We start from the raw sequence: 45,688 nt of genomic DNA, 5'->3' as shown, positions 1-45,688 counted from the left end.
AGAGTTCCATCATGGTGAACTCTGGGTTATGACGTACGGAAATACCTTCGTTACGGAAGTTACGGTTGATCTCGAATACCCGTTCAAAGCCGCCGACCACCAGCCGTTTCAGATACAGCTCCGGCGCGATGCGCAGATACATATCCAGATCGAGCGCATTATGATGGGTGATAAACGGACGCGCGGAAGCGCCGCCGGGGATCACCTGCATCATCGGGGTTTCCACTTCCATAAAGCCGCGCGCAACCATGAACTGACGCATGGCGGCGAGGATCTGCGAACGCACCTTGAAGGTGTGGCGCGACTCTTCGTTGGAAATCAGATCCAGATAGCGCTGACGATAGCGCGCTTCCTGATCCTGCAGGCCGTGAAACTTGTCCGGCAGCGGGCGTAATGCCTTGGTCAGCAGGCGCAGCTCGGTACAGTGAATGGAGAGTTCGCCGGTTTGGGTTTTAAACAGCTTACCGCGGGCGGCGATGATGTCGCCGAGATCCCATTTCTTAAACTGTTCGTTGTAGACGCCTTCCGCCAGATCGTCGCGCGCGACGTACAGCTGAATGCGGCCGCCGACGTCCTGTAAAGTAACGAAAGAGGCTTTACCCATAATGCGGCGAGTCATCATGCGGCCAGCCACGGAGACCTCGACATTCAGAGAGGTGAGCTCGTCGTTTTCCTTACCATCGAACTCCGCATGAAGCTGGTCAGAAGTGTGGTCACGGCGAAAATCGTTCGGGAACGCCACGCCCTGCTCGCGCAGCGCGGCCAGTTTTTCACGACGGGTTTTCAGTTCATTATTAAGGTCAATTGCCTCATCGGCACCTTGTGCTTGTTGTTCAGACATGTTGGTTCCTCATAACCCTGCTTGCAAACTTGCTTCGATAATTGAACCAGGTGCTATCCAGCGCGGCCTGTCCCGGTGACGACACCAAAGAATAATCTTCAGGAGCCTGGCTTCAATTCCGGCTGATTTCACTCAGCCATCGCTTCAGTAACACTTTTTTATCTTCGGCTTCCGCGCTCGCCAGAATATCCTCCTCCTGTTCAGTAAAGGGTGCAAGGAGCGGCTTGTCGCTCCGCTGTTGAGGTTGCCGATCCCCGGCTCGCGGCGTAAACGCCTTAGCCGGGCTACCAGGCAGCACAATTTTGTCGCCCCGGTAAGCGCAGCGCGACCGGGGGGAGATTTCCCGCAAAGCCGCATCTGTCGCCAGCCGAAGGCTAGGCGCCGCCTCCGGGAAGCTCACCGGCGGCCGCGCGGCGTTTGCCAACGCTGAACGCGGCGGCGAAGGCGACGACGACAATGATCGCCACGCAGCCCAGCGTCCATTCGCCCATCTGCGCAAAGAAGTGCTGATACGCGGCAATTGCCGTATCGCTGATTTGCGACTCGGTGGTCTGCTGGGCGACGACGCCCGCCAGCCAGTTAGCGACCGCGCCGGTCGCCAGCATATAAATGCCGGTCAGCATGCCGGTAACGCCGGGCATATTGAGGCGGGTGATCTGCGCCATCGCCACCGGGTCAATAAACAGTTCGGCAAAGCCCATCAGCGCCAGTCCTGCCACCATCATGCCCATCGATGCCTGCCCTTGCGCCGCGCCGTGGCGTGCGTTAAGCGCCAGCAGCATAAAGCCGCAGCCCATCAGCACCAGACCAAAGGCGAACTTCAGCCATACGCGCAGCGCCGAGCGCACGGAACCTTCCGGACGCATCAACCACGCCAGTACGACGCCCGCCGCCATCACCGCCACGGCGTTAACCGACTGGAAGAGCGCGGTCGGCACTTCAATATTCAACAAGCGGCGGTTCACAAAGTGGTCGATGAACAGGCTAATCGAGCTCCCGCCCTGCTGCGCCAGAACCCAGAACAGGGTACCGGCCAGCATCAGCAGAACGATCTGCCACAGCGCGCGGCGATGTTCCGGGGATTTGACCATAATGCGGGCTACCATCTGGGCGGCGAACACGCAAACTATCGCCAGCAGATAGCCGGACCAGTTATTTTCCAGCAGCAGCGTAAAGAACACCGGCGCAACGCAGAGCATCACCACCAGCCAGCCCCAGGTCGGCAGCACAAACTTCACCGTCCGCAGCGCCTGTTTATCGACACCGCGGGTATCACGGAAGTAGCGGCTACCGCTGAGGAAGATCATCAGGCCGACAAACATGCCGATCCCCGCCAGCGCAAAACCGATATGCCAGCCGTACCACTGCGCCGCCAGCCCGCAGGCGATGGGCGCGGCGATGGAGCCGACGTTACCGGCGGCGTACAGCAGCGAGAAACCGCCATCGCGGCGCCGATCGTCAACGGCATAGAGTTCGCCCAGCAGGCAGCTAATGTTGGATTTGAACAAGCCGTAGCCGCAGATAATGATCGCCAGCGCGAGATACAGGCTCCAGGTGGAAGTGGATTCGACGCCCAGCACTACGTGGCCAAGCGTCATTAACAGCGCGCCGGCAATCACCGCCGTGCGGTTGCCGAGCAGGCGGTCGGCAAGCCAGCCGCCGAGAATAGGAGTGACGTACACCAGAGAGGCGTAAGCGCTGAACAGGCTGATGGCATGGCTGTCATCAAAGCCGAGCTGATGGGTGAGATAGAGGATAAGCAAGGCACGCATGCCGTAAAAGCTGAAATATTCCCAGATTTGGATCGCAACGATGTAATAAATCGCGCGCGGCTGTGAGGGTGTTTTCATATGTTCTCCTTGCAGCGTGAAAAAAGGGAAGTGGCAAGCCACTTCCCTGTTGTGCATCGATTATTTGTTGTTTTCTTCTTTCAGCACTTTAACGGTGTAACGACCATCCGCCTGACGATAGGCGCCGTGGATATCGGTTTCAAAGCCCGGGTAGTGGGCGCCGATTTCGCACAGCATCTGCAGGAACTCCAGCACCGGACGGCTCTCTTCGGTGATCATTTCACCCGGCATGACCAGCGGCACTCCCGGAGGATACGGCAGGATCATGTTGGCGTTAACGCGACCCACCATCTCTTCGAGATACACCTCTTCGGTCTGACCGTGCAGCTCTTTCTGGAACGCGGCGTACGGCGTGATCACCATGGTCGGCAGCACTTCGAACGCGCGGAACATCAGGTCCGGCAGGTTGTGATGCTCAATCAATTTGTGAATGTTCTGCGCCAGTTCCTGAACGCGCATGTTTTCGTAGAATTCAGGATCTTCACGATACAGCGACGGCAGCATGTTTTTCACCCGCAGGTTCAGATCGAACGCGCGTTTGAAATCGGTCAGCGCGCGCAGCAGGCTCAGCGCTTTGGTTTTATCGATACCGATACTGAACAGGAACAGCAGGTTGTACGGGCCGGTTTTTTCGACCACGATACCGTGCTCGTCGAGATACTTCGCCACGATGCTGGCCGGAATACCGAACTCATCCATGGTGCCGTCTTTCTTCATCCCCGGGGTCAGCAAGGTGACTTTAATCGGGTCGAGATACATGTGCTCGTTGTCGATGTTTTTGAAACCGTGCCATGCGCTGTCGGAACGCAGCGGCCAGCATTCAGGACCATCGATATGTTCTGGCTGCCAGACGTCGAAGAACCAGCCGTCGGACTCGCCTTTCAGACGTTTGATCTCTTTACGGAACTTGATAGAACGTTCGATAGAGCCGTCGATCAGGCGCTTACCGGCGTTGCCTTTCATCATCGCCGCCGCGGTTTCCGTAGAAGCCACCACGCCGTAGTGCGGAGACGTTGTGGTGTGCATCATGTAGGCTTCGTTAAAGGTTTCTTCGTTAACGTCGCCTTTGACGTGGATCATCGAAGCCTGAGAGAACGCCGCCAGCAATTTGTGCGTGGACTGGGTTTCATAAATCACTTTGCCTTCAACGCGGCCGCCGCTCATCCCGCATTTGCCTTCATAAATCGGCGAGAAGTTGGTGTAAGGCACCCACGCGGAGTCAAAGTGGATGGATTTCACATCCAGGGTTTTCTTGATGTAGTCCGTGTTGTACAGCAGACCATCATAGGTGGAGTTGGTGATCACCGCGTGCACCGGCCAGGTCGCGTTCGGGGTTTCTTTTACGCGCTTCGCGATGGTCGCATGCTGGAATTCGCTCTGCGGAATACCGCCGAGGATACCGTAGGCGTTACGCGTCGGGCGGAAGTAGATTGGCGTAATGTCGCTCATCATCATCAGATGGGTCAGCGATTTATGGCAGTTACGGTCAATCAGTACGGTGCTACCTGCTGGCGCAGAGTACATCCCGACGATTTTGTTAGCGGTAGAGGTCCCGTTCGTCACCATGTAGCTGCGTTCCGCGTTGAAGACGCGAGCGATGTACTCTTCCGCTTCTTTGTGCGGGCCGCTGTGGTCCAGCAGAGAACCAAGTTCAGATACCGAAATGGAGATATCGGATTTCATGGTATTGGAACCAAAGAAATCGTAGAAGATGCTGCCGACCGGGCTTTTCTGGAACGCGGTACCGCCCATATGGCCTGGCGTACAGAAGGTATATTTGCCTTCACGTACGTATTTAAACAGCGCTTTGGTCAGCGGCGGCAGAATGGTGTCGATATACTCGTCAGTATTCTGTTTGATTTTATTCGCAATATCTTCCGCGGCGCCCAGCGCATATTCGAAGAAGCGAACCTGCATCCGCAGATCGTTGAGACTGACGTCCAGCGTTGAGTAAGTATTTGCAAAGGCATACAGCGGCATATATTCGTTCATTTTGCTGATGTCTTCGCACAGTTCGAGATTGTATTTATCCCAGTCGAAGATAACGCCGCACAGACGCGCATTGTTTTCGATAAGTTTTAATAAGTCTTCACGGTCGTTCGGGTAGACAATACGGAAGTCCAGGCGTTCGAGGGCGCGATGCAGTTCACGGATGGGTTCTTCTTTGAAGTAGACACCCATGTGATTCATGATTGCGATAACGTTCATAGTCAAATCTCCAGATAAAGAAAGCCCCTCCCGCCACGTCGTGACAGGTGATGGAAGGAGCCTCAGGAATAGGGTTGCTGATTAATGCGCGCTGGCGGTGTTGCTATCTGCTGAGTTGTCGTTGTTCTGGCGCTGGTGCATTTTGCGACCGTAGAACATCAGGATAATCAGGCTGACGATAAAGGTACCGGCCAGTTCGAAGGAGCTTGCCCCCATCAGGGCGATGAAGCAGAACGCGCAGCCGAGTACGGAGCAAATCAGGCTGACGAAGTTGCGTACATTGATGCCTTCGAAGCGAATCAGGTCAACGCAGGAGTAGAAGTAAGGCAGCATAGTCAGCAGTACCGCGATACCGGTCAACTCGCCGAACAGGTCAGAAGCTTTGCCGCCAGTAGAGTTCATCAGGGTAATCAGTACCATCAGCGCGGTCATTTTCACCGCGGCCAGCAGCAGGCCTTTTTTCGGGATCCCGTTGCTGTCGACTTCGCCATACACTTTCGGGAAGTTACCGTCATTGGCGGCACGTACGCCGGCCTGACCCACCAGCATCATCCACGAACCGAGCGAAGTCAGGCACGCAAAGGCGGTGAAGGCGGAAACCATCGGCGCAGCCCAGCCGCCGAGAATAGTGGAGGCGCTCACTGCAAACGGCGCACCGGATGCGGCCATCTGAGAAGCAGGATACATACCCGCAATAACCTGAGTCGCTGCGATGTAGACGATACCGGCCATCGCAGTGCCCAGCATGGTAGCCAGCGGCACGGTGCGTTTCGGGTTTTTCACCATTCCGGTACTGACGGCGGCGGATTCCACCCCGACAAAGGCCCACAGGCAGAGCAGAATACTTTTGATTACCGCATGACTGTCAGTAGTGCTGGAGGTGTTCCAGTTTGCCTGATAGGTTGCGGCATCAAACCAGTGCCAGCCGACCACGGCGGTCATAACTACCGGAATAAGTACCAGCACCAGGCCAATGGTTGTCAAGCGGCTAACCCAGGTCCCGCCGAGCATATTCACGAAGGTGAATATCCATACGATGGCAATACAGGCAATACCTGCCGGCACCGGGTTATTTAAAATTGGGAAGAACGTTGATAAATAAGAGACGGCGGTAATACCGATTGCCAGATTACCGATCCAGTTGGCGTGATAATAAAGCACACCGGTCTGGAAACCGAACGCCGGAGATATTTCACCGGCGTAGGCAATAGGGCCGCCCTGCTGCGGGTTCTTGGTCGCCAGTCGGGCATAAACATAAGCCAGAGACATCGCGCCAATAATAGAAATCACCCAACCCCAGATGGCAATACCACCGATGCTAGCGAGGTTTGCAGGTAATAATGCGATACCGCTCCCCATCATATTACCGGCGACGACGCCGGTACAGGCAAATAGCCCGATCTTCTTGGCAGAACTCATGTTTGCTTTTCTCCTAAGTTTATTTGGGAGGTACAGATCATGATGATGAACCTTTTATTGACCCGACCAACTGCCAACAAGATTACGGATTAGTACGAGATAAGTCCTAAAGATAAAGTGAAATAACTGCAAACGTCAGACAAATGATATTTTGACCTTTTTCGTGCAACATATCAGGATGACATGTTGATATCAGGAAAAGATAAATGAAGTTATTTTTCAATAAGTTGTGAACTCTAAATCGTGTTGAAAAGGTGTTACATGCGGGACCGGACTGGTTATAAGATATAACAATCTGGCGGCTCATGAGAAACATAATTTTAACCTCATCACGGCCAAAACCATGGCCGTGATGAGGGTTTACTTATTCTGAAGCGAGGAAATTATCGAGATACGGTACCACTCGGGTTACAGAGGTCTGGAATACCGCGTTTTCAATCCAGTAAAACGTATTCTCTCCCGGCCGTAAATTAAACGCCGTCAGATAGGCATCGGCAGCTTCCCGGTTCTGTCCTTTCATTTCGTACACTTTGCCCAGCAGCACATAGTTCATCCACGACATTTCCAGATCAATCCCGGAATTAATCGCGCTGTAGGCTTCATCGACTTTGCCTTTACCCAGCATGTCTACCGTTTTAATTTGATAAAATATTGCCATATCTTTAATCCCCGGCATATTACCCACCCGGGTTATTTCGCTGTAAAGATCGGCCAGTTGTTTATCATCTAACGGCTGTTGGGAATGGCGTAATACGTCCACCAGCGCCTTTTCCGCCCAGGCGTAGGTAAAGTCCGGCGACTGCTTATTCACATCCGCAAGCAGGCTACTGGCTTTGCCCAGCGAATCGACGTCTCCGTTCATTAATAACTGATGCGCCTGATAGAAATGCGTGAGCGCGATACTTTGCGACGGCTGATACTGCTTAAGCATCTCCTGCATTCGCGCCGGCCATGGCTGCTTAAGCGCGTCCGACAGGCTACTCAGCAGGTCGTTTTGAATCGACAGCTGGTTGTCGCTGGTCACGAAGTAGCGCTTGTCCATCATCGTCGATCCGTCGGCGTTATCCACCACTTTGACCGACATAAAGCACTGCTGCGCGCGATAGTGCCGCTGGTTGACGAACTCAATGGTCAGGGTTTTTCCGGAACTGCTCGGCTCATTGATGTTGTAGTTGGTTTTATCATGCACCATAAAGGTGGAGAACGTGTTCAGCGAGGTGGTAATCAGGCTCCCCAGGCCGATGGCATAGGAGTGCTGCGATGACCAGTTGTTACAGGTATTGCCGCTGAGCAGGTGGATATCAACATCCCGCGGGTTGAGCAGTATGCGGGTTTTTGTGACCGGCGGGCGCGACTCCAGGGTGGATAATGCCACCAGCGCCACGCAGCTTGCCAGCGCCAGCAAAAACAGGCCCCAGACGATAAAGGTACTCAGCCGCTTACGTTTTTCCGGCTTCGCCACCGGCGCCATCTCTGGCGCAGCCGCCTCAGGCTGCGGGGAAACCGATGGCGCGTCCACGGCGACCGTCGGCGTTTCTGCAGGAATAACCGGCGTCAGTTCCTCCCCCTCTTCCGTACACCAAATCACCGGCACCGTTAGCTTATAGCCGCGTTTAGGAACGGTAGCGATATATTCCATGCTGCTATCGTCGCCATCTTTCAGCGACTTACGTAGCTCAGAAACGCTTTGCGTGACGACGTGACTGGTCACAACGTTGCGGGTCCAGACGTTGTCGATAAGCTCATCCCGACTCAGTACTTCATCAGGATGGCGGGCAAAGAAAACCAGAAGATCGATTAAGCGCGGTTCGAGAGTTAGCTGACGCCCCTTGCGGCTAATTTGGTTAACAGAGGGAGTAACCAGCCATTCTCCAACGCGAACAACAGGTTGTTGCATAAAAAAGAGCCCCAGGACGAAAAGGGAAAGGCGGGATGATAACACATTTCCCCTACCTATTAATGATAGGGGTCATGACCATGAACGCAATATATTCTTCTCCGTTTTCGAAGCGTGACAAACTTTCATTTGCTAAAGACTTTTCTTTGATTCACCGCGATGTTCCTTGAGGAGACGAAAGTCTGCCCTTTTTGACCTTATTTTCGCCGAATGTGTGACCTGAGCAAAGCTTAGGCACGACAATCGTCGCCCAACCGTGGGGATATGCTATTTTTAGGTCGCCCGGCACAGATCGGACCGCCGAACAGATGGCCGAAAAACAGCGCCTCACCCGCAGCGTAAAGGAATGTCGACGATGAACTACAAATTAGATAAGCAAATTGTGCACAATGACGTTTTAAGAAATAGCTTCATTGATCTTGCGATTAAAACCTTCGATCTCTCCTTTAAAGAGTGGTACCGCAAAGGATACTGGACCGACGCCTATATTCCCTACGCCCTCGTCAGCAACAATAAAGTGATTGCTAACGCCTCCGCCAATATTATCGATCTGGTCTGGCAGGATGAACCCCGCCGCTATATTCAAATCGGTACCGTGATGACCGATGTCGATCATCGTAATAAGGGCCTCGCCGGTCAGCTCGTGAATGCCATTCTGGCGGACTGGCAGGATAAAGCCGATGCTTTCTTTCTGTTCGCTAACCCAAACACCGTTGATTTTTATCCAAAATTCGGCTTCGAGCGCACCGAGGAGCATCAGGCTATCCTGCCAGTAATGCCGGCGGCGGGCGACTTCCGCAAGCTCGATATGGATCGGCCGGAGGATGTCGCGCTATTACAGCGGTATTATGAAAAATCGAATCCCTTTTCGCAGCTGCGCGTACAGAATAACTTCGGTTTATTGATGTTTTACTGTTCCGCGTTTATGAAGCACTTCGTCTTTTATTCCGAGAAAAATCAGGCTATCGCCATCGCGATGCAAAACGGACCGGCGCTGATCTGTTTTGATATTTTTTGCGACAGCGGCCGTTCTTTGTCGGCCATTATTAATGAGCTCGCCGATGAAAATACCTATCAGGCCGTGCTGGGCTTTACTCCCAAAGAGAACCGGGTTGGTGAGTATGAAAAAATTGAAGGCGAAGATCTTCTGTTTATCTACGGACAAAAAGAAAATATCTTCAAAGCGCATAAGCTGATGTTCCCGCTTTTATCCCACGCCTGACCGAGACCAGGGCCCGCGTTCGGGCCTTATTGCGCCAGTAGCCACTGTTCAAACGCCTGTAGCGCCGATTCATTGATCCCGGGCTCCAGCGGTTTAACCAGACAAAAGCGCTTGCTCAGGCTGCGAGCCAAAGGCCAGGGCGCAACCAGCGTCCCGTTTTCAAGCTCTTTTTCAACGTACACGTGCGGTACCAGCGCAACGCCCTGCCCGGCCAGCGCGGCGGCTATCGCCATCTCATGCAGATCGTAGCGCACGCCCCGCGCCGGATGATCCAGCGCGATCCCACACTCTTCAGCATAGCGCGGCCAGGCGTCGGGGTTTTGCCGTCGGTGAATGCGCGGTAACAGGTTCAACTGACTCAAGGCTTCGCCTCCCGTGAACAACGCAGAATGGCATACCGGCACCAGCCGCTCCTCAAACAGAAATTGCCGGCGCATTCCGGCCCATGCGGGATGCTCAAAGTGCACCGCCGCATCAAAACCACTGCCGGTAAGAATAAACGGCTCGGTTCTGACCGCGATGTTCAGCATGATGTCCGGGTAGCGGCGATGAAAATCCCCCAGACGGGGAATCAACCAACGGCTGGCAAAGGTCGGGGGGGAGGCGATTTCCAGGCTTCGGCTGCCGTCCGCGACGCCCATCAGATACTGAGCGTCGCGTTCCAGCCGCTCCAGCGTCTCGCGCACATGGTGCGCATAGCGCGCGCCGTTAGGATTCAGCCGCACCCGGCTTCCCGTCCGTTCAAACAGTTTGCAATTCAGCAGCGATTCCAGGCGGGCGATTTGCCGACTTATCGCCCCTTCGGTAAGCGACAGTTCTTCCGCCGCGCGGGCAAAATTACCGTGCCTGGCGGCGGCCTCAAAGGCCTGCAGAGAGGCGCTGCTGGGGAGTTTTTTTCGCATACGGGTATCCGGTTTACGCGGTGCATTGATGACAAAAGATCATTGAAGGATGAAATAATATCGTTTCAGGCGGCTCAGTGCAGCACGTAGGATGATTAAACGTCAATATCACCCTTCAATCATGCAGAGGCTTGCCCATGCTATATATCGTTGAGTGCAGTTACGCCGATCCGGAAAGCGAAGCCAGCTGGAATACGTTTTACAGCCAGCACAAGCTGCCGGCGCTGGTTTCCGTCGGCGGTTTCCGCGCCTCGCAGCGCTTTCGCGCCCTTTCCTCCCGCAGCCCGCTCTATCTGGCGATTCATACCATTACCGATGCAGCCGTTATCGCCAGCGAAGAGTATCGGCTTAAAGGCGGCGGCAACTTTTCGCGCTGGCAGGCGCATATTTGCGACTGGCGCCGCAACCTGTATCGGTACGACGATGTATTTCCGCAGGTCTCCCAGGATGAGGTTCTGTTACTCAGCCCGGCGCCGCTGGACTTCATTGACGCAGAACTGGGGTATCCGCCGACCATACTGCACGCTGCCGGGCTGGATAACAATCCGCCGCAGCGCGTGGCCTACATTCTGCCGCGCCGGGAGGCCAGGCTGCTTGCGGGACAGGAAAAATACCGCATCTACGAGACCATGGGCGCTCAGCTGCTCAGCTCTCTTGATATTCAACCTGATGCACGCTAAGAGGCCATAATGCGCAATCCCGCTTTTATCTCCCGCCAGATTGGCGACTTTCAGGTGATGGCCCTTAGCGACGGCAGTATGGCCGCCAGCCTGACGCTGCTTTCCGGTATCAATAGCGATGATGCTCTGGAAATCCAGCGCCATGCCGGCATCATTGCGCCGGATGATATCGACATTAATGCCTATCTTATTCGCGGCCAGGGAAGGACGATTCTGGTCGATGCAGGTACAGGAGGCGGCACGCTTGCCGCGAGTTTGCAAGCGGCGGGGGTTGGAGCAGAAGAGATCGATACCGTACTACTGACCCACGGCCACCCGGATCACATTGGCGGCCTGTTGGATGCTCACGGCGCGCCATGCTTTCCCAACGCCCGTCTTCATCTGCATCCTCTGGAAGCGGAGTACTGGCAGGATGACGGTATGTTGAATCGGGCAAATGAGCGGGGACAGCGCAACTTCGCCCTCGCCCGCCGAACCCTGGGCGCGTGGGCCCGCCGCCTCAGCTTTCTCGATGAGAGAGAGGTCGTCCCGGGTATCCGCCCGCTTTGGCTACCCGGACACACGCCGGGCCATTGCGGGTTTCGCATCGACTCCGCTCCGCAAAGCCTGCTGATTTGGGGGGATATTGTCCATTTTCCGCATGTTCAGACCGCCCGGCCCGCCTCTGCCATCGCTTTTGATAGCGACCCCGCGCAGGCCAGAGCGACGCGGGAATCGCTCCTCGCCCGGGCCACAAGCGAAAACCTGCTCGTCGCCGGTATGCATCTTGGCGGCTCGGGATTTGCACATGTGCTACCGACCTCCTGCGGCTATCGTCTCGATTATGCCGCGCAGTAACAGGAAATCTGGCCAGTGAGGTTTACTTCTGGCCGCGTTTCTCTTATCCAACCCACATTTATTTAGCATCTGCTGAAAGATTGAGCTGACTCGCGTTTATTTTCCAAAGCAAATATAAAATAGCATTTCACTATAAATGAATTATTGTTTTGTTTTTCCATGAGATATGACATTAAGGAAAATATATGCGCAATACCTTCCGACCTTCACGCCCTATGCTGGCGCTGACTATCGCCCTGGCCGGACTCGCAGGCGGCTGTAATGACAGCGGCGTAAACCGCGATAACCCGGCGGAAGCGCCCGCCTCCGCGCCGCAGAACGTCATGGTTCCCGTCCTGTCTGCTGATGAAAATAGCCTGGTGCTGGTTTGGGAAAAGCCGGAATCAGAGACGCAGCAGGTGGTGGACTACGCGATTTACCGCCAGGGCGAGCGGCTGGGTCTGGCGCGCGAAAATCAAAACCATTTTTCACCGGCCAAACCCTATATTGATAACTTCTATCAGCGGATTGCCAGCGACGGCTGGCAGCAGCCAATCGATTTGCGTACCTTTACGGTCACTCACCTGCAGCCGGATACGGAATATGCCTTTACGGTGCGCGCGGTCTACGCCGATGGCCAGGAATCTCCGGACAGCGCGGTGGTTAAAGCGCAAACCCGCAAAACGCCGCACGTCATCGAAGCCAGAACCTTTGGTGCAAAGGGTGATGGCACCACGCTGAATACCCAGGCGCTGCAGCAGGCGATCGATAACTGTACGGTCTCGCACTATCCTCAGGGCTGCAAAGTGCTGATTTCCGGCGGCATATTCAAGAGCGGCGCGCTGTTCCTGCACAGCGATATGACCCTGGAGATTGCGGCTGACGCCACCCTGCTGGGTTCAGACGATCCGGCCCAGTATCCGCTGGAAAAAGGCTATTACCTCTATCCCTACAGCGATCATCCGCAGCCCCGTCGCCCGCCATCATTAATTAACGTGCTGGAAGCGGACGATAAGGGCGAGTCTCCGGCCGGGACGTTTCGCAATATTCGCATCGTCGGTCAAGGTACGATTGACGGCAACGGCTGGACCCGGGGCGTCAAAAGCGGCGGCGAGGCCACAATTATCGATGAAATGGGCAATGAACTGCCGCAGTACCGGGCCAGTAATGCCAATAAAGTTGGCGCAGACGGTATTCTGGCAAAGCATCAGACCGAAGCGGCTATTGCGGAAGGCATCGAAAGCAATAGCGCCTATAAAAATCGCCGCTCCAGCCTGATGACTCTGCGCGGCGTGCACAACCTCTATCTTGCCGGGCTGACAATCCGCAACCCCGCGTTCCACGGGGTAATGGCGCTGGAGTCAAAAAATATCACGCTCAATGGCCTGGTTCACCAGACCTTTGACGGCAATAACGCCGACGGCGTGGAGTTCGGCAATAGCCAGAATGCGCTGGTTTTCAACAACTTCTTTGATACCGGGGATGATTGCGTCAATTTCGCCGCCGGGTTTGGTAAAGGCGCGGAAACTTTTCATCAACAGCCGCAAAGCGGGGCGTGGATCTTTAATAACTATTTCCGTAAAGGCCACGGCGCCGTGGTGACCGGTAGCCATACCGGAGCATGGATCGAAAAAGTTCGCGCCGAGGATAACGTCATGTATATGACCGATGTCGGCCTGCGCATGAAAAGCCGCCCTTACTACGGCGGTGGCGTAAGGGATGTGCTGTTCCGCCATAATGCGATGAAAGATATCGCCAAAGAGCCGTTCGTTTTTACTATCAAATACAGCGCCGACGTGAATGATACGACCCCTGCCGACGAGCCCGCTCAGTTCCGCGACGTTCAGGTGCAGGACGTCACCGTCGATGGTACTTCGGCTAAGCACAGCATCCTGATTGACGGCATGACGGTAGCCGAAATGGCAGAATCATTTGGGCTGACCTATTCTCGCGATGCCTATCACCAGAATCTGCGTTTTTCCAACGTCAGTTTCCGTAACACCAAAGCGACCAGTATCTCCTTCCTGCATGACAGCCAGTTTGATGAGGTAACGTTCGCCAATACGCCGCAGGCCTGGGCGTTTTTCGCCGTCAATGACGTGACGCTCGCTGATAGCCTGCATCAGCAGAGCATCACCCGGGGAGAAAAGGACAAACTTATCCTTGAGGGGGCGATAAAGTAATGGCGTTCCCGGCGGCGTCAGTCGCCGGGTTTTATCAGCGCTTCTGCCTAGACAGAGATCTGTCGCTCAGTGATCCAAAGTAAAGACGCAGGTCATAACCGGTGTATTTAGCGTTCCCCAGACTATATAATCCCGATTTTTAGCAAAGATAAAAATGGGGGATTTCCCGGATAAGCCCATGATATCATAAAGTGGCATTACAAGATCATCAGGAACATCTCCATATTTATTAGTATCTTGTTTACCTGGCAATAATTTATACCGGCCCTCACCCACCGCCATGTAGTCAAAGTTGATGTCCTGTGACAGATAGTAAGTCTCATCGCCATCGACTATTTTTCCGGACAAGGAAACATAACCAGTGTTATTATTCATATCAAATAAAACATGACCATCAAATGTATATGAATCATTTAAGGATGATATATTATAGTATACATTGGCCTCACATGTTTTCATTTTGCTTTTCTTACTGAATAAGCACAACAAATAAATAATCAGAACAATGATAGCGCAGCCTAATAAACCGCAGGAACGGTAGAGCACGTTGTTAGTCATGCTGCCTCCATTGACTTACATAAACGTTATTACAATAAATTATTTTCTTATTTACACTATCCATTGGGCAAAAAGATGAAAATATCCCCCCAGACTTACCCTGCAAAACGTTTCTTTGTGCATATATTATCAACCGGGCTGGACTGCTTTGGCAATGTTCAAGTAACCCAGGATGGTGCCTAACCAAAATATTAAGTAATTTTTCCTGCATACTTTCAGGGATCTGAACATAAGATCTTATTTGACACTTACCGATTTCTTCCAGGTTATTTGAGCTCTTAGCCAGAATCGATGTTGCGGCCACTTCATACCTGGCAAAAAAAACAATAATCAAACTGGCTATCAAAGCTACCACGCCTCCGTGTTTTAGGTAACGAAATCGTTGCTGACGTAATTTTCCTGAAGGTGGTCCTTCCTGGCTTGAGTCATCATACCGTTTGACCTTGATATCTTTCGAGAGATAAAAACCAACGCCGGGGCTTGTTAATATAATATTATCTTTTCTTATCAGGAATGATAATTTCTTTCTGAGGATACTAATATATTGGTTTAAAGATGAATTTGATGCCTCGTGTCCACGGGATTCCCAGACTTGCTCTAAGAAACTTTGTCGAGAAACGACCTTCCCATGTGACGCCATCAGTATAGCCAGAATATGGTTAGCCGTTTTGGTTAACTGGTGTTTCTCCGTTACACCGATATCAATATAAATAAGCTCACCAGACTCAGCGTTATAAAACAATTTGCTTTCAATTAAGTACTTCATATGTTATCTGCATCCTGTGAATAGCAGGGTATGCTGATAAAAGGCAAGAAGCTATTGGGCCCTACAGCATCCCGGAGAAAGTGAAGTATTGTCAACACGTTGTGCCAGCTTTTTAGAGGCTTATAGCTTATCAGTGGAGCCCTGATGTTCGCTCTTCGACATCCGCTCATCCCTGCTAACGGCGCATACATCACAAAACTACTCTTTAGCAGTAAACCAATAGTAACAACAAAAACATAATAAATGTTATCACCATTTTTTATTTAATTGGATTCTGTGTGCCGTTTCAAATTCTTTGCGCCAAATGAAACAACAACCAATACTTTTGAATGAATTGGAAATAATCTATAACAAAAAATTACATCATGCATTAATTAACCATGCCCGATACCTATTAAATTTATTTAAAAAAACTTTAAATCTCGCACAAAAATCGCTTTTAAAGTTAAAACAATAGTTATAAGAAAATGATAATTAATTTCTTACGCCTGATATGTTTATAATTATTGATTAGTAAATCTTCCATTGCAGTAATCCTTGCCTCCTTATATATTTTAAAAAGTAGTTTCCTGGCACTCAAAGCGAATAATATGTAGATTTTAATTTAATGATTAAACAATAAGTAATAAGAGGCATATCATGTACAGCTATCGTTGGGCCAAATTCCTGGTTGCTGGCGCAAAATATAATGACAGTCATTTCCTGCTGGTAGAGTTTTATATTCATCACGAACTCGATGGCGTCATTAAACCAGGCATTTGCAGAAACAGACAATGGGTATTAAGCCAATTAGTTAATGGTTCTACTTTATTTACTTTAAATCAAAACAATAATAAATGGGAAAAGAAGGATAGAATAATTCTCAACCAAGTTGCTGGTAGATATTATATTAGGACGAATCCCTCTCCTCATCCCGGCGATGATATAGGCTATCATTTTACTCAAGGCTGTATGATATAAATGAAAAACTTGTTTTATCAACTACAGGTATAATGACAATGTGGAAAATATGTTCGATTCTGGATATTATTCGCAGTAGCAATGAGAAACCATTGATAATAATTGTTAACGACAGTATGCATCTCCGACTTATCAGACCCTCTCTCTCATGTGAGCAAATCAGGAAGATAAGCATCGAACAACTTGAGGAGATCATCATCAGAGAATTGTAACGTACTGGGCTGACGCTAAATTAGCGCATTAATCATTTTAATTCCTCATTTTCACTATCATTACGCTTACCAATACACCCGATATCGGGTGTATTGGTACCGCCAACGTGAAAGAGAACCAGCGGCCACATAATTTACATTTTTATACTAATCAATGTTCAAGGGCAAGCGCGCAGACATGCTCAACATGAGACAGATCGTGGTATAAGTCAGGTAAGGTCATTTTCTGGCGAATAACCATTTTCAAATTAACCTCAATCTTTCCCTTTTTAAGGTCTCTAATCGTAATATTCTCGATAATATTTTTTTGCTGATGGATACGGCTTATCAGCTTTTCAAGGGCCCCTCGTTCATCAAGAACCACCCGTACTTTCACTTTTCCGGGGAACTGATTTTTAGTTTGCAGGAATATAATGAACGGGCTTAATTTTATCGCCAATAAGAACAAACCCGTGGCGAAAAAAGCATGAAAATAAAAACCGGCGCCGCAGGTAATTCCAACCCCGGCTGATGCCCAGACAATGGCCGCCGTCGTCAGGCCTGAAATAGCATCGTCGTGTCGATGCAGAATCACTCCCGCCCCCAGAAAACCGACGCCGCTGATAATCTGGGCCGCCAGGCGCATCGGATCGCTACGAATGTTCATCGAAATTTCAGCATAGTATTCCGCCGACTGTATTGAAACGATGGTTAACACACAGCTGGCGACAGACAAAATGACGCAGGTTTTGAATCCGACAGGTTTCCCTTTCGATTCTCTTTCCAGGCCAATGATGCCTCCCAGAATAAACGCAATGCTGATTTTGACGATGGTCAATAACGGAAACCATCCGTGATCGACGATCGTGGCGGCCAGATTATTCATATCATTACCTTAATGAAAGATCCGTTATCAATCAGGAGTTCGCTTTCTTCAATGCGAGATCCGTTTTGCGTTTTGACAGATCGTCGCGGAAGAAAATCAGGAAGAAGACGCTCACTACCGCGGCGACACCGGCTGAAACTAACCAGAATGTTTCCCATTGCGGTAACGCTTCCGGCCCTTGCTCTGTCACGGTACTGTTAAAAATCTGCCCGCAAACGGTAGAAGCAAACAGCAGCCCGACGCCGTTGGAGACGATAAACCTCAAGCTTTGCGCCTGCGCTTTGATCTCTGGCGCGGCTTTGCGGTCAACATAAATATCGCCGACGGTAAAGAAAAAGTCCCAGCAGAATCCCTGTAACATCAGGCCAATCAGCACAAACATCATGTTGGCATCCAGCGAGGCATGAGCAAACAACAGCGTGCGGATGATCCAGCAAACGGCCCCCAGCATCAGCGTGATTTTAAAGCCGGCTTTTAGTAAGAAGAACGAAAGCAGGAACATGAAAATCACTTCGCAGGCAATCCCGATCTGCATCATTGATGCGGCATTTTCGAACCCCAGCGCTTTCAAAAAGACCGGAATATAGGCGGAATATGCGGTTTTGGGGATCATTAAGACAAAGATACTCAGCATCAGCACGCTGAAGCTACGATCTTTGAAGAGTGCCAGAGCATCGAGACATAACAGATCGCGCAGCACAAAAGCGTTTCCTTTTGCTTTTGGCGGCGTATTCGGCAATGTGAAGCAATATAAGCCCAGGACGACGCCGGAAGCTGCCGCAATATACCAGGTAACGGTGTTGCCGGAATAGCCCATTTCACCAATGATAAAGCCGATTGCCATAAAGCCGAAGGTGCCAAAAACGCGGATGAATGGGAAATATTTAACCCCATTGATATGGCTGAAACTGATACTGTTAGCCAGCGCCGTTGTCGGATAAAACAGCAGACCGACCAGGAAAATCATGGTCAGCGTCATGCCGGTATTTTGCGCTTCAATAAATTGCGGAACAAACAGCAGAACGCCAGCATTGACTAAGTGCAGGATCGCCATGACCTTTTGTGACGCAAAGAAGCGATCGGCCACCATACCAATAAATAACGGTGAAATAATTGTCGCTAATCCGAGCAAGGCATAGGATGAGCCGATTATGGTCGCCATTCCATAGGTACTTAATACCAGCCCCATGGTCATATTCCAGGCGCCCTGCATAAAGTACTGTATGAACATCATAATTAACAGGCGTGGTGTTTTATTAAGGTCCATATTGCATATCCTTTATTGGTTAATGCTCAGGTTAAGCCCGTCCCAGGCGACAAGAATGTTCTCTTTATCGCATGCTGCTACTAGCTCATCGTGCAGGAGACCGCCGCTGTGTGAAATATGCGAGACGATAAGTTGACTTGTTTTCTTCAGGCAGCCCAGTTCCGCCAGTCTGTCTCTGGCAGCGAACACCGTTTCCAGACTCATATGGTTATTGGTACGATTTTCTCCATTAAAGCCGTAAGTACACTCCAGAACGGCCAGATCGATTTTTTTGCCTTCCAGCCACTGCCAGGTGAGCTCAGGAAACCAGCCAGAGTCATGACCGTAAAATATTGACTGGCCCTCTTTTTCGATAAACCAGGTATAACAAAGCTCCCATTTAGCATGGTTAGCCAGCAGCGGAGTTATCCGATAACCACGGGTTTCTACGGTGACGAAGGGCACCAGGCAATGAAAGGCAAAGCGCTCTGCGCTAAAGCCCGGCAAAACCTCTGCCGCACCGTTAATCGCACGATCGTTACCAAAGATATTCAGCGGATGGGTAATCTCAAATCCGTAACCCTCCATTCGGCTGAAAAGATCGCCGACGTTGAAATGATCGGGATGAGTATGGGTAAACAGAAGCGACCTGATTTCAGTTGCGTCCATGTCGTCGCGCAGCAGCTGCTGGCTAAATTCCGGCGCGACGTCAATCAACAGTTGATCATCAATAATCGCGGAAGAGTGTGTACGAATGTCTTTTCCCTTACGTATACGGGCTTGCTGACAGTGCTCGCAGCGGCAAAACGGGTTAGGTATCCCTTCAGACGCTGCCGTTCCCAGAAAATGGATCTTCATGATTTCCTCTTATCACTAACAGGTTGCTGTTTTTATCATCAGAAATGTAATCAAACGTAATTGGAACGTGTCAATTATGATTCTGCCGTTTAACAGGAACAACGATCTTTTTCCCCAGAAGTGATCCCCTTCAAAAACTTATTGTGTTTATCTTAAATTTCAACAAATTGTCATTTTTACTACATGGTTACTCGTCTCAAGCCGGAAAAGATTAATATTTTTAATGTCTATAAATCACACAAAATTATTTTGTAACGTTCAAATAACACCGGCAACGATAGTTTTCAGCGGTATGCCGTGCTAGCATCAACGCATGAGGGTAAGGATTAAAATATGCCAACAATCAAAGACATAGCAAAGATAGCCGGTGTGTCACACGGCACTGTCTCGAACGTACTTAATGGCAGAGGAAATGTCAGCGTTGAGAAGATTGAAGCGGTTCAACGAGCGGCTAAGGAAGTGGGCTATCAGTTAAATGCGCAGGCGCAATCGTTAAGAGCCAGTAAAAGCCAGGGGGTGGCGCTGCTGCTGCCAGACATTAATGCGGAGCAGTATTACCAGCTTTACCGGGGCTTACATCAGGTGTGTCAGCCATCATTAAGCGAACCGCTGGATCTTTACCTGACCAACGATCTGCCCAACCTGGAACTGGAGATTCTGCAAACGCTGGCGGCAAAATCTTACCAGACCATTGTTACCGTCAGCTGCCTGAGCAATAGCCAACCTTATTATGAAATGCTCAAGCTGCCCGCGGAACAGATCCTTTTTGCGTACCGACAACCTGCCGGAGCTGACAACTATTTCAGCCTCGATTACGTCACTGCGGGTGAACACCTTGCGAGAAGAGCGCTCGCACAGCGGCCGGGCCATATCGGTATCTTTTGCGAACCGCTTGAATATGCTCATAGCGCATGTTTTATTCAGGCGATACAGGAGACCTGCCGGACAGTCAGCCCGCAGACTAAGCTCACCGTTTTATCCTCGCAGGCGGGCGAGTCTAACACCGTAGCGTTTGATTTTTTCCGCGGCGTTCCCCCCGATATTTTCATCACTCAGGATAGTGATAAAACGCGAGCCGTGACGCAGGCAGCCTGGTTTGGTAGCGCGCAGTCCTGTCCGCCGATACTGCAGTTAAGTGATAATCTTCCGGCAGCCTTCGACGGCGTCACAAACTACCAGATGGACTATGGTCGCCTGGGTACCGCCATCGCTTCCCATATTCGCCAGCCTAAAAAACAGGTAACGCATCGAATTCTGACAAATAGCGGATTTTCATTAGATGGCCAATCCGTCCAGCCGCCTGAGACCGAGGCGACGCTGAATATGTTAATTTTGCCCAGCCCCTCAACCGATGCGCTGAAAAAACTGTTACCTCACTTTTATCGTCAGACCGGTATCAAGGTAAATCTTGCGGTTTATCCTTATGATGAAGTGTTTGAAATTCTTTCCCATCTTCATCTGCATCCCTATTACGATCTCCTGCGCATCGATATGGCCTGTTTTCCCTGGTTTGCAGAAAAAGCGTTATTGCCGCTGGAGTCGATTTCCCCTGCGCTGCCGCAGCTGCTGACTCATTTTTCTGACCAGATTCGACAGCACTTCAGCATGGTGAATGGCACCGCGTGGGCCATCCCCTTTGATGCCAGTATGCAGCTCCTGTTTTACCGACGCGATCTCTTTGAAGATGCGACGATAAAACGGATGTTCTACGAAACGACGGGCAAAGAGTTAACGCTACCCGAAAACTTTGCGCAATTTGATGAGTTAGCGGCTTTCTTCAGCCGCCAGCATCAGCCGGATAACAGACTGCGCCCGATGGGCACGGCGGTGACCTTAGGCAGCTCAGGGCTTATCGCCACGGAATATCTGCTGCGTTACTACGCGCTCGGCGGACGTCTGGTTCGCGAAGGCGAACCGGTTCAACTGGAGACTTCGCTTGCCGCTACGGCGCTTGAACAGTACCTGCAACAGCTCTCCGTCGCCGTGAATCTCTCAGGAGAATGGTGGAGTGACGCCGTTAAGCAGTTTGAGCGCGGCAACCTCGCCATGTTGATCATGTATCTCAATTTGTTCAATGACGTCGCGCATAGCCCTATCGCCCCCACTATCGGCTATGCTTCAGTCCCGGGACAGCTTCCACAGTTGGGAGGGGGATCCATTGGGATGTCCCGCTACAGCAAAAAGGAAAAACAGGTTGAGCAGTTCTTCCACTGGCTTTATTCCGATGAAATTGCGCGTCATCTGGTTCTGCTCGGAGGAAACTGCGCCTGGTCAGGGGTTTGTCACGATCAGAACGTCCTTAACCTCTATCCATGGTTTAATTTATTGAATGAAAAGGGCATGGTCGGGATAAGAGAGTCGCAGGGTACGCAGGGTAAGCCTTTCAACCTGCGCCAGGCAGAAATTATTATCGGCCAGGGCGTGACGAACGCGATAAATGGGATTATGGATGTCTCTCAGGCCGTGGAATACATTAACAGGCGAATAAAAAATGAAACCGGCGCCTGAGGCCAGGAAAGCGAGCGTGCCATTCACCGTTTTTCTTCAGGCGTGCCCCGGTGTCCTGGCAAAATGCTGTTTTAGCTGCGGCTGCGCCCGAGACGAAGCGCAACCGCATGGATAGCGTGTCAATCCACTTCCAGGATGCTCTCTCTGCAGCGCAGGCGCGACATCCAGTTATTGATATTTTTTAACACGGCGATTGAGTAGAATGCGCCATTAACGTCATGTCATCAGCCTCTACTAATATCATTCAAAAGCAGGGATTCGCTTCTTTACAGATAGCAAAATATGCAGCTTAAACCACTCACCAAAGGTCGTTTTCATAGCATTTGGCAACAGGATGATGCATTTATCGAGAGAACGTTTCGCGAGCTACTCTCAGATAAGCAGCTTATTGCCGAAAATGAGCATCTTTATCATCAGGGCCAGGTTGTTGACCGCTTAATCATGGTCGAATCGGGCAGAATATCTCTGCGTTACAGCGCGGAAAACGGCCGTCGCTTCCAGCTGGGTGCAATGGAATGCGATGAGCAACTCTTTGGTGAAATGGAGTTTTTCACAGGCTATCGCTGTCAGCTGGATATCGTAGCAGAGGAACCACTTACCGTTGCGGTATGCAGCTGCGAGCGGCTCGAAGAAGCATTGAATCAACATCCTAAACTGGCGATATTTTTTGCCAGCGCCATGGCGGTAGACTACCAGGATATGCTGGAAATCTTCTTGCATCGCATGCTCTACCCCATCGTTCATAATGTTGCCTATGACCTCTACCGGCAGCACCTGAACAAACAGCCAATGGATGGATTCAGTAAGAATTATCAGGAAGCGGAAAGATTCGGCACCACCGACCGCGTTTATCGCCGCGCGGTTAAAGCGCTGATTGATGCCGGACTGGTAGTACGAACTAAACAAGGCATTGCAATTCAGGATCTTGATGGGTTGCGGAAGTTTCTCGGCAACGATATTGCTGAATGACGCGCCGGAGACGGCGCGCCATTCATATCCAATTAAAACTTCCAGGTGAGACTAAAGTAGTGCCCAAGCCCGGTTGTACGGCCTGCGCCGCCGTGGTTTTGCATCAACGCCATATTGCGGAAATATTTCAAGCCGTAACCTACGGCATAATTTTCCGTATGCCAGTAGATACCGTTATACCATTCAATCGCATTGTTACTGTAAAGCGACCGATCGCTATTTTTATTCGCCGCAAACTGATAATCGAAATACCCCTGGTAATTTAAATAGCTACCATTGGCAAACTGGTAAAAGGGGGTTGACCAGTTCGTGGAGAACATATATCCGTCCCACTTGCCTTCGTTTTCGGCGCCATAGTTTTCCCGTACATAGTGAGCATAGACGTTCATCCCTACCATCCCGAACCACGGGACTTTCACATCCGTACCAAGCCCTATATAGTGCTCAAATAATTCGCGATCGCCAATGTTATTGACCGTTGCGATATAAAACTCGTTGAATGGGCCGACGGATAAATCTTTGTTAAAAATGGCATCCAGTGAAAAACGCGGCGATATCTTAGCAAAAAAGTTATCTCCGCCATGGCGATCGTCATGTTTACTGTCAAAGATGTCAAAAATATCAACATAGCCGTAAAGATCGACAATACCCGAGCGCGCGCCAAACTCAAGTTCAAGATAGGTATCGTTGCGAATTCCGTATGGGACTTTAGCATCCACGCTCTGCATAAGATTCATTTGCATCCAGCTAAAGTCATTCTTTCTGATATTGCCGTCACGATAGTCAGCTGCTATTGCCTGAGAACAGCCAACGCTAATTATCATTGCTAATAATGTTTTTTTGGCATTAAACATATTCCATTCCTTTGATAAAACCTGAGCCTTATTACTCCTGCAATGGAGCAATTCCGCAAAGTTAAACTGAAAAGAGAGATGGTTTTATTGTACTACTTTACGTTTTAATTTAAGGGTAGCCACCAGCATGACAAAAATAATGAAATATAAAACAGGTATCGCATACATGATTTTCTGCAGTCCCATCGTTTTTTCCATTAACGCGCTGATCGCCGGGCTAAACATGGCGCCCGCGCTTCCGCTAATTAATATATAAGATACATTTTGACTGCTGGCGCGTTTAACAAAGGATACGCCATAGGCAATAAACGAGTTGTAAAGCGCTGCACATACAAAGCCATAGCTGTAAGCCAGGTAATCTAAGCCAGAAAGCGTTTCTTTAGTGACGATAATCGTCGTAATGACGCAGGCCAGTAAAATAATGCTCAACAAAAAATAGTGTATCTTCACCCGGGCGACAATACCGGTTGAAACTAATGCCCCCACCAGCGCAGCTCCCCAATATTGAGTAATGATGTTTCCAGCCTCTTCAAAGGGAATGCCAAATTTGTTTTTCACAAACAGCGGCGCCCATGTCAGGAAGGTATAAAGCGCCAGCATGCCAAGAAACAGGCCAATCCCGCCGCTGATAATTCCAGGGTTCCATTCGGATTTTACCGCGTCTGAGGGGCCCGAAGAGGGCGCTGCTTCACAGGCATTGAAGCGGGTCAGGGCCACAATCCCCAGCGTGACAAGCGCCACCATACCGACGCTCAGGTAACTGTAGCTCCATGACATGTTGTGCGTCAGGGCAAAGGTGGTGATCAGCGGGAAGATCACGCCCGCAACGTTGAAGGTGGCATCCTGGACCACCAGCATCGTGCTCTGGATACGGTCCTGCCAAACGGAAACCACGATGGTACCCGCTACGCACAGGCCAATGCCGCCGCAGAGCCCCACCAGGGTCATCGCCACCATAACAGACCACAGTTCACTGCTTACATGCATCGCCAGCGCGCAAAGGAAAACCACGGAGTAGATCATCAGCGTCATGCGTTTTACGCCGATTTTTTCAATAAGGAAAAATGCCGCTATCGTCCCTGCCAGGGCTCCTCCGTTGAGTAAAGAGAAAATAGACGCAACCGCGTTGATATCCGCATTATAATGCTCTGCAATGGGCTCAATCAGCATGCCAAACTGGCTGGCAAACCCCGCCATAATAAAGTTCGCCAGAAAGCTAATTAGGGTAAGTGAGAGTTTATTTTTCATATAAAACACCCCTACTGGTGTCAATTGAACAAGAGCTAAGCTGTAATCGCCGTATTCAGAGCCAGCTCGATCATATTATTGAAAGTTAACTGCCGCTCTTCAGCTGTGGTCTCTTCTCCGGTGAGGCAATGATCGGAGACCGTTAAAATGGCAAGAGCTTCAATTGCAAACTGATGAGCTAAGGCATAAAGACCGGCAACTTCCATATCAATCCCCAGCACTCCAAACTTCTCCAGCGCAGGGATCAGATTTTCATCCGGGTCGTAATAGAGATCGCCGCTAAAGACGTTGCCAACTTTTATATCAATGCCACTTTTTTGCGCAATCAACCATGCCTGATGCAACAGTTTAAAATCAGCGGATGTCGCCATTGAATAACCTGAACTGCGTTTCAGGTTGGTGATAGAATCTGTTCCGGCGGCAACAGCCAATATAATGTCACGCATTTTAACATGCTGCTGAGTCGCCCCCAGGCTGCCTACGCGAATGATTCTCTTAACGCCAAAGTCATTAACCAGTTCATGGGCATAAAGCGTCATTGATGGTATTCCCATTCCATGTCCCATCACCGATACAGGCTGCCCGAAATAATAACCTGTGTATCCCAGCATATTGCGAACGTTCGTCACTTCCCGATAGTCCAGCAGATAATTTTCAGCGATAAATTTAGCGCGCAAGGGATCGCCAGGCATAATAACAGTTGAAGCAAAATCGCCGGATTTGGCATTAATATGTGCAGTCATAACAGCTCCAGAATTTTATTAGTGAAGATATGCTGAAAGTGTATCCTGCGGTAAGTCAGGTACGGAGGACAAAAGTCCTGCTCAAACGATCGGCTTCTCATTTTTGAGAGTTATTCTTTTAAGCGGCACGAATATCCCGGCTTTACAAATAATAAAAAGACGCATCCGCATATTCGGAAAAGACAGCTCCTTTTGCTACATAGATCCGGGGACGTTCTGAAACGATTGTTATTCTCGATACGAAGCCCTCCTTCTACTCCCTTGAGATTTACGCCAGGGAATAATGAAGCGTGGCCCACAGCGCTATAATAACGTCCGGATTCAGAATAATAATAAGATGAAAGCCCCGGCTTTTCTGCCAGGGCTTTGTCAGCACTCTGCGTCCTTAAGGAAAAAAACCGGACTCAGTAATAGTACACGTAGGGCCTGGAGCGATGAGGAAATAAGATCCCGTCAGGATCGCCTCCTTTCATGATTCGCCGGAGCGCTACGAACTCCTTCGCCCGACGGGGTCTGGTCATAAACATACGCGTCCAGGTCGACGGGCAATGACAAGTGTTAAAGTCGGGCCAAAGCCAGGAAGCGCGATGACGATGGTGCATCATCTTTCCTTCGAACCCTGGATAGCCAACATGGCAATGTGGTTTGGGTTTACCGTTACGATCGCGGTCTCTTCGTGAATTAAAAACAGACATTAAAGGTTCCTGCTATGGATAGTTACCTCATATGTCCTCCTTATATTTTGCCTGCGCGCGCTGCTCCTGTATGCCTGGTCCGTACCAGTCACGCTTGTGCCCACACATCCAACAGGAACAACAACATGGAGTGGTATAGTGGCGCCCCTGATCTTTTGGACTGCCGTTACGCACAGCGTTGTCGTTTCGCCGTTTATGCCTCATGCGACGCATGTGATGGCGTCGTTCCGCACGGGTTCTTGCCATGGTTCTTCCTCATATTGAGCGCGGTCATCAACCGCGTGGATATGAAGAAAGTCATTTTGGCGTTCAATGGGGCCATATTGACTCGCTCAGGATGCCTCGTTAAGCGGTTTGCAGTAGATATTGTCAATGTAGTGGACAAGGGCAGGCACGTCAGAAAACCAGTTTTGTTCTCCGCGAGCGAGAAAATCAGCAATAGCGCTTTCAATTACACTCCGACTGAGCACTTCAGCGTCAACCACCATTTTCAAGCCGATTCCTGCTGCGTAGCCCGGCAATATGCGGTAACCGCAATAAACTGGCGGTGGATTAGTACGCGCAATTTCTCGCGCACGTTTATCGGCAAAATCACTTATGGATAATCCCTCAAGCTGCGAGTCATTCAGTTGAGGCTTTCGTCCCCATGTATAGCTAATCGTTTTTCCATCGCGATTAATATCTGGTATGAAATCGAGATGCATTGCCTGACGCTGGCTGGCAGCGTCAAGCCGCAATAGCGCCTCATTGAAAGCAGCCTCTTCTATCTCATCGCTAAAAGCCACATTCGCCGTGATGATCTCCGCATTCCAGAAAACGGCTGGGTCACGACCGAGAAAAACTATATCGCTCCAGGTCCAGCCCCCGCTGGCAACTGCCGCATCATGTTCGCATTCGTCATAGAAGACGCCGCCCCAGACAGCACGCTCTTTGTAGATAAGATTTTTGATTTTGAGAGTCGCGCTCCGACGTTTACGGCGCGAAAGTGAGGTGAAGAGAACATGATTGCGGGCCATGGGTATCTCTGCGAATTGTCGCTGGGAGAAATCCAGCTGCACAGAATACAGGGGAGAGATTTAAAGTAAAAGATTTTTGTGCTGGTCAAAACAACGTAGTGTTCCGCCAGCAGATAGGGCTGAATAATGGCTAAGCAGGCAGAATAATAAACGACCTTATCGCACAGAAATCAGCCAACCTACTGAATTTAGGGCATAAAAAAAGACGTAGAATAACGTCTGTTTACTGCAAAATGGTACGCCCTACAGGGTTCGAACCTGTGACCTACGGCTTAGAAGGCCGTTGCTCTATCCAGCTGAGCTAAGGGCGCATTGAGAAGCGGGAGCTTCGTGATGTGCAATCGCCGGAATTATACGGTCCACGCCTGATGAGTCAATGTATTTTGCCGCGAAACTGCGGTTGTCTGTGCAACCTGCCTGGTTTAGCTGCGAAAGGAGTATAAAGTTTATTCAACCTTATGTTTATGCACGGTAACTTTGCTTTCGACTCCATGCGCTTTTTGGCTTCGCTCGCGGCAGGATTATGCAGGGATTGCAGCGGTCGCCTTACCAAAGCAAGATAAAATCTTAAACGAAGACTGACAGCGAGGCTGGCTTCTGACAAAATATCGCCATCCCCCTTTCGTAAAGATACAGATGGAATCCTCTCTCTGATGGCAGCAAAAATTATTGACGGTAAAACGATTGCGCAGCAGGTACGCTCTGAGGTTGCGGAAAAAGTGAAGGCTCGCGTGGCGGCCGGATTTCGAGCACCAGGCCTGGCCGTCGTGCTGGTCGGCAGCAACCCGGCATCGCAGATTTATGTCGGCAGCAAGCGCAAAGCGTGTGAAGAGGTAGGCTTCGTCTCCCGCTCGTACGATCTCCCGGAAACCACCAGCGAAGCAGAGCTGCTGGAACTTATCGACACCCTGAATGCGGATAGCGCTATCGACGGCATCCTGGTTCAGCTGCCGCTGCCCGCCGGCATTGATAATGTCAAAGTGCTGGAGCGCATTTCGCCGGACAAAGACGTTGACGGTTTCCACCCGTATAACGTTGGCCGCCTGTGCCAGCGCGCCCCGCGCCTGCGTCCATGCACGCCGCGCGGGATCGTCACGCTGCTCGAGCGTTACAACATTGATACCTACGGCCTGAACGCGGTGGTCATTGGCGCCTCCAACATCGTCGGACGCCCGATGAGCATGGAGCTGCTGCTGGCAGGCTGTACTACCACCGTAACCCACCGTTTTACCAAAAACCTGCGTCATCACGTTGAAAACGCCGATCTGCTGATTGTGGCTGTAGGTAAACCGGGCTTTATTCCGGGCGAGTGGATTAAAGAAGGCGCGATCGTGATCGATGTCGGGATTAACCGCCTGGAAAGCGGCAAAGTGGTTGGCGATGTCGTTTATGAAGATGCCGCCGCGCGCGCGTCGTACATTACGCCGGTTCCCGGCGGCGTCGGCCCGATGACCGTAGCCACGCTCATTCAGAACACGCTGCAGGCGTGTGAAGAGTATCACGATATTCAGGAGGCCTGAGATGGCGAATTTTTCTTTAGGCAAACACCCGCACGTTGAACTGTGCGATCTGCTGAAGCTGGAAGGCTGGAGCGAAAGCGGCGCGCAGGCTAAAATCGCTATCGCCGACGGTCTGGTCAAAGTCGACGGTGCGGTGGAAACCCGTAAACGCTGTAAAATCGTCGCCGGTCAGACGGTCAGCTTTGAAGGTCAGAGCGTTACCGTTACCGAGTAAAACGTTCAGGCGCCGCAACCGGCGCCTGTCCCCCCATCCCGACAGATGGTCTCTCGTTTTCCTGCACTTCAGTCAGCGCCGCCATCTTCCGATACCACGTCCTTTGTAGCACAGCCGGTCCCCTGGCGGCCTCCGGCAACCTGCACTTCCGCCTGACACCACTTCTCCCCGACGAACGCTTCAGCCGCTGGTTGGGAGCGTGCGAAGGCGAAATCAGGACCGCGCTTCGTTTCTTAGCCTGAGTCAGGGCAAAAAAATGCCGGGGATGGCCCCGGCTAAAAAGAGAGAATGAGACTACTTACGGCGCCAGGTGGTACCCTGCGGGCCATCTTCCAGCACGATGCCCATCTCATTGAGACGGTCACGCGCGGCATCCGCCGCCGCCCAATCTTTCGCTTTACGCGCGTCCAGACGTTGCTGAATCAAAGACTCGATTTCCGCCACTTCCCCGTCGTCCGCCTGCGCGCCGCTCTGCAGGAAGGCATCCGGCTCCTGTTCGAGCAGACCGAGCACCGCAGAGAGCTTACGCATATGCGCCGCCATCGCGTTGGCCGCGGCGGCATCTTCGGTTTTCAGGCGGTTAACCTCACGCGCCATATCAAACAGCACGGAATAAGCCTCCGGAGTATTAAAATCGTCGTCCATCGCTTCAATGAAGCGCGCTTCAAACGCTTCGCCGCCGGCCGGCGCTGCGGTTTTATCGGTTCCGCGCAGCGCGGTATACAGACGCTCCAGCGCGGAACGCGCCTGTTTTAAGTTCTCTTCGCTGTAGTTCAGCTGACTGCGATAGTGGCCGGACATCAGGAAGTAGCGAATGGTTTCCGCGTCATAGAACTTCAGGACGTCGCGCACGGTAAAGAAGTTGCCCAGCGATTTTGACATCTTCTCGCGGTCAACCATCACCATCCCGGAGTGCATCCAGTAGTTCACGTACTCGCCGTCGCGGGCGCAGGTGGACTGGGCGATTTCGTTTTCATGGTGCGGAAACATCAGATCCGAACCACCGCCGTGAATATCAAAATGGTTGCCCAGCTGTTTGCAGTTCATCGCTGAACACTCAATGTGCCAGCCTGGACGGCCCGCGCCCCACGGCGACGGCCAGCTTGGCTCGCCCTCTTTCGACATTTTCCACAGCACAAAGTCCATTGGATTATGCTTGACGTCAACGACATCAACGCGCGCGCCGGCCTGCAGCTGGTCGAGATCCTGACGCGACAGCTGGCCATAGTTCGGATCGGTTGGGACATCGAACATAACGTCGCCGTTGTCGGCAACATACGCGTGGCCTTTAGCGATCAGCTGCTCGGTAATCTCAATAATTTCCGCAATGTGATGAGTCGCTCGCGGCTCCATATCCGGGCGCAGGATATTCAGCGCGTCGAAGTCTTTGTGCATCTCGGCAATCATGCGGTCCACCAGCGCAACAAAGCTCTCGCCGTTTTCATTGGCACGCTTGATGATTTTGTCGTCAATGTCGGTGATGTTGCGCACATACTTTAGCTTGTAGCCTAAAAAACGCAGATAACGCGCAACCACGTCGAAGGAGACGAAGGTACGGCCATGGCCGATGTGACAGAGGTCGTAAACGGTAATACCACACACGTACATGCCAACTTCCCCGGCATGGATAGGTTTAAATTCTTCTTTTTGGCGCGTCAGTGTATTAAAAATTTTTAACATCGAAGATTCCGTGTAGACGTGTGTGGATATAAGTCGCGTATTCTAACCTTAATTCAACCCCGAAGCAGCACACATTGCAAGGTGATCCAACCTCGCGGTTATGCTATAACAGCCCCCTATATCTCACCCGACACCGGGTGCAGGCACCACAATCATCGGAACAGGATGCAAAAATGGTTACTTTCCACACCAATCATGGCGATATCGTAATCAAGACGTTTGACGACAAAGCGCCGGAAACAGTTAAAAACTTCCTGGACTACTGTCGTGAAGGTTTCTACGACAACACCATTTTCCACCGTGTCATCAACGGTTTTATGATTCAGGGCGGCGGTTTTGAGCCGGGCATGAATCAGAAAACCACCAAATCTCCTATTCAGAACGAAGCTAACAACGGTCTGAAAAACACCCGCGGCACCCTGGCGATGGCCCGTACTCAGGCGCCTCACTCCGCCACCGCGCAGTTCTTCATCAACGTCGCCGATAACGACTTCCTGAACTTCTCCGGCGAAAGCCTGCAGGGTTGGGGCTACTGCGTATTCGCAGAAGTCGTTGAGGGTATGGACGTGGTCGACAAAATCAAAGCGGTCGCCACCGGCCGCAGCGGCATGCATCAGGATGTGCCGAAAGAAGATGTTGTGATCAAAAGCGTCACCGTCAGCGAATAATTCGTGGCGACACTTTTTATTGCGGATTTACATCTGCAAACGGAAGAACCGGCGATTACCGCCGGTTTTCTGCGCTTTTTACAGGGGGAAGCCCGCAAGGCGGACGCCCTGTATATCCTCGGCGACCTGTTTGAAGCCTGGATCGGCGATGACGATCCCAACCCGCTGCATCGGCAAATTGCTTCAGCGCTGAAAGCGCTGGCCGATTCCGGCGTCCCCTGCTACTTCCTTCACGGCAACCGCGATTTTCTCGTCGGTCAGCGCTTTGCCCGCGAAAGCGCCATGACCCTGCTGCCGGAAGAGAAGCTTCTCGACCTCTACGGGCGCAAAGTGCTGATTATGCACGGCGACACCCTCTGCACCGACGATGCCGGCTATCTGGCGTTTCGCGCGAAAGTGCACAATCCCTGGATCCAACGCCTGTTTCTGGCCCTACCGCTGTTTATCCGCCGCCGTATCGCTGCCAGAATGCGCGCCGACAGCAAAGCGGCCAACAGCAGCAAGTCGATGGAAATTATGGATGTGAATCCACAGGCGGTCGTTGACGTTATGGAAAAACATCACGTTCAATGGCTAATTCACGGGCATACGCACCGTCCTGCCGTCCATCCGCTAGAAGCCAACGGTCAATCCGCATATCGCGTGGTTCTGGGCGCATGGCATCACGAAGGCTCCATGGTCAAAGTGACGGCCGAAAAGGTCGAACTGATTCAGTTCCCCTTCTGAGTTCCAGCAAGCACTATTCCGAAAAAGCACTTCAGGCAGCAGAATGGCTGTCCTGACGTTTAACCCCAGGTTAATTTTCCAGCAAACCACACTCAAGGAACGAGCATGCAAAAATGGAGTCAGCCCCTAATCTGGGGCATGGTTATCGCCGTCATCGGCCCGATTACCGCCAGCTATTTTGGCCTGGTGTTTATCTACTTCGGTTCGCTGACCGTGCTGGGAATCGCAGCGCTACTTTGGATCCTCTATTTTTACGCGATTTATCTGCTTTGTACGCGGCCGCACGATGAGCGCTTTGTGCAAATCTACATGCTGGTCATGAGCATTCTTATGCTGCCCTGGGGAGTGGTGCTGGTTTTTACCTTTTTTGCCAGCGCGACCACCGCCCATAACCGGCGCGTTGCCCCCAGTCACGACGAGACAAAAGAGGGCTAGCCATGCGCACGCAACCGTTTTCCTTGCCGGGAGTTCATGCTATTCTCTGTGGCCTCTAAAGCAGTGTGCAACACACCCACAGGAGTTTTAAGACGCATGTCTTCCCGCAATAATTCGGCGCGTATCGCCATCGTGATGGGGTCCAAAAGCGACTGGGCTACCATGCAGTTTACCGCAGAAATCCTTGATGCCCTGAACGTTCCGTACCATGTCGAAGTGGTTTCCGCCCACCGCACCCCCGATAAACTGTTCAGCTTCGCCGAAGGCGCGCAAGACAATGGTTTTCAGGTGATTATTGCCGGTGCGGGCGGCGCGGCGCATCTGCCGGGCATGATTGCGGCGAAAACGCTGGTGCCGGTGTTGGGCGTGCCGGTGCAGAGCGCAGCGCTGAGCGGCGTAGACAGCCTCTACTCCATCGTTCAGATGCCGCGCGGTATCCCGGTTGGTACGCTGGCTATCGGTAAAGCTGGTGCCGCCAACGCCGCCCTGCTGGCTGCGCAGATCCTCGCCCAGCACGATGCGGAACTGCACCAGCGCCTCAGCGCCTGGCGCCAGGCGCAAACCGATGAAGTACTGGATAACCCGGATCCGCGGGGTGCGGCATGAAACAAGTTTGCGTTCTCGGTAACGGCCAGCTAGGCCGAATGCTGCGCCAGGCTGGCGAACCGCTGGGTATTGCGGTCTGGCCGGTCGGTCTCGAAGCCGACCCGGAAGCAGTGCCGGTACAGCAAAGCGTGATTACCGCAGAGATTGAACGCTGGCCGGAAACGGCGCTGACCCGCGAGCTGGCGCGTCATTCCGCCTTCGTCAACCGCGACGTTTTTCCGGTTATCGCCGACCGTCTGACGCAAAAGCAGCTGTTCGATAAGCTGGCGCTCGCTACCGCGCCGTGGCAGCTTCTGGCGGAGAAAAGCGAATGGCCGACGGTATTCGCCCGTCTCGGCGAGCTGGCTATCGTTAAGCGCCGCGTCGGCGGCTATGATGGCCGCGGTCAGTGGCGTTTGCGGGAAAATGAAACCGCGCAGCTGCCGGATGATAACTACGGCGAGTGTATCGTTGAGCAGGGGATTAACTTCTCCGCCGAAGTGTCGCTGGTCGGCGCACGCGCCCGGGACGGCAGCACGGTCTTCTATCCGCTGACCCGCAACCTGCATCAGGACGGTATTTTACGCGCCAGCGTCGCCTTTCCGCAGGCCAACGCCCGCCAGCAGGCGCAGGCCGAACAGATGCTGACGGCGATCATGAATGAGCTGGGCTACGTTGGCGTGATGGCGATGGAGTGTTTTGTCACCGCTGATGGTCTGCTGATTAACGAACTGGCGCCACGCGTGCACAATAGCGGCCACTGGACGCAGAACGGCGCGTCCATCAGCCAGTTTGAGCTTCATCTGCGGGCGATTACCGATCTGCCGCTGCCGCCGCCGGTGGTCAACAGCCCGTCGGTGATGATCAACCTGATCGGTACCGATCTCAACTATGACTGGCTGAAGCTACCGCTGGTGCATCTGCACTGGTACGACAAAGAGGTGCGTCCGGGACGTAAAGTCGGTCACCTGAACCTGACCGACAGCGATACCGATCGCCTGAGCGCGACGCTGGAAGCGCTGAAGCCGCTGCTGCCGCCGGAATACGCCAGCGGTGTATTCTGGGCGCAGGCGCAGCTGGCGTAATCCAGCTCTCCATAGTCCCGGAGGCGGTGCTGCGCACCTGCCCGGGCTACCTCTCTGCCATAATCCTTCGTCAGAATCCCGGCTTGCGGCGCGCTGCGCCTTAGCCGGGCTACCAGACCAACCATCATTTGCCCCGTAGCCATTCAACAAAATCCGCAAACCGCACGAACATGTAGCCCGGGCAAGGCGCGTCGAGCGCCGCCCCCGGGGAAAGAGCGCAGGATATTTCAGCGTCTGCTTCGGCGCGTGATTTTACCTGTGCATCAGGGCTTAATGCAGGTTCCCGCCAGCCCGGCAAGGGTGTCATCGATACGCGACAGCGCCCCAATCCACGCCCGCTTGCCCCGACGGCGCACGTAGCCGCTTACCGCCGCGATTTTCGGCCCCATCGCGCCGTCGTCGCGGACAAAAGGCGCCAGCTCTTCCGGCGTCGCTTCGCGGATCGGTCGCTGCATGGGGGTGCCCCAATGTTCATATACCGCATCCGCGTCGGTCAGGATCGCCAGGCCATCGGCATCAATCTGCTCCGCCAGCAGCGCGGCAGCGAGGTCTTTATCAATCACCGCCTCTGCGCCCTGCCCGCTCTCAAGCACCGGAATTCCGCCGCCGCCGCAGCATATCACCACGTGCCCCTCACCCAGCAGACGCTCAATCGACTCGCTCTCCTCAATCCTCACCGGCGTCGGCGAAGGAACCACCCGACGCACATATTTACCGTCGCGCTTCATCCTCCAGCCGTACTCATCTTCCAGCCGTTTTTGCAGCTCCGGATCGTAAACCGGACCAATAAACTTCTCCGGCGCCGAAAAGGCCGGATCGTTTGACGAGACTGTAATGCGGGTCATCACCGTCGATACCGGCGGCATGAGTGATTCCTGCGCCAGGCGCTGGGCCAGCATATAGCCAATCATGCCCTGGCTCTCCGCGACCAGCACGTCCAGCGGATAGGGCTCAACGTCGCCGTAGGCCAGATTTTGCAGCGCCAGCAGACCCACCTGCGGCCCGTTGCCGTGCACAATGGCCAGCCGATACGTCTGCGCCAGACGCGCCAGCGCGGGAACCGCGCTATCGATATTGCGATACTGATTTTCTACGGTCAGCGCTTCCCCGCGCTGTAATAAAGCGTTGCCGCCAAGGGCAACAACCAGCGTTTTCATAAAAAGTCCTTAGATAAGATGTTGCGCCAGCCAGAATCCCAGAAGCGTGTCGGCGCCGGAGGTATGCCCCATCGCCAGCAGCGCTTCGACGGCGGGCTCGAGACGTCGTCCACGTTGCAGGGCGCAGGCAAAATGCATCAGCGGCGAAGCGAAGCGCCCCTCGCTGGCGTAGCGTAAATAGTTGACGCTCACCTGAGTGGTGGCCGCGCGCAGATCGCCGGAGGCGCGAAAAAATGCCTTTCCGCCGCAGGGTGACATGCGCCCCGAGCGCCACGCCGCCAGCATCATGCCGATCAGCATGTCGTCCAGGCTGGGCGTCAGGCCCGGCCCCTTGCCCAGCCACAGCCGCCAGTCGACGGCGTTGCCGGCCAGCGCGGAGGCAAAACAGTGGCGAAGCTGGCGCAGCTCGGGATGCTGCCGCAGTTCGATAGCCTGCGACAGCGGCCCGAACAGCCCGGTCTCCTCCGGTCGACTCATCAGCGCTGGCGAGAGATAAGCGCTTACGGATTGACAGCGGAGCCGCAGGGAGCAGCGCCTGCGCGGCGGCATCAGCAAAAGATCGCCGACCTGAATACCGTCATTCCGCGCTATCGGCGACGCCCCCGTCCGCAGCGCCGCGTGCAGCCGGATAAAATCGCGATGACGAACAACCCATCCGCCGGGGCTCACGCCCTGCCCCCGATGATGCAGCGTCAGCAGCGCGCCGCCTACAACATAGATGTTAATGGTGCGCCGCCAGAGGCCGCCGGTTCGCCACGGTTGGCGATGATCCGGCGCATCGACGCTGCCTATCAGCGGACGAATCCTCTCCATCGCGCTACCTCAGCTCACGCCCAGTTCGTCCGCCAGCGCTTCCAGCGCCTGCTCGAAACAGGCCAGCGGCGCTCTGACGGTTCCGGCGCCAATCTGGCCGATCCCCGCTTCTTTATGGGCGATCCCGGTGTTAATGAGCGGCGTAATGCCGGTTTCAACCACCCGGCGAATATCCAGTCCAAGACAGGCGCCCTGGAAATCCCAGCCAGGAATCTGCAGCTGCATATTGCGCTCAAGGAAGATTTCCGCCATCTCCTCCGAAACGGATTTTGCCGCCTCCATTCCGCCAGCGCCGACAAAGCGGGTCACCCCCGGCGCCGCAATCATCGCCGCGCCGCCGATGCCGAAGGTTTCGGTAATGGCGCTGTCGCCCATATCCGGGTTGGCCTGTTCCTGAGAGAAACCGGTAAAGAACAGCCCCTGCGGCGTATTCACCGGTGCGGTAAACCAGCGGTCGCCCAGTCCGCTAACGCGAATACCGAACATATCGCCGTTGCGGGTCATCGCGGTGACAATACTGCCGGCGCGGATCTGCGCCCCGGCATCCATCGCTGATTTGCAGTAGGCCATCGCCAGGTTGAGGAAGAACTGATCGGTGATGGCGAGAAAATCCATCACTTCGGCGATCTGTTGTTTGTCGTGGTCGAGTCGCGCCAGATGCGGTGCCAGCGTGCGCATCAGCAGCGCGGAGGTGGCGATATTGCGCTGGTGGAACTCATCGCCCATGGTGATGCCCTGCGCCATCATCGCGGTGAGATCAATGCCGCGCGTCATCTGTTTCAGCGCCGCACTGAGAACGGGCATCAGCACATCGCGCATCCAGCGCAGGCGCTGCTGCACATCTTCGCCGTAGGCGCCGAAACGCATCACCTTCCCAATGCCTTCGTTCAGGTTGCAATACGCGCGGTTACCTTCGGCGATGTTCTCCACGACCAGCATCGGCATATTCGGCGAAGTAATACCGCCCATCGGCCCTACGGCATTAACGTGGTGGCAGGGAATAAAGGTAATCTCGCCGTTTTCCAGCATCGCGTGGGCCGTTTTCTCATCCTGCGCCCAGCCTTCGAACAGGCAGGCACCAATGCAGGCCCCTTTCATCGGACCGGTCATCTCCTGCCAGCGCATCGGCGGCCCGGCGTGGAGCAGCGTTTTGTTTTGATTCAGCGCCCCGATTAAAGAACCCGCCGGCTTCACATCCAGCCAGTGCGGACGTGCATTACGAATTCGTTCTATTACTGCGTCATTGGCCTGCGCCACTGATGTAAACATAGAGACCTCTTATTGCAAACGTTCTAATAAACGAGCCAGTTTCTTATTCCCACCGGCAATCGGCGCCCACTGATAGTGAACAACCGGCGTTCCGGCGGTCTGTAAATCGAGCGCAAAGCTGCGCAGGCCAGCATTAATCACCGACACGCCGTCCAGCAGGCCGGCGCGCGGGGCAGGAGCGGCTTTCCGCGGCGGGCTAATCAGCGCGGCGGCAAGCAAGGTGGCTTCAGGCAGGCTATCGACCACGGCGATCCCCGCATCTTCAAGGACTGAAATCTGACGGGAGCGGCACTGCGGATCGCTTTCGGTTCCGGTCACCGTCGCGATAACGTGCAGCGGACTATCGTCGGCTCTGGTCGCCCACGCCCGCTGGCATGCTTCGACCAGCGAGCCGGCCGGATCGGCGGTGGCGCCGTAGCCAATCACCACGTCCAGCAGTAGTACGCCAACCTGAGTTTCCGCGCCAAGTTCGGCAATCAGCTGGTTGCGCAGGGAGGGGTCGATCATCGGATGCGGACGGCCGACAGTGTAAAAATCGTCACCAAGATCGACGACCCGGTGCCCCTGCGCGTCGAGCATCATGCCCTGCGGGTGATGCGCATCAGGGGTAATGTTCAGCCGTTCTGCCAGCAATCCTGCGGATTCAGCAGCCAGCGTACCGCCGGTGTATAAGCCGCGAATCTGCTTGCCCGCCACCGCGGGAAGGCTTGCCTGACGCCGCCCCACTCGCGCCAGCAGGCAGGCCAGACGCCCGGCCTCGTCAAGCGTGCGGGCGAACCAGACGTTTTCATCGCGGGCGATCGGCGGCGTATAGCCGAGAAATAGCGCCACCACCGGTTTCGCGCTGCGCTTCATGGCGGCGATGATCTTCAGACGCACCGCTTCGGCGGGAGGTTTAGAAACAAAGGCCAGCACCTGGCTCTGCGCATCCTGGGTCAGCATTTCCAGCGCCGTTTGCGCGCTGATGCCGCCCACTTCGGCGCTCAGATCGCGGCCGCCGAGACCGATCGCATGGCTGATCCCTTCGCCGCCGAGGACAATCTGCGAGACCAGCTCCTGAATACCGGTGCCGGACGCGCCAATAACGCCGATGTTGCCTTCCGGCGTAACGTTGGCGAAAGCCAGCGGCGTGCCGGCAATCATGGCGGTGCCGCAGTCCGGCCCCATGACCAGCAGCCCTTTGTCACGGGCGCGGGTTTTGAGCGCGATTTCATCTTCCAGCGTGACGTTGTCGGAGAAGATCATGACGTTTTTCTCGCTGCTGAGCGCCTGATGGGCAAGCTCCGCGGCGTACTCCCCGGCAACGGAAATTAAGGTCATATTGGCCTGCGGTAGCTTCTGCGTTGCGCTTTGCCAGCGGCGAACCACGCTCAGGCTCTGACTTTGCCCGCTCCCCTGCGCCAGGGCGGTAAGGGCCTCATCAAGACGGGCAGCGATCATTTGCGTAACCGACGCATCCGCGCAATCGGTGCGGATCGCCACGCAAATGTCATTTGGCGTCGCGCTGGCAAAATCGTCGTGCCAGAACCCGGTCGTTTCCAACAGCGATTTATTTGCCGGTGTGCCCATCATGACTGAAACATCATCGACATTTTCCGACTCGCTCAGCTTGCGTGAAATAATCATTAAGCTGACCGAATCCTGGAAACAGCCCTTTTTAATAAAGGCATGGATCATAATAACTCCCCAATAATTGCACCCATTGCAATTGAATGAGCATGGTTAATCTGCCATCAGGCTAACGGGATAAAATTATCGACGGCGTGACCGGAATCACATGAGAATTATTACAAGACGCTTTCAAATAAAGCCGAAGGCATTAGCCCGAGTTTTTTAATGAATAGATTAACCGGGTCCCCTCTGACAAACCCACGGTGATTATTAAATAAAATCTAACTAACTATTTTTACCAATACAGATCACAATTTAAGTTTATTTTCCCCGTATTTTATTTGGCAGTCAGGCTCTACACCGTCGTTAAAAGGAAGACAGATGAAAGTCAGTCGGGAAACACTTCATCAGCTTATTGCCAATAAGCTGAATACAGCAGGGCTTACTCGCAATCACGCGGATATCATTGCCGATGTACTGGTTTATGCCGATGCCAGGGGTATTCATTCGCACGGCGCGGTTCGCGTTGAATATTATGCGGAACGTATTTCAAAAGGCGGAACCAATCGTCATCCCACCTTCACCTTTGAAAAGAACGGCCCCTGCAGCGGTATTTTGCATGCCGATAATGCCGCCGGTCAGGTGGCCGCCAAAATGGGCATGGAGCACGCGATAGAATTGGCCAGGGAAAACGGCGTGGCCGTGGTCGGCATCCGGCGTATGGGCCACAGCGGAGCGATCTCTTACTTCACCCGGCAGGCCGCCCGCGCCGGGCTAATCGGGATTTCGCTGTGCCAGTCAGACCCGATGGTCGTGCCTTTTGGCGGGGCGGAAATCTATTACGGAACCAACCCGCTGGCCTTTGCCGCGCCCGGCGAGGGCGATGATATCATCACCTTCGACATGGCCACCACGGTGCAGGCATGGGGGAAAATTCTCGACGCCCGCTCGCGCCATGAAACCATTCCCGATAGCTGGGCGGTGGATAAAAACGGCGCGCCGACCCGCGATCCTTTTGCCGTTCACGCCCTGCTTCCGGCAGCCGGCCCGAAAGGCTACGGCCTGATGATGATGATCGACATCCTCTCCGGCATTTTGCTCAACCTCCCCTTCGGCCGCCAGGTCAGCTCTATGTACGACAATCTGAGCCAGGGACGCGAGCTGGGCCAGCTGCATATCGTCATCAACCCGGCATTTTTCTCCTCCAGCGCGCTATTCCGCCAGCATATCAGCGACACCATGCGTGAATTAAACGCCATTACGCCAGCGCCCGGATTTAACCAGGTGTATTACCCCGGGCAGAACCTGGATATCAATGAGAAAAACAGCGCCGTCAACGGTATCGAGATCGTTGATGAGATTTATGACTATCTGGTTTCGGACGCTTTATATAACCGCTCTTATGAAACCAATTCCCCGTTTGCTCAATAAATTAAAATACAGGAGTTGCGTATGGCTCATTATTTTCGACAGGCAATAGAAGAGACATTGCCCTGGCTTTCCTCTTTCGGCGCCGACCCGACCGGGGGCATAACCCGCCTGCTCTATTCGCCAGAATGGCTGCAGGCGCAGCAGGCATTCAAACAAAGAATGAGCGAAAGCGGACTGGAAACGCGCTTTGATGAAGTGGGCAATCTCTATGGTCGCCTGCCCGGCACGCGCTTTCCCGATGAGGTTATCCTCAGCGGTTCGCATATTGATAGCGTCGTTAACGGCGGCAATCTTGACGGCCAGTTCGGCGCACTGGCGGCCTGGCTGGCGGTTCGCTGGCTAAAAGAGACCTACGGGGCGCCGCTGCGCACCGTGGAAGTGCTGGCGTTAGCGGAAGAAGAAGGTAGCCGCTTCCCTTACGTCTTCTGGGGCAGCAAAAATATCGTCGGCATCGCTAATCCAGCGGACGTACGCGAAATTAAAGACGCTAAAGGCGTGGCGTTTATCGATGCCATGAAGCAGTGCGGTTTCAGCCTACCCGCCGCTCCGCTGGCACCGCGCCGGGATATTAAAGCCTTCGTAGAGCTGCATATTGAGCAGGGTCGCGTGCTGGAAACCAACAAGCAGTCTATCGGCGTGGTCAACGCCATAGTCGGACAGCGTCGCTACACCATCACCCTCACCGGCGAGTCTAACCATGCCGGCACGACGCCAATGGGCTACCGTCGCGATACCGTCCACGCCTTTAGCCGTATCTGCTGCGAATCTATCGCCAAAGCAAAAGCCCACGGTGACCCGCTGGTGCTCACCTTCGGTAAAGTCGACCCGCAGCCGAATACCGTCAACGTGGTACCGGGCAAAACCGTCTTCACTATGGACTGCCGCCATACCGATGCTCTGGAGTTAACGGCATTTACTGAGGTCATTGAGGCCGATATGCGGCGGATCTGCCAGGAGATGGATATCGGCATTGAGATCGACCTGTGGATGGATGAGGCTCCGGTTCCCATGGATAAGAAGCTGGTGGCCCAGCTCACCGCGCTTTGTGAAAAAGAGAAGGTGAATTTCCGCGTGATGCACAGCGGCGCGGGACACGACGCGCAGATATTCGCTCCCTGCTTCCCGACCTGCATGATCTTTATGCCGAGCATCAAAGGCATCAGCCATAACCCGGCGGAAAGCACGCATATCGAGGATCTGGCGGAAGGCGTAAAAACGCTCGCCTTAATGTTGCATCAACTGGCCTGGACTGAATAAGGAAACGATCATGGGTTATTTAAATAATGTGCTTGGCTATCGCGATGATTTACTGGCCAGCCGTTCCATCGTGCGCCACGGCAATTACGCGCTGCTGACGCCAGACGGTCTGGTCAAGAACGTTATTCCGGGTTTTGAACATTGCGATGTGACTATTTTGTCAACGCCGAAATTAGGCGCCACCTTTGTTGATTATCTGGTCACGCTGCATGAAAACGGCGGTCATCAAAGCGGTTTTGGCGGCGAAGGCATCGAAACCTTCCTGTATGTGATTAAGGGAGAAATCATCGCCGGGGCTCAGGGTAAATCCTTCGCGCTGACCGAAGGCGGTTATCTTTACTGCCCGCCGGGTGAGCGGATGACTTTCAGTAATAACCATTCAGCCGATAGCCAGCTCTTCCTCTATAAGCGCCGCTATATTCCGACAGAGGGCCATGCGCCTTATCTGGTCACCGGCAACGTCAGCCAGCTGGAGCGTATTCATTATGAAGGAATGGAAGACGTTATTCTGATCGATTTCCTGCCAAAAGAGCTGGGCTTCGATATGAATATGCATATTCTCTCTTTCGCACCGGGGGCCAGCCACGGCTACATTGAAACCCACGTCCAGGAGCATGGCGCCTATATTCTCTCCGGCCAGGGAGTGTATAACCTCGACAACAGCTGGGTTCCGGTCAAGCAAGGCGATTATATCTTTATGGGCGCTTACTCCCTGCAGGCGGGATACGGCGTCGGACGGGAAACGTTCAGCTACATCTATTCAAAAGACTGCAACCGCGACGTTGAGATCTGATGGCTGACAAGCTGCAAACGTTACTATTGCCCGCTGACGCGGGCCTACGGATTCAGTACAACTTTTTGCTATCGTCAATTTCGTAGGCCGGGTAAGGCGCCAGCCGCTAAAAAGCGGGCGCAGTGTTCAAAACAGGTTGGTTATCAAACGCCCAGAATTCACTTTTTTGTTTAGCTATGTTGGATTTTGCCACGGTGTGAACCGTGGCATTTTTTATTCAGGCAGGCAGCGTCTGGCCAAGCTTGATGGCGCAGGCGATATTGCGCGCGCAGGCGTAAAGATTCTGCTCGCCGCGATCCAGCACCTCGGCCAGCGGCGCCAGCGCGGGAAGAATGCTAAAGACCGCATCAATACCATGCTGATGCACCGCTTCGACGCCGTCACCCAGCACGCCGGCGATGCCGATAACCGGAATGCCGTGCTTTTTGGCGATCCGCGCCACGCCAACCGGCGCTTTGCCGCTGACGGTTTGCGAATCCATACGCCCTTCGCCGGTGATCACCAGGTCCGCATCGCGCAGCGCCTCCTCCAGATGAACCGCCTCCAGCACAATATCGATGCCCGATTTCAGCGTGGCGTTAAGGAATACGCGAGCCGCCGCGCCCATCCCGCCGGCCGCGCCGCCGCCGACCATCGCCGTCACATCCTGACCGGTTGCCGCCAGCAGCACCTGAGCGTAATTTTCTAAACCGCGCTCCAGAACGGCGACCATGCCTGCGCAGGCCCCTTTTTGCGGGCCAAAGACCGCCGCCGCGCCGCGTTCGCCGAGCAGCGGATTATCCACATCGCAGGCTACGTCAATCCGGCACTCGCGAAGCCGCGGGTCGAGATCGCGTAAATCAACGTTGACCAGCCGCTCTAACGCTCCGCCGCCGAGGCCGACGCTCTCGCCGCGTTCATCAACAAAGCGTGCTCCCAGCGCCTGAGCCATCCCCATTCCGCCGTCCACCGTGGCGCTGCCGCCAATACCGAGAATTATGTGACGGACGCCGGCGTCCAGCGCATGGCGAATCAGCTCACCGGTGCCGTAGCTGGTGGCCTGCAGGGGGTTGCGTTCGTCGGGGGGAACCAGCATGAGTCCGCTGGCCGCCGCCATCTCAATAAACGCGGTGTGTCCGTCGCCGCTCAGGCCATAGAAAGCGCCGACAAAATCGCCCATCGGCCCCATGACCGGCAGCATCACCATTTTACCCTCGGTGGCCTCAACCATTGCCTCCACCGTCCCCTCGCCGCCGTCGGCGATCGGCAGACAGATGCACTCTGCCTGCGGGAAAATAGAGGTAAAGCCCGCCTTAATCGCCTGGGCGCAGCGGCTGGCGCTTACGCTTTCTTTGAAAGAGTCCGGTGCAATAATTATTTTCATGGTTCATCCTTTTTAATGTCATTACTTAATACGATCCCAGGGAATGAGATTTTCCATCACCACCGCCAGCAGCACGCCGATTAATAAGCCGTTGCCTAATAGCGGTCGAATTGTCAGGGGCAGCGTCTGGAGATAGACCGGCGGCAGGCCCATTAAAAAGATGCCGATAAATAACGGCAGCGCCAGCCGGTAGATATTTCGTGCGGTGAAGGTGATTTGTTTACTGAAAGATAAGCTGGAATATAACAACGGAAGATAGGAGACCAGCATGACCGCGCTGCTAATCGGCAAAGGCAGCGTGGTAAAAAAGTGGGTCAGCGGCGTAAATAGTCCCACCAGCAGGCAGCACAGGCAGCCGATAATAAACGGCTGGCGAGAAGTCTCTCCAGTTTGGGTTAATAAACCTATCGATGAAACAAAAGGCGAAAACGGCACCACGCTGAGCGGAACCGTTATTAAGGTCATCAGGCCGGAGATAATAAAGCTTCGTCGGTAGCGGGTATTGCTGGCGCCCTGCTGGGGATAAAAAACGTCGCTACCGCGAATTGCGCCGTAGGTATTCGTAATATTCACCAGCCCCGCCAGCAGCGCCGTCAAAATAATGCCGGGGCGTAGCTCCCCGCCGTAGCCAAGTGGAAACCACTGCCAGTGAATCGGCCCGGATGCCATCGTGGCGGGCGGAGTGCGAAACAGCAGGTACCAGCCAGCCCAGCCTACGAGGGTGCCAAACAGCAGGGCATAGCGAGCAATGCCATCCGGAAGAAAAATGATCATCCCCAGCACCAACAGCATCACCGCCAGCGCCAGGCTAAACGGCGCCAGCTGAACGCCCACGTTAGCCTGGGTCGAACTGAAAGGCAGCCCGAGCATGCCTTTAAAAAAGATCGTGGTGAGCTGCGCGCCGAGCAGCAGCATAAAAAAGACCATGACCGTCGGGCTGAAGAGCTTCGCCAGGCGGTGACCGATGCCGCTCACGCCGATGATGATGGTGAATATCGCCGACAGAGAGATGCCAACCGCCAGGCTTGACGCAATGCTGGCAAATGGAGTGCCGCGCGCGGCTTCACCGACGGTGACGGTCAGGATAGTGCTCCACCATAGTCCCGTAGGCCCTTCCATAATCGCCCGACGATGGCCCAGCAGCGCCTGCGCCAGGCAGGCCAGCCCGGTGGTGATAAAACCGTACTGAGTCAGCGTAATCAGCGCGCTGGCGGGCAGCTGAAAAGCAGACTGTAATGTCGGCGGTACCACGACGGTGTTGCAGAAAATAAAGAAGAACCATTGAAATCCCGCCAGGGTGTTTCGTTTATTGAGCGGAAATACCACCATGATTGAATCCTGAAAAAGCGCCTGCCGTTAAACAGGCGCTGAGCATGGAATGGGGCAAGTGATTCCCCGGGTCGCGGCTTGCGCCTTATCCGGGCGACAAATCGGCTCGTAGCCCGGAGAAGGCGTTTACGCCGCAAGCCGGGAATTCACCGGATCCCCGTTACTGCTGATGCTTAAGGATAAATTTCCCCTTCGGCGCGTGCGGGAAGCCCTGCTCGCTGTCATAGATCACATCG

At 53.4% G+C, this 45,688-nt stretch carries 41 protein-coding genes and 1 tRNA gene (1 of these 42 running past the window's edge); 18 read left to right on the top strand and 24 right to left on the bottom strand.

Annotation, left to right across the window (positions count from 1 at the left end; translation table 11 throughout):
* The 5 genes from lysS to cadC form a co-directional block, all read right to left on the bottom strand.
* Positions 1-841 (bottom strand): lysine--tRNA ligase (lysS, locus tag HMPREF3178_RS31855; protein WP_228705144.1); only part of this gene is annotated, 841 nt, incomplete at its 3' end.
* A 374-nt stretch (positions 842-1,215) separates the two neighbouring features.
* Positions 1,216-2,691, bottom strand: a complete 1,476-nt coding sequence (gene dtpD / locus HMPREF3178_RS21280; protein WP_004099848.1) for a dipeptide permease DtpD — start codon at positions 2,689-2,691, stop codon at positions 1,216-1,218.
* Positions 2,692-2,751: 60 nt separating this feature from the next.
* Complete coding sequence (gene cadA / locus HMPREF3178_RS21275) at positions 2,752-4,899, bottom strand: lysine decarboxylase CadA (protein WP_004099846.1); 2,148 nt, start codon at positions 4,897-4,899, stop codon at positions 2,752-2,754.
* 81 nt (positions 4,900-4,980) lie between these two features.
* A complete protein-coding gene (cadB, locus tag HMPREF3178_RS21270) occupies positions 4,981-6,318 on the bottom strand; it encodes a cadaverine/lysine antiporter (RefSeq protein ID WP_004099844.1) in 1,338 nt (445 codons plus the stop codon).
* 364 nt (positions 6,319-6,682) lie between these two features.
* The gene (cadC, locus tag HMPREF3178_RS21265) at positions 6,683-8,215 is read right to left on the bottom strand and encodes a lysine decarboxylation/transport transcriptional activator CadC (protein WP_016808755.1); all 1,533 of its coding nucleotides are present in this window, start codon (positions 8,213-8,215) and stop codon (positions 6,683-6,685) included.
* Positions 8,216-8,570: 355 nt separating this feature from the next.
* Here cadC and HMPREF3178_RS21260 point away from each other — a divergent pair, with 355 nt between their 5' ends.
* The gene (locus tag HMPREF3178_RS21260; RefSeq protein ID WP_004099841.1) at positions 8,571-9,437 is read left to right on the top strand and encodes a GNAT family N-acetyltransferase; all 867 of its coding nucleotides are present in this window, start codon (positions 8,571-8,573) and stop codon (positions 9,435-9,437) included.
* A 26-nt stretch (positions 9,438-9,463) separates the two neighbouring features.
* Here HMPREF3178_RS21260 and HMPREF3178_RS21255 read toward each other — a convergent pair whose 3' ends face one another.
* Positions 9,464-10,339: a LysR substrate-binding domain-containing protein gene (locus HMPREF3178_RS21255; RefSeq protein ID WP_004099840.1), complete on the bottom strand. Its 876-nt coding sequence runs from the start codon at positions 10,337-10,339 to the stop codon at positions 9,464-9,466.
* A gap of 137 nt (positions 10,340-10,476) precedes the next feature.
* Between HMPREF3178_RS21255 and HMPREF3178_RS21250 the strand changes: the two genes are divergently transcribed.
* The 3 genes from HMPREF3178_RS21250 to HMPREF3178_RS21240 all read left to right on the top strand — a co-directional run bounded on the left by HMPREF3178_RS21250 (position 10,477) and on the right by HMPREF3178_RS21240 (position 14,018).
* A complete protein-coding gene (locus tag HMPREF3178_RS21250) occupies positions 10,477-11,019 on the top strand; it encodes a hypothetical protein (RefSeq protein ID WP_004099838.1) in 543 nt (180 codons plus the stop codon).
* Positions 11,020-11,028: 9 nt separating this feature from the next.
* Positions 11,029-11,856, top strand: coding sequence for an MBL fold metallo-hydrolase (locus HMPREF3178_RS21245; protein WP_017146443.1), 828 nt, complete (start codon positions 11,029-11,031; stop codon positions 11,854-11,856).
* Between the two features lie 185 nt (positions 11,857-12,041).
* Positions 12,042-14,018 (top strand): glycosyl hydrolase family 28 protein, encoded by a 1,977-nt coding sequence (locus HMPREF3178_RS21240; protein WP_017146444.1) that lies wholly within the window; start codon positions 12,042-12,044, stop codon positions 14,016-14,018.
* A gap of 66 nt (positions 14,019-14,084) precedes the next feature.
* Here the strand turns inward: HMPREF3178_RS21240 and HMPREF3178_RS21235 are convergent, their stop codons facing one another.
* Both HMPREF3178_RS21235 and HMPREF3178_RS21230 read right to left on the bottom strand, forming a co-directional pair.
* Positions 14,085-14,576, bottom strand: a complete 492-nt coding sequence (locus tag HMPREF3178_RS21235; RefSeq protein WP_017146445.1) for a hypothetical protein — start codon at positions 14,574-14,576, stop codon at positions 14,085-14,087.
* Positions 14,569-15,342, bottom strand: coding sequence for a winged helix-turn-helix domain-containing protein (locus HMPREF3178_RS21230; RefSeq protein ID WP_017146446.1), 774 nt, complete (start codon positions 15,340-15,342; stop codon positions 14,569-14,571). The genes HMPREF3178_RS21235 and HMPREF3178_RS21230 overlap by 8 nt, the downstream gene beginning before the upstream one ends.
* Positions 15,343-15,981: 639 nt before the next feature.
* On the opposite strand from HMPREF3178_RS21230, the gene HMPREF3178_RS30315 reads away from it, so the two are divergent.
* The gene (locus HMPREF3178_RS30315; RefSeq protein ID WP_004099830.1) at positions 15,982-16,302 is read left to right on the top strand and encodes a hypothetical protein; all 321 of its coding nucleotides are present in this window, start codon (positions 15,982-15,984) and stop codon (positions 16,300-16,302) included.
* A 363-nt stretch (positions 16,303-16,665) separates the two neighbouring features.
* On the opposite strand, the gene HMPREF3178_RS21225 is transcribed toward HMPREF3178_RS30315, so the two are convergent.
* From HMPREF3178_RS21225 to HMPREF3178_RS21215, 3 genes are read right to left on the bottom strand one after another with little or no spacing between them, the layout of a single operon-like run.
* Positions 16,666-17,379 (bottom strand): MgtC/SapB family protein, encoded by a 714-nt coding sequence (locus tag HMPREF3178_RS21225; protein WP_004099822.1) that lies wholly within the window; start codon positions 17,377-17,379, stop codon positions 16,666-16,668.
* Positions 17,380-17,410: 31 nt separating this feature from the next.
* On the bottom strand, positions 17,411-18,646 hold the full coding sequence (locus HMPREF3178_RS21220; protein WP_004099821.1) for an MFS transporter: 1,236 nt from the start codon (positions 18,644-18,646) through the stop codon (positions 17,411-17,413).
* 12 nt (positions 18,647-18,658) lie between these two features.
* Entirely contained in the window at positions 18,659-19,483 is an 825-nt protein-coding gene (locus HMPREF3178_RS21215) for an MBL fold metallo-hydrolase (protein ID WP_004099819.1), read from the bottom strand.
* 333 nt (positions 19,484-19,816) lie between these two features.
* Here HMPREF3178_RS21215 and HMPREF3178_RS21210 point away from each other — a divergent pair, with 333 nt between their 5' ends.
* Together HMPREF3178_RS21210 and HMPREF3178_RS21205 are read left to right on the top strand one after the other, a co-directional pair.
* On the top strand, positions 19,817-21,991 hold the full coding sequence (locus tag HMPREF3178_RS21210) for an extracellular solute-binding protein (protein WP_029496862.1): 2,175 nt from the start codon (positions 19,817-19,819) through the stop codon (positions 21,989-21,991).
* Between the two features lie 282 nt (positions 21,992-22,273).
* Positions 22,274-22,960 (top strand): Crp/Fnr family transcriptional regulator, encoded by a 687-nt coding sequence (locus HMPREF3178_RS21205; protein WP_004099815.1) that lies wholly within the window; start codon positions 22,274-22,276, stop codon positions 22,958-22,960.
* 32 nt (positions 22,961-22,992) lie between these two features.
* On the opposite strand, the gene HMPREF3178_RS21200 is transcribed toward HMPREF3178_RS21205, so the two are convergent.
* The 3 genes from HMPREF3178_RS21200 to deoD form a co-directional block, all read right to left on the bottom strand.
* On the bottom strand, positions 22,993-23,814 hold the full coding sequence (locus HMPREF3178_RS21200) for a nucleoside-specific channel-forming Tsx family protein (RefSeq protein ID WP_004099814.1): 822 nt from the start codon (positions 23,812-23,814) through the stop codon (positions 22,993-22,995).
* 84 nt (positions 23,815-23,898) lie between these two features.
* On the bottom strand, positions 23,899-25,062 hold the full coding sequence (tsgA, locus tag HMPREF3178_RS21195; protein ID WP_004099812.1) for an MFS transporter TsgA: 1,164 nt from the start codon (positions 25,060-25,062) through the stop codon (positions 23,899-23,901).
* 35 nt (positions 25,063-25,097) lie between these two features.
* Positions 25,098-25,805: a purine-nucleoside phosphorylase gene (gene deoD, locus HMPREF3178_RS21190; RefSeq protein WP_016808742.1), complete on the bottom strand. Its 708-nt coding sequence runs from the start codon at positions 25,803-25,805 to the stop codon at positions 25,098-25,100.
* Positions 25,806-26,353: 548 nt separating this feature from the next.
* Between deoD and HMPREF3178_RS32035 the strand changes: the two genes are divergently transcribed.
* A complete protein-coding gene (locus tag HMPREF3178_RS32035) occupies positions 26,354-26,485 on the top strand; it encodes a hypothetical protein (protein WP_257020572.1) in 132 nt (43 codons plus the stop codon).
* A 347-nt stretch (positions 26,486-26,832) separates the two neighbouring features.
* Here HMPREF3178_RS32035 and HMPREF3178_RS21185 read toward each other — a convergent pair whose 3' ends face one another.
* Positions 26,833-27,516 carry a hypothetical protein gene (locus tag HMPREF3178_RS21185; RefSeq protein WP_017146448.1) on the bottom strand — a complete coding sequence of 228 codons (684 nt, stop codon included), beginning with the start codon at positions 27,514-27,516 and terminating at the stop codon, positions 26,833-26,835.
* 234 nt (positions 27,517-27,750) lie between these two features.
* Positions 27,751-27,827, bottom strand: a tRNA-Arg gene (locus tag HMPREF3178_RS21180).
* A gap of 342 nt (positions 27,828-28,169) precedes the next feature.
* On the opposite strand from HMPREF3178_RS21180, the gene folD reads away from it, so the two are divergent.
* Together folD and ybcJ are read left to right on the top strand one after the other, a co-directional pair.
* Positions 28,170-29,036 carry a bifunctional methylenetetrahydrofolate dehydrogenase/methenyltetrahydrofolate cyclohydrolase FolD gene (gene folD / locus HMPREF3178_RS21175; RefSeq protein ID WP_004099791.1) on the top strand — a complete coding sequence of 289 codons (867 nt, stop codon included), beginning with the start codon at positions 28,170-28,172 and terminating at the stop codon, positions 29,034-29,036.
* Position 29,037: 1 nt separating this feature from the next.
* Positions 29,038-29,250, top strand: coding sequence for a ribosome-associated protein YbcJ (ybcJ, locus tag HMPREF3178_RS21170; protein WP_004099787.1), 213 nt, complete (start codon positions 29,038-29,040; stop codon positions 29,248-29,250).
* A gap of 294 nt (positions 29,251-29,544) precedes the next feature.
* Here ybcJ and cysS read toward each other — a convergent pair whose 3' ends face one another.
* Complete coding sequence (cysS, locus tag HMPREF3178_RS21165) at positions 29,545-30,930, bottom strand: cysteine--tRNA ligase (RefSeq protein ID WP_070585494.1); 1,386 nt, start codon at positions 30,928-30,930, stop codon at positions 29,545-29,547.
* 173 nt (positions 30,931-31,103) lie between these two features.
* Here cysS and ppiB point away from each other — a divergent pair, with 173 nt between their 5' ends.
* The 5 genes from ppiB (at position 31,104) to purK (ending at position 34,429) form a co-directional block, all read left to right on the top strand.
* Positions 31,104-31,598: a peptidylprolyl isomerase B gene (gene ppiB / locus HMPREF3178_RS21160; RefSeq protein WP_004099775.1), complete on the top strand. Its 495-nt coding sequence runs from the start codon at positions 31,104-31,106 to the stop codon at positions 31,596-31,598.
* Between the two features lie 3 nt (positions 31,599-31,601).
* Positions 31,602-32,324, top strand: coding sequence for a UDP-2,3-diacylglucosamine diphosphatase (lpxH, locus tag HMPREF3178_RS21155; protein ID WP_004099773.1), 723 nt, complete (start codon positions 31,602-31,604; stop codon positions 32,322-32,324).
* 105 nt (positions 32,325-32,429) lie between these two features.
* On the top strand, positions 32,430-32,759 hold the full coding sequence (locus HMPREF3178_RS21150) for a hypothetical protein (RefSeq protein WP_004099771.1): 330 nt from the start codon (positions 32,430-32,432) through the stop codon (positions 32,757-32,759).
* Positions 32,760-32,855: 96 nt separating this feature from the next.
* On the top strand, positions 32,856-33,365 hold the full coding sequence (gene purE / locus HMPREF3178_RS21145; protein ID WP_004111077.1) for a 5-(carboxyamino)imidazole ribonucleotide mutase: 510 nt from the start codon (positions 32,856-32,858) through the stop codon (positions 33,363-33,365).
* A complete protein-coding gene (purK, locus tag HMPREF3178_RS21140) occupies positions 33,362-34,429 on the top strand; it encodes a 5-(carboxyamino)imidazole ribonucleotide synthase (RefSeq protein WP_016808734.1) in 1,068 nt (355 codons plus the stop codon). The genes purE and purK overlap by 4 nt, the downstream gene beginning before the upstream one ends.
* A 263-nt stretch (positions 34,430-34,692) precedes the next feature.
* Here the strand turns inward: purK and HMPREF3178_RS21135 are convergent, their stop codons facing one another.
* From HMPREF3178_RS21135 to HMPREF3178_RS21120, 4 genes are read right to left on the bottom strand one after another with little or no spacing between them, the layout of a single operon-like run.
* Positions 34,693-35,586 (bottom strand): carbamate kinase, encoded by an 894-nt coding sequence (locus tag HMPREF3178_RS21135; protein WP_016808732.1) that lies wholly within the window; start codon positions 35,584-35,586, stop codon positions 34,693-34,695.
* 9 nt (positions 35,587-35,595) lie between these two features.
* Entirely contained in the window at positions 35,596-36,399 is an 804-nt protein-coding gene (locus HMPREF3178_RS21130) for an oxamate carbamoyltransferase subunit AllH family protein (RefSeq protein ID WP_017146472.1), read from the bottom strand.
* A gap of 9 nt (positions 36,400-36,408) precedes the next feature.
* On the bottom strand, positions 36,409-37,668 hold the full coding sequence (locus HMPREF3178_RS21125; RefSeq protein ID WP_004099762.1) for a YlbE family protein: 1,260 nt from the start codon (positions 37,666-37,668) through the stop codon (positions 36,409-36,411).
* A 9-nt stretch (positions 37,669-37,677) separates the two neighbouring features.
* Entirely contained in the window at positions 37,678-39,345 is a 1,668-nt protein-coding gene (locus HMPREF3178_RS21120; protein ID WP_004099761.1) for an acyl-CoA synthetase FdrA, read from the bottom strand.
* Between the two features lie 315 nt (positions 39,346-39,660).
* Here HMPREF3178_RS21120 and allD point away from each other — a divergent pair, with 315 nt between their 5' ends.
* Genes allD through allE form a run of 3 tightly spaced genes read left to right on the top strand, consistent with a single transcriptional unit; the run spans position 39,661 to position 42,760 of the window.
* Positions 39,661-40,710 (top strand): ureidoglycolate dehydrogenase, encoded by a 1,050-nt coding sequence (gene allD / locus HMPREF3178_RS21115; protein ID WP_004111070.1) that lies wholly within the window; start codon positions 39,661-39,663, stop codon positions 40,708-40,710.
* Positions 40,711-40,731: 21 nt separating this feature from the next.
* Positions 40,732-41,967, top strand: coding sequence for an allantoate deiminase (allC, locus tag HMPREF3178_RS21110; protein WP_004099758.1), 1,236 nt, complete (start codon positions 40,732-40,734; stop codon positions 41,965-41,967).
* Positions 41,968-41,977: 10 nt separating this feature from the next.
* Complete coding sequence (allE, locus tag HMPREF3178_RS21105; RefSeq protein WP_004111069.1) at positions 41,978-42,760, top strand: (S)-ureidoglycine aminohydrolase; 783 nt, start codon at positions 41,978-41,980, stop codon at positions 42,758-42,760.
* 217 nt (positions 42,761-42,977) lie between these two features.
* Here the strand turns inward: allE and glxK are convergent, their stop codons facing one another.
* From glxK to allB, 3 genes are all read right to left on the bottom strand, one after another.
* Positions 42,978-44,123: a glycerate 3-kinase gene (gene glxK / locus HMPREF3178_RS21100; RefSeq protein ID WP_004111068.1), complete on the bottom strand. Its 1,146-nt coding sequence runs from the start codon at positions 44,121-44,123 to the stop codon at positions 42,978-42,980.
* 21 nt (positions 44,124-44,144) lie between these two features.
* Positions 44,145-45,452: a uracil/xanthine transporter gene (locus tag HMPREF3178_RS21095; protein ID WP_004099755.1), complete on the bottom strand. Its 1,308-nt coding sequence runs from the start codon at positions 45,450-45,452 to the stop codon at positions 44,145-44,147.
* 160 nt (positions 45,453-45,612) lie between these two features.
* Positions 45,613-45,688, bottom strand: partial view of an allantoinase AllB gene (gene allB, locus HMPREF3178_RS21090; RefSeq protein ID WP_004099754.1) — the end only. The gene runs 1,286 nt beyond the window's last position; the window shows 76 of its 1,362 coding nt (coding positions 1,287-1,362); its start codon lies off the right edge, out of view — the gene reads right to left on this strand; the stop codon is at positions 45,613-45,615.

The organism is Klebsiella sp. HMSC09D12 (assembly GCF_001808475.1).
GTDB classification, from domain to species: Bacteria; Pseudomonadota; Gammaproteobacteria; order Enterobacterales; family Enterobacteriaceae; genus Klebsiella; species Klebsiella oxytoca.
The sequence above is the reverse complement of the archived record's forward strand: the minus strand, read 5'-3'. Positions and strand labels throughout refer to the sequence as shown.

Excerpts from the sequence above, each read along its gene's own strand:
- HMPREF3178_RS32035 (WP_257020572.1), top strand. The coding sequence starts at position 26,354 with ATGACAAGTGTTAAAGTCGGGCCAAAGCCAGGAAGCGCGATGACGATG.
- ppiB (WP_004099775.1), top strand. The coding sequence starts at position 31,104 with ATGGTTACTTTCCACACCAATCATGGCGATATCGTAATCAAGACGTTT.
- purK (WP_016808734.1), top strand. The coding sequence starts at position 33,362 with ATGAAACAAGTTTGCGTTCTCGGTAACGGCCAGCTAGGCCGAATGCTG.
- HMPREF3178_RS21245 (WP_017146443.1), top strand. The coding sequence starts at position 11,029 with ATGCGCAATCCCGCTTTTATCTCCCGCCAGATTGGCGACTTTCAGGTG.
- purE (WP_004111077.1), top strand. The coding sequence starts at position 32,856 with ATGTCTTCCCGCAATAATTCGGCGCGTATCGCCATCGTGATGGGGTCC.
- HMPREF3178_RS21135 (WP_016808732.1), bottom strand. The coding sequence starts at position 35,586 with ATGAAAACGCTGGTTGTTGCCCTTGGCGGCAACGCTTTATTACAGCGC.
- allD (WP_004111070.1), top strand. The coding sequence starts at position 39,661 with ATGAAAGTCAGTCGGGAAACACTTCATCAGCTTATTGCCAATAAGCTG.
- tsgA (WP_004099812.1), bottom strand. The coding sequence starts at position 25,062 with ATGAAAAATAAACTCTCACTTACCCTAATTAGCTTTCTGGCGAACTTT.
- HMPREF3178_RS30315 (WP_004099830.1), top strand. The coding sequence starts at position 15,982 with ATGTACAGCTATCGTTGGGCCAAATTCCTGGTTGCTGGCGCAAAATAT.
- HMPREF3178_RS21240 (WP_017146444.1), top strand. The coding sequence starts at position 12,042 with ATGCGCAATACCTTCCGACCTTCACGCCCTATGCTGGCGCTGACTATC.
- HMPREF3178_RS21235 (WP_017146445.1), bottom strand. The coding sequence starts at position 14,576 with ATGACTAACAACGTGCTCTACCGTTCCTGCGGTTTATTAGGCTGCGCT.
- HMPREF3178_RS21205 (WP_004099815.1), top strand. The coding sequence starts at position 22,274 with ATGCAGCTTAAACCACTCACCAAAGGTCGTTTTCATAGCATTTGGCAA.
- HMPREF3178_RS21185 (WP_017146448.1), bottom strand. The coding sequence starts at position 27,516 with ATGGCCCGCAATCATGTTCTCTTCACCTCACTTTCGCGCCGTAAACGT.
- HMPREF3178_RS21150 (WP_004099771.1), top strand. The coding sequence starts at position 32,430 with ATGCAAAAATGGAGTCAGCCCCTAATCTGGGGCATGGTTATCGCCGTC.
- HMPREF3178_RS21225 (WP_004099822.1), bottom strand. The coding sequence starts at position 17,379 with ATGAATAATCTGGCCGCCACGATCGTCGATCACGGATGGTTTCCGTTA.
- HMPREF3178_RS21125 (WP_004099762.1), bottom strand. The coding sequence starts at position 37,668 with ATGTTTACATCAGTGGCGCAGGCCAATGACGCAGTAATAGAACGAATT.
- HMPREF3178_RS21120 (WP_004099761.1), bottom strand. The coding sequence starts at position 39,345 with ATGATCCATGCCTTTATTAAAAAGGGCTGTTTCCAGGATTCGGTCAGC.
- folD (WP_004099791.1), top strand. The coding sequence starts at position 28,170 with ATGGCAGCAAAAATTATTGACGGTAAAACGATTGCGCAGCAGGTACGC.
- cysS (WP_070585494.1), bottom strand. The coding sequence starts at position 30,930 with ATGTTAAAAATTTTTAATACACTGACGCGCCAAAAAGAAGAATTTAAA.
- HMPREF3178_RS21230 (WP_017146446.1), bottom strand. The coding sequence starts at position 15,342 with ATGAAGTACTTAATTGAAAGCAAATTGTTTTATAACGCTGAGTCTGGT.
- deoD (WP_016808742.1), bottom strand. The coding sequence starts at position 25,805 with ATGACTGCACATATTAATGCCAAATCCGGCGATTTTGCTTCAACTGTT.
- HMPREF3178_RS21250 (WP_004099838.1), top strand. The coding sequence starts at position 10,477 with ATGCTATATATCGTTGAGTGCAGTTACGCCGATCCGGAAAGCGAAGCC.
- cadC (WP_016808755.1), bottom strand. The coding sequence starts at position 8,215 with ATGCAACAACCTGTTGTTCGCGTTGGAGAATGGCTGGTTACTCCCTCT.
- allE (WP_004111069.1), top strand. The coding sequence starts at position 41,978 with ATGGGTTATTTAAATAATGTGCTTGGCTATCGCGATGATTTACTGGCC.
- HMPREF3178_RS21255 (WP_004099840.1), bottom strand. The coding sequence starts at position 10,339 with ATGCGAAAAAAACTCCCCAGCAGCGCCTCTCTGCAGGCCTTTGAGGCC.
- HMPREF3178_RS21260 (WP_004099841.1), top strand. The coding sequence starts at position 8,571 with ATGAACTACAAATTAGATAAGCAAATTGTGCACAATGACGTTTTAAGA.
- HMPREF3178_RS21210 (WP_029496862.1), top strand. The coding sequence starts at position 19,817 with ATGCCAACAATCAAAGACATAGCAAAGATAGCCGGTGTGTCACACGGC.
- HMPREF3178_RS21130 (WP_017146472.1), bottom strand. The coding sequence starts at position 36,399 with ATGGAGAGGATTCGTCCGCTGATAGGCAGCGTCGATGCGCCGGATCAT.
- HMPREF3178_RS21200 (WP_004099814.1), bottom strand. The coding sequence starts at position 23,814 with ATGTTTAATGCCAAAAAAACATTATTAGCAATGATAATTAGCGTTGGC.
- glxK (WP_004111068.1), bottom strand. The coding sequence starts at position 44,123 with ATGAAAATAATTATTGCACCGGACTCTTTCAAAGAAAGCGTAAGCGCC.
- cadA (WP_004099846.1), bottom strand. The coding sequence starts at position 4,899 with ATGAACGTTATCGCAATCATGAATCACATGGGTGTCTACTTCAAAGAA.
- dtpD (WP_004099848.1), bottom strand. The coding sequence starts at position 2,691 with ATGAAAACACCCTCACAGCCGCGCGCGATTTATTACATCGTTGCGATC.
- HMPREF3178_RS21215 (WP_004099819.1), bottom strand. The coding sequence starts at position 19,483 with ATGAAGATCCATTTTCTGGGAACGGCAGCGTCTGAAGGGATACCTAAC.
- HMPREF3178_RS21095 (WP_004099755.1), bottom strand. The coding sequence starts at position 45,452 with ATGGTGGTATTTCCGCTCAATAAACGAAACACCCTGGCGGGATTTCAA.
- cadB (WP_004099844.1), bottom strand. The coding sequence starts at position 6,318 with ATGAGTTCTGCCAAGAAGATCGGGCTATTTGCCTGTACCGGCGTCGTC.
- HMPREF3178_RS21220 (WP_004099821.1), bottom strand. The coding sequence starts at position 18,646 with ATGGACCTTAATAAAACACCACGCCTGTTAATTATGATGTTCATACAG.
- ybcJ (WP_004099787.1), top strand. The coding sequence starts at position 29,038 with ATGGCGAATTTTTCTTTAGGCAAACACCCGCACGTTGAACTGTGCGAT.
- allC (WP_004099758.1), top strand. The coding sequence starts at position 40,732 with ATGGCTCATTATTTTCGACAGGCAATAGAAGAGACATTGCCCTGGCTT.